49 protein-coding genes (2 of these 49 only partly in view) are annotated in these 57,671 nt (G+C 35.1%); 15 read left to right on the top strand and 34 right to left on the bottom strand.

Annotation, left to right across the window (positions count from 1 at the left end; genetic code table 11):
• From AAG068_RS03340 to AAG068_RS03270, 15 genes are all read right to left on the bottom strand, one after another.
• Positions 1-1,054, bottom strand: the 5' portion of a protein-coding gene (locus tag AAG068_RS03340; RefSeq protein WP_342717973.1) for a DUF4367 domain-containing protein. 380 nt of this gene lie to the left of the window's left edge; 1,054 of the gene's 1,434 nt are visible here — the first part of the coding sequence; it begins with the start codon at positions 1,052-1,054; its stop codon lies beyond the left edge, outside the window.
• A complete protein-coding gene (locus AAG068_RS03335) occupies positions 1,020-1,577 on the bottom strand; it encodes an RNA polymerase sigma factor (protein WP_342717972.1) in 558 nt (185 codons plus the stop codon). Before AAG068_RS03335 ends, AAG068_RS03340 begins: the two co-directional genes overlap by 35 nt.
• 179 nt (positions 1,578-1,756) lie before the next feature.
• Positions 1,757-2,242, bottom strand: coding sequence for an HIT family protein (locus tag AAG068_RS03330; protein ID WP_342717970.1), 486 nt, complete (start codon positions 2,240-2,242; stop codon positions 1,757-1,759).
• A gap of 11 nt (positions 2,243-2,253) precedes the next feature.
• The gene (locus AAG068_RS03325; protein WP_342717968.1) at positions 2,254-2,631 is read right to left on the bottom strand and encodes an OsmC family protein; all 378 of its coding nucleotides are present in this window, start codon (positions 2,629-2,631) and stop codon (positions 2,254-2,256) included.
• Positions 2,606-4,033, bottom strand: a complete 1,428-nt coding sequence (locus tag AAG068_RS03320) for an amino acid permease (protein ID WP_342717966.1) — start codon at positions 4,031-4,033, stop codon at positions 2,606-2,608. Before AAG068_RS03320 ends, AAG068_RS03325 begins: the two co-directional genes overlap by 26 nt.
• Positions 4,034-4,237: 204 nt before the next feature.
• Positions 4,238-4,882: an amino acid ABC transporter permease gene (locus tag AAG068_RS03315; protein WP_342717964.1), complete on the bottom strand. Its 645-nt coding sequence runs from the start codon at positions 4,880-4,882 to the stop codon at positions 4,238-4,240.
• Positions 4,883-5,539 (bottom strand): amino acid ABC transporter permease, encoded by a 657-nt coding sequence (locus tag AAG068_RS03310; RefSeq protein ID WP_001112661.1) that lies wholly within the window; start codon positions 5,537-5,539, stop codon positions 4,883-4,885.
• Between the two features lie 70 nt (positions 5,540-5,609).
• Positions 5,610-6,440 (bottom strand): glutamine ABC transporter substrate-binding protein GlnH, encoded by an 831-nt coding sequence (gene glnH / locus AAG068_RS03305; protein WP_342717961.1) that lies wholly within the window; start codon positions 6,438-6,440, stop codon positions 5,610-5,612.
• A gap of 12 nt (positions 6,441-6,452) precedes the next feature.
• On the bottom strand, positions 6,453-7,181 hold the full coding sequence (locus AAG068_RS03300) for an amino acid ABC transporter ATP-binding protein (protein WP_164970758.1): 729 nt from the start codon (positions 7,179-7,181) through the stop codon (positions 6,453-6,455).
• Positions 7,182-7,317: 136 nt separating this feature from the next.
• The gene (locus AAG068_RS03295) at positions 7,318-8,778 is read right to left on the bottom strand and encodes an alanine/glycine:cation symporter family protein (protein ID WP_342717957.1); all 1,461 of its coding nucleotides are present in this window, start codon (positions 8,776-8,778) and stop codon (positions 7,318-7,320) included.
• A gap of 159 nt (positions 8,779-8,937) precedes the next feature.
• Positions 8,938-9,909: a phosphotransferase enzyme family protein gene (locus AAG068_RS03290; protein ID WP_342717955.1), complete on the bottom strand. Its 972-nt coding sequence runs from the start codon at positions 9,907-9,909 to the stop codon at positions 8,938-8,940.
• A gap of 165 nt (positions 9,910-10,074) precedes the next feature.
• Positions 10,075-10,674, bottom strand: coding sequence for a TasA family protein (locus AAG068_RS03285; RefSeq protein WP_342717953.1), 600 nt, complete (start codon positions 10,672-10,674; stop codon positions 10,075-10,077).
• 258 nt (positions 10,675-10,932) lie between these two features.
• Positions 10,933-15,174: a S8 family serine peptidase gene (locus AAG068_RS03280; protein WP_342717951.1), complete on the bottom strand. Its 4,242-nt coding sequence runs from the start codon at positions 15,172-15,174 to the stop codon at positions 10,933-10,935.
• Positions 15,175-15,575: 401 nt separating this feature from the next.
• Positions 15,576-16,217, bottom strand: a complete 642-nt coding sequence (locus tag AAG068_RS03275; protein WP_000590680.1) for a response regulator — start codon at positions 16,215-16,217, stop codon at positions 15,576-15,578.
• 1 nt (position 16,218) lies between these two features.
• A complete protein-coding gene (locus AAG068_RS03270; protein ID WP_342717949.1) occupies positions 16,219-18,051 on the bottom strand; it encodes a GAF domain-containing sensor histidine kinase in 1,833 nt (610 codons plus the stop codon).
• 403 nt (positions 18,052-18,454) lie between these two features.
• Between AAG068_RS03270 and gerKA the strand changes: the two genes are divergently transcribed.
• Genes gerKA through gerKC form a run of 3 tightly spaced genes read left to right on the top strand, consistent with a single transcriptional unit; the run spans position 18,455 to position 22,149 of the window.
• Positions 18,455-19,957 (top strand): spore germination protein GerKA, encoded by a 1,503-nt coding sequence (gerKA, locus tag AAG068_RS03265; protein ID WP_342717947.1) that lies wholly within the window; start codon positions 18,455-18,457, stop codon positions 19,955-19,957.
• Complete coding sequence (locus AAG068_RS03260; protein WP_342717945.1) at positions 19,938-21,044, top strand: GerAB/ArcD/ProY family transporter; 1,107 nt, start codon at positions 19,938-19,940, stop codon at positions 21,042-21,044. The genes gerKA and AAG068_RS03260 overlap by 20 nt, the downstream gene beginning before the upstream one ends.
• Positions 21,025-22,149, top strand: a complete 1,125-nt coding sequence (gene gerKC, locus AAG068_RS03255) for a spore germination protein GerKC (protein ID WP_342717942.1) — start codon at positions 21,025-21,027, stop codon at positions 22,147-22,149. Before AAG068_RS03260 ends, gerKC begins: the two co-directional genes overlap by 20 nt.
• 32 nt (positions 22,150-22,181) lie before the next feature.
• On the opposite strand, the gene treC is transcribed toward gerKC, so the two are convergent.
• The 3 genes from treC to treR form a co-directional block, all read right to left on the bottom strand.
• Positions 22,182-23,843, bottom strand: a complete 1,662-nt coding sequence (treC, locus tag AAG068_RS03250) for an alpha,alpha-phosphotrehalase (protein ID WP_342717940.1) — start codon at positions 23,841-23,843, stop codon at positions 22,182-22,184.
• 13 nt (positions 23,844-23,856) lie between these two features.
• The gene (treP, locus tag AAG068_RS03245; protein ID WP_342717938.1) at positions 23,857-25,284 is read right to left on the bottom strand and encodes a PTS system trehalose-specific EIIBC component; all 1,428 of its coding nucleotides are present in this window, start codon (positions 25,282-25,284) and stop codon (positions 23,857-23,859) included.
• Positions 25,285-25,424: 140 nt separating this feature from the next.
• Entirely contained in the window at positions 25,425-26,135 is a 711-nt protein-coding gene (treR, locus tag AAG068_RS03240; RefSeq protein WP_025149797.1) for a trehalose operon repressor, read from the bottom strand.
• Between the two features lie 452 nt (positions 26,136-26,587).
• Here treR and AAG068_RS03235 point away from each other — a divergent pair, with 452 nt between their 5' ends.
• Entirely contained in the window at positions 26,588-27,979 is a 1,392-nt protein-coding gene (locus AAG068_RS03235) for an amino acid permease (protein ID WP_342717934.1), read from the top strand.
• 185 nt (positions 27,980-28,164) lie between these two features.
• Here the strand turns inward: AAG068_RS03235 and AAG068_RS03230 are convergent, their stop codons facing one another.
• Both AAG068_RS03230 and AAG068_RS03225 read right to left on the bottom strand, forming a co-directional pair.
• Positions 28,165-29,871, bottom strand: a complete 1,707-nt coding sequence (locus AAG068_RS03230; RefSeq protein ID WP_342717932.1) for a putative bifunctional diguanylate cyclase/phosphodiesterase — start codon at positions 29,869-29,871, stop codon at positions 28,165-28,167.
• Between the two features lie 491 nt (positions 29,872-30,362).
• On the bottom strand, positions 30,363-30,695 hold the full coding sequence (locus tag AAG068_RS03225) for a cobalt transporter (RefSeq protein ID WP_342717930.1): 333 nt from the start codon (positions 30,693-30,695) through the stop codon (positions 30,363-30,365).
• Positions 30,696-31,059: 364 nt separating this feature from the next.
• Here AAG068_RS03225 and AAG068_RS03220 point away from each other — a divergent pair, with 364 nt between their 5' ends.
• The 3 genes from AAG068_RS03220 to AAG068_RS03210 all read left to right on the top strand — a co-directional run bounded on the left by AAG068_RS03220 (position 31,060) and on the right by AAG068_RS03210 (position 35,497).
• Positions 31,060-32,589, top strand: a complete 1,530-nt coding sequence (locus AAG068_RS03220; protein ID WP_342717928.1) for a cardiolipin synthase — start codon at positions 31,060-31,062, stop codon at positions 32,587-32,589.
• A 127-nt stretch (positions 32,590-32,716) separates the two neighbouring features.
• Positions 32,717-33,610 (top strand): ATP-binding protein, encoded by an 894-nt coding sequence (locus AAG068_RS03215; protein ID WP_342717926.1) that lies wholly within the window; start codon positions 32,717-32,719, stop codon positions 33,608-33,610.
• 3 nt (positions 33,611-33,613) lie between these two features.
• Positions 33,614-35,497 carry a vWA domain-containing protein gene (locus AAG068_RS03210; RefSeq protein WP_342717924.1) on the top strand — a complete coding sequence of 628 codons (1,884 nt, stop codon included), beginning with the start codon at positions 33,614-33,616 and terminating at the stop codon, positions 35,495-35,497.
• A gap of 38 nt (positions 35,498-35,535) precedes the next feature.
• Here the strand turns inward: AAG068_RS03210 and AAG068_RS03205 are convergent, their stop codons facing one another.
• From AAG068_RS03205 to AAG068_RS03190, 4 genes are all read right to left on the bottom strand, one after another.
• Positions 35,536-35,958: an NUDIX hydrolase gene (locus AAG068_RS03205; protein ID WP_342717922.1), complete on the bottom strand. Its 423-nt coding sequence runs from the start codon at positions 35,956-35,958 to the stop codon at positions 35,536-35,538.
• Positions 35,945-36,487: an orotate phosphoribosyltransferase gene (gene pyrE, locus AAG068_RS03200; protein WP_342717920.1), complete on the bottom strand. Its 543-nt coding sequence runs from the start codon at positions 36,485-36,487 to the stop codon at positions 35,945-35,947. The genes AAG068_RS03205 and pyrE overlap by 14 nt, the downstream gene beginning before the upstream one ends.
• 111 nt (positions 36,488-36,598) lie before the next feature.
• Positions 36,599-37,564: an L-threonine 3-dehydrogenase gene (locus AAG068_RS03195; protein ID WP_342717918.1), complete on the bottom strand. Its 966-nt coding sequence runs from the start codon at positions 37,562-37,564 to the stop codon at positions 36,599-36,601.
• Positions 37,565-37,608: 44 nt separating this feature from the next.
• The gene (locus AAG068_RS03190) at positions 37,609-38,799 is read right to left on the bottom strand and encodes a glycine C-acetyltransferase (RefSeq protein WP_000095906.1); all 1,191 of its coding nucleotides are present in this window, start codon (positions 38,797-38,799) and stop codon (positions 37,609-37,611) included.
• A 212-nt stretch (positions 38,800-39,011) separates the two neighbouring features.
• Between AAG068_RS03190 and AAG068_RS03185 the strand changes: the two genes are divergently transcribed.
• Positions 39,012-39,743, top strand: coding sequence for a class I SAM-dependent DNA methyltransferase (locus AAG068_RS03185; RefSeq protein WP_342717903.1), 732 nt, complete (start codon positions 39,012-39,014; stop codon positions 39,741-39,743).
• Positions 39,744-39,775: 32 nt separating this feature from the next.
• Here the strand turns inward: AAG068_RS03185 and AAG068_RS03180 are convergent, their stop codons facing one another.
• Genes AAG068_RS03180 through AAG068_RS03170 form a run of 3 tightly spaced genes read right to left on the bottom strand, consistent with a single transcriptional unit; the run spans position 39,776 to position 42,669 of the window.
• Positions 39,776-40,597 (bottom strand): ABC transporter ATP-binding protein, encoded by an 822-nt coding sequence (locus AAG068_RS03180; protein WP_342717901.1) that lies wholly within the window; start codon positions 40,595-40,597, stop codon positions 39,776-39,778.
• Between the two features lie 12 nt (positions 40,598-40,609).
• The gene (locus AAG068_RS03175) at positions 40,610-41,668 is read right to left on the bottom strand and encodes a FecCD family ABC transporter permease (RefSeq protein ID WP_342717899.1); all 1,059 of its coding nucleotides are present in this window, start codon (positions 41,666-41,668) and stop codon (positions 40,610-40,612) included.
• A complete protein-coding gene (locus tag AAG068_RS03170; RefSeq protein WP_342717897.1) occupies positions 41,665-42,669 on the bottom strand; it encodes a FecCD family ABC transporter permease in 1,005 nt (334 codons plus the stop codon). Before AAG068_RS03170 ends, AAG068_RS03175 begins: the two co-directional genes overlap by 4 nt.
• Positions 42,670-42,840: 171 nt before the next feature.
• On the opposite strand from AAG068_RS03170, the gene AAG068_RS03165 reads away from it, so the two are divergent.
• Positions 42,841-43,806 (top strand): ABC transporter substrate-binding protein, encoded by a 966-nt coding sequence (locus tag AAG068_RS03165; RefSeq protein ID WP_342717895.1) that lies wholly within the window; start codon positions 42,841-42,843, stop codon positions 43,804-43,806.
• A 381-nt stretch (positions 43,807-44,187) separates the two neighbouring features.
• Positions 44,188-45,537: a peptide MFS transporter gene (locus AAG068_RS03160; protein WP_342717893.1), complete on the top strand. Its 1,350-nt coding sequence runs from the start codon at positions 44,188-44,190 to the stop codon at positions 45,535-45,537.
• A gap of 38 nt (positions 45,538-45,575) precedes the next feature.
• Here the strand turns inward: AAG068_RS03160 and AAG068_RS03155 are convergent, their stop codons facing one another.
• Both AAG068_RS03155 and AAG068_RS03150 read right to left on the bottom strand, forming a co-directional pair.
• A complete protein-coding gene (locus AAG068_RS03155) occupies positions 45,576-45,755 on the bottom strand; it encodes an acid-soluble spore protein H (RefSeq protein WP_342717891.1) in 180 nt (59 codons plus the stop codon).
• 191 nt (positions 45,756-45,946) lie between these two features.
• Positions 45,947-46,234 carry an ArsR/SmtB family transcription factor gene (locus tag AAG068_RS03150; RefSeq protein WP_000081429.1) on the bottom strand — a complete coding sequence of 96 codons (288 nt, stop codon included), beginning with the start codon at positions 46,232-46,234 and terminating at the stop codon, positions 45,947-45,949.
• Between the two features lie 792 nt (positions 46,235-47,026).
• Here AAG068_RS03150 and AAG068_RS03145 point away from each other — a divergent pair.
• Entirely contained in the window at positions 47,027-48,646 is a 1,620-nt protein-coding gene (locus AAG068_RS03145) for an L-lactate permease (RefSeq protein WP_000109131.1), read from the top strand.
• 40 nt (positions 48,647-48,686) lie between these two features.
• Here the strand turns inward: AAG068_RS03145 and aspA are convergent, their stop codons facing one another.
• From aspA to gloA2, 3 genes are all read right to left on the bottom strand, one after another.
• Positions 48,687-50,120: an aspartate ammonia-lyase gene (aspA, locus tag AAG068_RS03140; RefSeq protein ID WP_263703465.1), complete on the bottom strand. Its 1,434-nt coding sequence runs from the start codon at positions 50,118-50,120 to the stop codon at positions 48,687-48,689.
• Between the two features lie 324 nt (positions 50,121-50,444).
• Positions 50,445-51,743: a hemolysin family protein gene (locus tag AAG068_RS03135; protein WP_342717871.1), complete on the bottom strand. Its 1,299-nt coding sequence runs from the start codon at positions 51,741-51,743 to the stop codon at positions 50,445-50,447.
• A gap of 107 nt (positions 51,744-51,850) precedes the next feature.
• Positions 51,851-52,237: an SMU1112c/YaeR family gloxylase I-like metalloprotein gene (gloA2, locus tag AAG068_RS03130; RefSeq protein WP_342717869.1), complete on the bottom strand. Its 387-nt coding sequence runs from the start codon at positions 52,235-52,237 to the stop codon at positions 51,851-51,853.
• Positions 52,238-52,326: 89 nt separating this feature from the next.
• Between gloA2 and AAG068_RS03125 the strand changes: the two genes are divergently transcribed.
• From AAG068_RS03125 to AAG068_RS03115, 3 genes are all read left to right on the top strand, one after another.
• Positions 52,327-53,505, top strand: a complete 1,179-nt coding sequence (locus tag AAG068_RS03125; RefSeq protein WP_342717867.1) for a NupC/NupG family nucleoside CNT transporter — start codon at positions 52,327-52,329, stop codon at positions 53,503-53,505.
• Between the two features lie 187 nt (positions 53,506-53,692).
• Positions 53,693-54,709, top strand: a complete 1,017-nt coding sequence (locus tag AAG068_RS03120; protein WP_342717865.1) for an LCP family protein — start codon at positions 53,693-53,695, stop codon at positions 54,707-54,709.
• Between the two features lie 233 nt (positions 54,710-54,942).
• Complete coding sequence (locus tag AAG068_RS03115; protein ID WP_342717864.1) at positions 54,943-56,205, top strand: VanW family protein; 1,263 nt, start codon at positions 54,943-54,945, stop codon at positions 56,203-56,205.
• A 48-nt stretch (positions 56,206-56,253) separates the two neighbouring features.
• Here AAG068_RS03115 and AAG068_RS03110 read toward each other — a convergent pair whose 3' ends face one another.
• Positions 56,254-56,526 carry a hypothetical protein gene (locus tag AAG068_RS03110; protein WP_342717862.1) on the bottom strand — a complete coding sequence of 91 codons (273 nt, stop codon included), beginning with the start codon at positions 56,524-56,526 and terminating at the stop codon, positions 56,254-56,256.
• A 15-nt stretch (positions 56,527-56,541) separates the two neighbouring features.
• Positions 56,542-57,060 carry an RNase A-like domain-containing lipoprotein gene (locus AAG068_RS03105; RefSeq protein ID WP_136699792.1) on the bottom strand — a complete coding sequence of 173 codons (519 nt, stop codon included), beginning with the start codon at positions 57,058-57,060 and terminating at the stop codon, positions 56,542-56,544.
• Positions 57,061-57,458: 398 nt separating this feature from the next.
• Between AAG068_RS03105 and AAG068_RS03100 the strand changes: the two genes are divergently transcribed.
• Positions 57,459-57,671: the beginning of a TVP38/TMEM64 family protein gene (locus tag AAG068_RS03100; RefSeq protein WP_342717858.1), read on the top strand. The gene runs 336 nt beyond the window's last position; 213 of the gene's 549 nt are visible here — the first part of the coding sequence; it begins with the start codon at positions 57,459-57,461; its stop codon lies off the right edge, out of view.

The raw sequence follows: 57,671 nt of genomic DNA, 5'->3' as shown, positions 1-57,671 counted from the left end.
GATGAACTAATTTTGACTCTACTAATTGATCAATTGAATCTTTACCATTTCCAATTTTATATTTATCCCTTCTATATGATATCAATTGTCCAGCTTGATCCAAAGCTTGATTCCGGTTTAGTATTCCTAAGCCAAGTTCATAAAAGTTCTCTTGTTTAAAATCTTTGATTGAATCAAAAACTTCAACTTTTTCTATCACATATTCAATTTGGCTATTATCCATAGATATCGTTACTGGAACCTTTTGCCCTATATGAAATAGTCGTTTACTATCTTTTTTCAAAGGAATCACCTTAGTTTCTTTCGATTCAGCTGCTTTGCTAAAATGATTTTCATCATAATCTGCTATATATGATGCCTTTTCTTTTGACGTAGGCTCAAGTAAAATATTCCCTAACACATCTATCATTTGTTCTTCATTTACATCGGATCCGATATAGCTTTCTAACATAATCCCTTCTTTCTCAAAAAAGAGAAAGACCTTCCTATCAAACATTATATTGTTATTTCCAGTTTCTTTATGAACAATTACTGCTTTCTTGCCACCTATCTCTTTTTCTTCGTAGCTTTTTGAATATAAAGTTTGAAAGTCCGCATTTTCCCCTACTCTCCAAAGACTAAATGAAAAGCCTCCATTTGCGTCGTTATCTTTAAATGAATACTTCATAGCAGAGTCATCAATTGCTTCCATATTTTCTGGTAATTTATCGATTTTCAGCTTATACCACTTATCAGCCTTTTTCGATTCCTTATTTGTTACCGACACATTTACTTCATAATTTTGTTTTTGAACGATCATATTATAGACTTTCACTGCCCCAAAAACGGTTGTCGGCATGCCAATCAATAAGCAAGCAGCAGCGATTAACATACGATGTTTTTTACGCTTTTTCTGCGGTTGTCCATCTTTCAGCTTCATTTCCTCCATAAACAATTTCTTTTTGCGCGTATATGTATGTGAAAATTCATGTTGTTCTTCAAGTTTATCAAAATCATCTAATGCAATTTTTTCAGCAAGTTCATATATTTCTTTGGAGTTCTTTGAATTCGTCATGTTGTATACCTCCTATCATATTTTGGACCCGTTTTCGAGCGCGTTCAAACTGCTTGCGGACATTTGCCTCCGTTATCCCCATGACACTTGAAATTTCTTGATACGTTAAGTTATAGAAGACTTTGTACTTAAACACCTGTCTATTAGAGTCGTTTAACTCTTTTAGCAATGCATCAATTTGAACCTCAGACATTTTACGTTTTTCCCACCCTTCAATATTTTCATCTACTGCCTCTACTGATTCTCTTTCATATTCTTCTAAAAATGTTTCATGTCGTTTATTTTTCCGGTAACTATCAATCGCCTTGTTTTTCGCAATCCTCAAAATGTAGCGTTTAAGCTCTTCAGTGCTCAAACTATGGAGCTTTTCCAAATTCTTATAAAGAGTAATAAACGTCTCTTGAACTGCATCTTCTGCCTGCTGAATATTATTTAAAATAGAATAAGCTACGTAATAAATTTTTTGCTCGTACAATTCGTATAGCTCTTCCATCTTTTCATAATCGTTGTTTGTAACTTTCATATAATTCCTCCTCTCACTCTATATAACGAATGGGCGATATACTTTGTGACACTACAGTATCTTTTTATAGTTAAAATTTAATAACAGAATAAACAAAAGCCCAATTTCTCTATTTTAACTGAGAAATTGGGCTTTTGTTTATTAGAGTTTTCCTAACTGTTTCCCTAAGAATATCCCTCTTATGCCTTTTCAGTAAACAGTATTTTCTCTATCGCTTCTTTTAACAAATTCTGTGTCTCTTCCAAGTTATGACTCTCTTTCTCTCCCGGTTGTACCATATAAAACTCAGCAAACGAACGCTCTTTATACCTTGGTACGACATGCATATGGTAATGCGATAACTCGTTAAAGACTCCACCATTTTGACAAATTGTAATTCCATCTGGTCTATATAATAGCTTAATCGCTTTTGCAATCAGTTTAGAAGCATCCATAATTGCTTTTGCTACAACATCATCTAATTCGTCTACTTCTACAACATGCTGCTTTGGCACAATTAAAGTATGTCCTGGATAAAAAGGCTCATGATCTAAAAAGCATGTTACATACTCATCTTCATATACTTTATATATTTTTTCCTCTTCGCTTGCTAATTTACACCCTAAACATTCCATCATATTTCCCCCTTTATTAAAAACATAAAAACGTGAGATCTGTATTCTCACGTTTCTATGTTTCACTTTATTAGTTCAATTGTTTCCGTAACTTTTATACTATCTTTTACAGATTGAACAATCGTACAATTTTTCACTGCAAGTTGCAGCGCCTTGTCCAACTGCTCTTCTGTAATGTTTTGTGCTTTAATTTTATAATGCAAATGAACACTTTCAACTGGTTTCGATAGAGCATCACTTCTACCAATTTCCGTTTCAATTGTAAACGTATCGTATGTAATACGTTTCTTTTCTAAAATTGTTCGAAAGACAATTGCACTACATCCTGCGATAGACGAAACGAGTAATTGTAACGGTGAATACCCGTTTTCTTTTCCAATCGCTAATTGACCATACGATAAATCTGCCTCAATATCATCGTGTTTGATTGTTAGTTTCATTTGTTGTCTCCATCTCCACTTTCATCGGTTTCTGCCGTTTCTTATTTATATAATAATATATATAGCAGAAAATGATAAATGGAATACCACAATATAACGCCATTCGTTGTTCTGGAATAAACGCTAAACTAATAACAACGATACTATTTGTAATTAAAGCTAAAATTGGGACGATTGGGTATAGTGGTGTTCTATACTTTAAGTCCTCTAACTTTCCTCCACCTTTTATATACTGACTTCTAAAGCGAAGTTGCGATAGGGCAATAATGATCCAACTTGAAACAGCCGATAAACCAGCTATAGATAATAAATACATATATACTGTATCTTCTGCAAGGAAGCTTGTTAATAAAGATAACGCAGCTACAGCAATTGTTACAACTAACGCTGTAATTGGAATACCACGTTTATTTACTTTCTGGAAAGATGTTGGTGCCATTCCTTCATTTGCAAGTGACCATAGTATACGAGTTGCCGCATATAATCCTGAATTCGCTACAGATAGTAACGCAGTAATAATAACGAAGTTCATAATATCAGCTGCATACGGAATACCGATTTTATCAAATACGACTACAAATGGACTTTCAATTACCCCTGCTTCTTTCCAAGAAATTAATCCTACTAAAATCGTCATTGTTAAAATGAAGAATAACATAATGCGCCATACTGTATTACGAATTGCACGTGGAATTGTTTTTTCAGGCTCTTCGCTTTCTCCAGCTGCAATCCCGATTAACTCTGTTCCTTGGAACGAGAAGTTAACTGTAATCATCGTAAGTAATACGGCAGCTAGTCCATTCGGGAATAATCCGCCATCGCTTACAAAGTTAGAAAATAGAGGTGCTGCTTCTTTTCCGTCATATGATATAAACCCTAATAATGCACTACCACCAAGAACAACAAAGGCAAGAATGGTAACTACTTTAATACTAGAGAACCAAAATTCTAATTCAGCATAACTTTTCGCCGAAATTGCGTTTGACGCATATAAAATAACACCGAATACGAGACACCACACCCAAACATCAACATTCGGAAACCATCTTTTCATCATTAAACCGATTGACGTTAATTCTAGTCCTACTGTTACTGCCCAACCAAGCCAATATAGCCAGCCGATCATAAAGCCCGTTCCTGGTCCAATAAACTTCGTCGCATACTTTTGGAAAGAACCTGAAACTGGCATCGCTACCGTTAACTCTCCAAGACAAAGCATTGTTAAATACATAATAAATCCGCCCACTAAATAGGAAAGGATGGCTCCCCCTGGTCCAGCCTGATTAATGGTGTAACCTGAACCTAGGAAAAAACCAGTCCCGATTACACCACCTAGTGCGATCATAAATAAATGTCTACTCTTCATCGTACGATGTAATTTCTCATTCGTTGGTTGCTGCATCTAAATCCTCCCCCTACAAATACCCCTATATCTTGTTAAAATTTTCTGATAATAAAAATATACACGAAAGCGATTACATTTTCTATATAAAATTAAAACTTTTCTGATAAAATAATATAAAAAATCGAATTATCGCGAGATTAAGATTATAATTAAAGGAAAATAAGGAGAAACAAGGAAAAACCTTTACATATATTGTAAAGGTTAACGGAGTTCTAATCTTCTCGATAAAATTGATAAACTATAATTTACGATAAAGTACATACAAGCTACTACCATAAACGTTGGAATCATATAATTTACATTTTGTCCGCTAATAATTTGAGCATTATGCATAAGCTCTGGCAGTGATATAACAACTGCTAATGCTGTATCTTTCAGCAATGAAATAAACTGACTAACAAGCGGCGGAACCATTCTTCTTAACGCTTGTGGTAAAATGATATGCCAAAGCGCTTGAACATACGTTAATCCTGAAGATCTTGCAGCCTCAATCTGTCCTTTTTCAATCGATAATAGACCACTTCGAACAATTTCAGATATCATTGCTGCTTCAAATATTGTTAAAGCAACAATTACAGCTGTTATAATTTCTAATTTCAAGCCTGCTTCTGGAAGTGCAAAATACGTGAAAAATATAATTAAAAGTAGTGGTAAGTTTCGAATTACTTCAACGATAACTCCTAATATTTGTGAGACGATAGGGATTTTCATGTAGCGCAATATCCCTATTACACTACCAATAATAAAACTAAGTACAATTGCTATGAGTGCTACCTCTAGCGTTATAAGTAATCCTTTAAATAAAAACAGAATATGATCACCTGTTATTGCTCCCTTAAAATCCATTTACACCGCCTCCTTTGCTAAGCGTTTTTCTAAATAACGCACTAGCATACTGAGCGGAATTGTTAATATTAAATAAAACATCCCGACAAATATATACACATCGAACGTAACAAATGTCTTCGTTGAAATTAAGTCTCCTTGATACATTAAATCAGCTCCAGCGATAATTCCGAGTATGGAAGAGTTTTTTACTAAATTTAAAAATTGATTTCCTAGAGGAGGGATTACAATTTTCATCGCTTGAGGTAAAACGACATGGTACATTGCTTGCGTATACGTCAATCCTGAAGAACGTGCTGCTTCCATCTGACCTTTCGCGACTGATAAAATACCAGCGCGAATAACCTCTGCAATAAACGCTGCAGTATATACCGTAAGCGTAACTGTCCCTGCTACAAAACCATTTAAAGTAATTCCTATTACAGGTAAAGCGAAATAAAATATAAATGCAATTAATACGAGTGGAATATTTCTTACAAATTCTACAAAAGTTGCTCCCAACCAATTTAAAATGCGAATCGGTGCAATACGCATTACCGCTAATATTATCCCTAAAATAAAACTGCCTATTAATGCGATTACACTAGACATCACTGTATATTTAAATCCTTCTAAATACATATCAATGTTATTCGTTAATATAGAAAAATCAGGCACATATTCTCCCCTCTTTCTTTAGAAGAAGAGGATGAGTACTCTCATCCTCTCACTTTTACTATTTATCACTTTACTTCTCTGGTTTTTGCCCAATCCATTTCTCATATAATTTGTCATACTCTCCGCTTACTTTCATGTCTTTAATTAAGCTATTAATCTCTTTCGTTAAATCATCTGCACCTTTTTGCACTGCAATTCCGTACGGCTCATCCGTGAAAATTTTCCCTACAACTTCATAATTCGAATCTTGTTTTGCCATGCCGTAAAGAATTGCATTATCTGTCGTTAAAACATCACCTTTCCCTGCTTTTAACGCCGTAAATGCCTCACTGTAATTTTCAAATTCTAATACAGTCGCTTCTGGTGACTTTTGACGAATATTATTTGTAGATGTTGAACCTTTGACCGCTAACACTTTCACGCCCTTTTTCACATCATCAATACTTTTGATATCGCTCCCTTTTTTCACAAGTAACGATTGTCCTGCTTTAAAATATACATCTGAAAAATCCACTTCTTTTTTACGTTCTTCTGTAATTGTCATTGTTGCGATAATTGCATCAATATCACCGTTTTTCAATAGTGGAATACGTGTTTTAGACGTTACTTCTTTTAATTCTAGTTTCTTTTCATCTCCAAGAATTTTTTTCGCAAGCGCCTTTGCAACATCAACATCGAATCCTTCTACTTGCCCTGTTGAAGGGTTTTTCAAGCCGAATAAGTTCGTATCATTCTTCACTCCAACTACTAATTTCCCCCGCTTCTTAATTTGCTCAATGGCCCCGCCTTGCTTCGTATTCGTTTCTTTTGCCTCATCTTTTTTACTTCCGCACCCGGCAACGACAAGTACGAATAAACATGAAAATACGATTAACGTAAACAACCTTTTCATTTTAAGCATAAAACTCCTCCTTTAATGGTTTAACACTCGGCTTAAAAATAGACGCGCTCTTTCTTGTTCAGGACTTGCAAAAAATTGCGCCGGTGTTGTATCCTCAATGATTTTGCCATCATCCATAAATAAAATCCGATCGGCTACTTCCCGCGCGAATCCCATTTCATGCGTGACAACAACCATCGTCATTCCTTCTTTAGCTAGCGTTTTCATAACATCAAGTACTTCCCCGATCATCTCTGGATCAAGAGCAGACGTAGGCTCATCGAACAACATAATTTCCGGCTGCATTGCGAGTCCTCTAGCAATTGCTACCCTTTGCTGTTGCCCTCCGGATAGTTGATGCGGGTATACACTAGCCTTCTCTGGTATTCCTACTTTCTCTAAATAAAACATCGCCGTTTTCTCAGCTTCCTCTTTTGAAACTTTATTTACTTTAATAGGTGCTAGTGTAATATTTTGAAGAACCGTTTTATGTGGATATAAATAAAAATGTTGAAAGACCATCCCGATATTTCGGCGTAATTCATTCATATCTGTTTTGGCATTGTGTACCTCCGTATTTTGTACAATTAACTCTCCATCTGTAATTGTCTCTAGCTGATTTATACACCGAAGCAACGTGCTTTTTCCTGATCCTGAAGGCCCAACAACTACTACCACTTCACCTTTTTTCACTTGCACATTAATATCTTTTAAAACTTGAAAATTGCCATAATATTTATTTACATTACGAAACTCTATCAACATACTCCCCCCTTCCATTAACAAAGCATGTACATTCTTTTTATATTCAAAAATAGGCAAAAAAATAACTGCCTGGTTCATTTTGCTCATAAAAAAAGCAAAGGGATTTTCCCTTTGCTTTTTCATTTCTATTCTATTAAGATACTTCTTCTTTCTTATCTTTTCTGTATTCATGCTCCCAGAAATCAGCATTTTTAATGCCTAATGGCCCTGGATCAAATACTGGGTCTTTTCCTTCTTTTTTCTGCTTTTCATAATCCTTTAATGCGACTAATGCAGGTTTTTGTAATAGTAAAATCGCAATGATATTTACCCACGCCATAATTCCTACACCGATATCACCTAAAGCCCAAGCTGTTGCTGCTGTTTTTATACAGCCATAGAAGACAGCTCCTAAAAATACAAACTTTAGTATCATAGACATCCAAGGACGGTCTTTATCACGATTTAAGTACGCGATATTCGTTTCTGCAATGTAGTAATACGCCATAATTGTTGTAAAAGCAAAGAATAATAGCGAGATTGCAACGAAACCGTTTCCAAATCCAGGGAAAACAGATTCTACCGCTGCCTGTGTATATCCTGGTCCTGGCTGAGCACCATTTAATTTATTTACGATAAAGTTTTTTCCGCTTGCATCAAATACGTTATACATGCCTGTAATAATCATCATAAATGCTGTTGCTGAACAAACAAATAATGTATCAATGTAAACGGAAAATGCTTGCACTAAACCTTGCTTAGCTGGATGTGATACTTCTGCTGCCGCCGCTGCATGTGGTCCAGTTCCTTGTCCTGCTTCATTGGAATAAATACCACGTTTTACTCCCCAAGAAATTGCTAAACCAATAATACCACCAAATGCTGCTTCTAATGCAAATGCACTTCTTATAATTAACATGAATGCTTCTGGCAATTTTTCAATATTCATAGCAACAATAACACAAGCTACTAAAATATAACCAACTGCCATAAACGGTACGACAACTTGTGCCACGTTAACGATTCGCTTTACGCCACCGAAGATGATAAGAGCTAATACAACAACTAATAATGCTCCTGATAGAGTAGTGTTAATTCCAAAAGCCGTTTCTAAACTTACGGCAATACTATTTGCTTGCACACCTGGTAGTAAAAGTCCCGTTGCAAGAATCGTCGCTGCAACGAATACTAATGCATACCATTTCACACCTAAACCTTTTTCAATGTAATAAGCAGGTCCACCGCGAAACTGTCCTTGATGTTTCGTCTTATATATTTGTGCGAGTGTAGATTCTACATAAGCTGATCCTGCTCCTAAAAAGGCCACTGCCCACATCCAAAATACAGCTCCTGGTCCACCGAAGGCAACCGCTGTTGCTACCCCAGCTATATTCCCTGTCCCAACGCGCCCAGATAATGAAAGTGCTAACGCTTGGAATGAAGAAACACCAGCCTCTGATTTTTCTCCTTGAAATGTCAGCTTCACCATTTCTCCTACGTGCCTTACTTGTAAAAACTTCGTTCGAATAGAAAAATATAAACCTACTCCTAAACATAAATAAACAAGTGCTGGACTCCAAACAATATTATTTAACCAATTTACGAAAGCTTCCAACATTCCCCCTCCTTCTTTATAAGGAATATTCAGAATATATATAAAATTATAAGTGTATACCTAATCTAGGACAATATTATTTTAATAAAGTAAACATATTTTTGTATAAAAAAACAAAGTATATATTTATTTTATATACTTTGTTTTGAACAAAATGTATTATATATTCACAATTGCTTCTCTTTTTATAATTCTTTCGTATAGCTCTTCTGATAAATTCCGGAAGTTATCTGGCATATCTTTCCCTTTAAACTTCTTTTGAAGCGTGCCATATAAACCTATATCACGTAAACGTAAAAATAGCGGTAACGATTCATACCAACTATCCGCCAGTCTGTGCTCATACTCATATCCTTTTCGTAACACTTGCAATTGTTTACGAGCAAAATCTGTCTTCTCTTCCGCTGTCCACGGTGTAAATAGAACAGAGTAATAGAGAACCATCGCTAAATCATGTATAAAGTAATTATAAGCCGCATCATCAAAATCAAAAATAGTTAGCTCATTTCCATCATAATGAAAATTACCTGGATGAATATCACCGTGCATAAGACCGAACGTTTCTCTTTCAATTGGAAGAGCCTTTATTTCATTCATTAATACCGCAGCGATTTTTTTCACTTGATCATCTTCTAATTCATTAACAATCCCGCTCTCGTCTTCTTCCCACGTATCACGATAGTCTGTTTTAGGATAGTTTATTGTTAGACGATGCAGTTGGCCAATTGCTTTTCCCCATGCTTCAAAGTAAGCATCTCCCCAATAAGGCGATCCTTCTCCTTTTACTTGCTCACCTTTTGCATATGTAAATAAGGAAGCGAAAAAGAAAGTTTCATCCTCTGCTCCAATTTCTTCTACAAGATTTTGAGACGTTGAATAAAGAGGCCCAGCTACCTTTGCCCCATGCTCCGCAACATACCGTAAAAAATCTAGTTCAGCTTCGACTTCTTTTTTTGAACGATGAGAAGAGTGGGTTAAACGTAATACGTAATCTTCACCACGATCGCCCTTCGCCTTAAAAATATAATTTTCAAAATCTCCAAGTGGCTTCTCTTCCACTGTTACACGAAATGTCTTTGCTGCTCTTGCTAAAATTTCTTTTGTAAAAACTCGTTCTACTGCTATTTCCATATGTATCCCTCCTGTATATCTTCTTAATTCGACACAAATGTTAAAAGTACTGCTATGAATAATCTAAAAACAAAAAAAGGTTGATTCACTAAATCAACCTTTACACTATTAAAATTTTTATTTATTAATTCTTCATCAATTGATTCTCGTATATAACATTTATTTTTATTTCTCTTCACCTTTTGTCTGCATTGAATTGAAAGTCCAATTTAATTTTAATGAATCCCCTTGAAATACATTTTGCTCTTCACCATTATCTACAAATGTGAACATTACATAGAAAGTATCATCATCACCAGGAGCAAGTCCATTTCCCTCTCGGTCTACAACACCTTTTTGTACCAGGTCAGGAATACTTCCATTTTGCGTAGCCACCTTTAATTCAGACAATGTAGTAGACCAAATTGGAACCTCATTTTTATCCAAATTCCATAAGAAATCAACACGGATATGATCACCAAAATCAGCATTTCCATTATCTCCTTTAGCGTCAATTACACTGTAATCTGTCAAGAGTTTCACATCTCCTATTGCCAAAGTTCCTTTGTTAACTAATTGAAAACCACGCTCCATTTCATCACCTGGTTTAATATTATCGACATTAATAACCACTTCTGGATTAACACTCAAATCTAAAGTACCCGCTGCAAACGTGTTTTGTGATACTTCTTTATCACTAAAATACGCATATGTTCCCCCGCCAATTAAAGATAAACCAAGTGTTGCAGTTACAACACCCATACCAAGTTTTTTCTTAATACTCATTTCACAAGTCCCCCTATTTTTAAAGTTCAAACTACAACCCTTATTTCCATCCCACAAACAATAATAATTAAACAACTACCTTGTCCCATAACGAAAGCAAACTTAGTTTAAACTAATTACTTCATGTACCCAAACGACTATTACTTTTAAAATGACCGGTAATATTACCGTGAATCATTACCGGTCATTTGTTAGCCAATCTCATTTCATTTATTATTCATTGTCTGATTGCATTATTTACTCTAGAAGTTTGTCCACTTATTTTTTCGGTTCTAAGCCAATAGAGCGTAAGATTTTATCTAATGTCACTGGCCCTACATTTTCTTTCGGTTTCTGATTTCCTTTAGCATCTGGTCCCTTTTTCAAGAAGTTTTTCTCAATAAAACGAATATCTGTTTCATCTACAACACCATCTTGATTTATATCTCCATCTTTTACAGATACTTTTCCTTTTCCATACGATAAAGCTGCTATTCTAGCATCTTGAATATCTACCATTTTATCGCCGTTTACATCACCTGCAAGGTTATCATCCATGTCAGCTCTAAAGTTTTGTCCCACTAATTCACCGTCTTGCATCTTCCCTATTTTTGTTGTTAATTTACTATTTAAATGACCTGGCATTTCTACGAAAATATCATATTCTTTATCGCTTACTGGAACACTATGAATCTCAAATTGCCCATTTTCATTAATCGTTCCTGTATATTTCTTTCCATCCTTGCCAACTGCGTACACTTTTGCTCCTAGTTTTGTATAGTCTTTCTTACCTAAATACCCCTCTTCATTCAAGAAAGCTTCCGGACCAATATATCCTGTAACCGTTGAATGTTTCGAAACAATAGCAAAAGATTTATCTTTAAACACAGGAATCTCATTGCCTTCTGTTGCACCAACTTTTGTATAAGAGAACTTATCTACTCCAAATGCAGTTAAATCATTAAAGTATTCATCGCTCGTCATCTCGAATGTAACATCTAAAAATGGTGTATCTCCATCTAATCCTTTAAATTCTTTTCCTTCCAATGACGCGCCAACTTTCACCTTGTTTTCCCAAGCTCCTTCTTCACTTACCTTCGGATCTTCTAATTTAAGATTCAGTCCATGTTGTTTTACATATTCCGTAAGTTCTGGATTTGGTTTCACATCTGTAAATTTAAAGAGCTGCTTGTAATAAGGAATTTCAAATGTACCTGACATAAGCTGTTTTACATTATTGAGATTCAAAGTTAACGTAATTTTTTCACCTAATTTTATTTTATCTTTGTCATAACTTGGAACAGCGTATTCTGTCCCTTCTTTTACAAAGACATAATCTTTATATCCAGTTGCCATATTCCCTGCAGTGGCAAGGTCATATCCAAATAATTTTAAATTTAACGGCTCATTTATTTCCTCTGGAAGTACTCCAAATTTAAAATCACCATTTGCTTGAATTGTATTCAACCAACCTGATGGGAAGGCTGAGTTTTGATAATATACAATTTGATTCGCTTTTTGATCATACTGCAAGCCTTTTGCCTTTAATGCATCTACTGTAGAATCATAAATATTACCATGCACCCATAATGCACGTTGGCCGTCTTCTTCTTTAAACATGGAATCATTGACTTCGTGTATACCAGGTTGTACATCCTTAAATTTCATTTCAGGTATTACATTATCAATGATTATGCTATCGCCTTTTGTATACGATTTCCCTTCTTTATCATATCCAACGAAGTTCAATTCGTAATCTCCATCAGGCAACATAACAGGTTTATCCCCAATTGGATGAGCTGGATCTCCTGTAAATGGAAGTACATACCCTGCCATACCAGAAAACATCATATACTCAACATTTGGTGTTAGACTACTTGCATTAAGTGTACCAACGACTCCTAATGCCTTCCCTGTCTTTCGGTCCTTCACAACTGCATCAATAGTTTCAAGAGGACTATTTAATTTAAATGTCAAAGGCGAACTAGGTCTTTCCATAAATGGATGGAATTTAGATGCATCTGTTGCCATTGCATCTCTCAGTAAATCCACAGACGCAATCCCTTTTTCTGTGAATTTAACCGCAAATGGTACTTGATATACTTCTTTTTCATTTTTTTTATTTGAAATATGAATATAACCCTCATATCTACCAAATTCAGCGTTTTCCGGAATGATAATTTCAGGACTAAGTTCCCCTGATGTACCAGGAGCTACTTTAATAGAATCTGGTACGTTTAGCTTCACACCATTCTTCGCTGCATCTTGCACACCTACACTTGTAGGTGAAAACTCTACTTCTAATTTAAATTCTTTCCCATCTGTTTTACTGCTGTTCTTAATTAACACTTTTCGGCTATCTTTAATAGGCCCAGTTTCAATTTGATTTTTATACCCAAATGCAATAGAACCTGTTTTTTCTTCAATTTCTACTTCTTCATCATCTACAACGTTTGATGTTTTATCGATAACCTCAATAGATGTATCTGCATGAACTGCACGATATGCATCAATTCTTCCTGATCCCACCTCAAATACAGAACGCTCTTCTTTTAAATCAACTGCGGTATTCATAAGTGCCTCTTTTACTTCAAATGGACTATAGTTTGGATGTTCCTGTAAAATCAGTGCCGCAACCCCTGCAGTATGAGGAGTTGCCATAGATGTACCTGACATACGTCCATACGCTACCGGATAATTTTCTCCATCCTTTGGATCATTAATATATTCAGGAACAGTTGAGAAGATAGACACACCTGGTGCTACAATATCTGGCTTAATATCATCTGTTTTCGCTGCGGGACCACGGGAACTGAAATCAGCTAAGTGATCTCCCTCTGTTTTTATATTACTAAGTTCTCCAAACGCTAACGATACATCTCCTTGTACAGCTTTTGCTTGTAATTTCTCACCATCTGCTTTTGTTAAGCGGAACGATGGAATAGATGAAGTACTTTCCCCAAGATAACTTGTAATTTCCCCATCTACATTGTTATATACAATTACTGCCTTTGCGCCTGCATCCTTAGCATTTTTAATTTTTTCATCAAATGTAATCTCACCTCGTTGGATAAGAACTAACTTCCCTTTTACATCTTTCCCTGTAAAATCACCTAATTTCCCAAGCCCTGCATATACAACCGATAAGGATTGTCCTTTCAAATCTTCAATCTTATCAGTAAAGCTTTTTCCAAGTAGCATCATCTTATCTACATGTACATCACCTGCATCGACGGAAAACGTTGGAATAGTCATTGCAGCGTCACTGGCTCCCACTGTAATGGGAAGTGCTGCTGCACTAGGTGATCCAATGGTACCTTCTTCCGGACCACTATTACCAGCTGCTACTACTGTAACAACACCAGCTAACATCGCATTATTCACTGCGACAGAAGTAGGATATAAAGGATCATTAATAGACGCTCCTAGTGATAAATTGATAACATCCATATCGTCTTTCACTGCTTTATCAATTGCAGCAAGAATACCGCTTGTTTGTCCACTTCCATATGGACCTAATACACGATATGAATATAAATCTACATCCGGAGCGACTCCCGTAACTGCATAATCCACACTATTCTGTTTGTCTGCAGCAATTGTCCCAGCTACATGAGTACCGTGGGATGTATAGTATGCACTTCCATCATAAATTTCAGGATATCCTCCAGAATTTTGCCAATCCTTATACGTTGTCTCCATTGGATCAGCATCATTATTAACAAAATCCCATCCTTTTATTGAGTTCGGGTCTATTTTACTTGGATCTTCACCTTGCTTTGCACGATACCCTTTATATGCATCCTTCAAATCAGGGTGGTTATAATCAATACCAGTGTCCAGTACCCCCACCTTAATTCCTTTACCTGTTATTTTTTCAGCATGTAGCTTGTCCACACCAATTTGTGGTACGCTATCTGCCATTTTTGGTTCAACAGCCGCTTTAGCTGTTTCTTTCGGTAAATCAATTTTGACCTCACGATCTTCCCATACACGCTTAACAATACCAGTACGAACTAAGTCTTCAATCATATTCGCAGGTAATGAAATCGCTACACCATTAAAAGCATTCTTATATTCTCTTGTTATTTTGGCAGATTTAAAATCTGGCCCCTTATCTTTCTTTTTTTGAAGCTGTTCAAGCTCAGTTTTAAATCCTTTATGCGATGCTTCTACCTTTTGTTCTGCAGTTGAAAGAACTATTTTTTTCCCTTTAACCGCTTGTTTCAATACCTCAATTTTGCTAGGTGCTTGTTTAAATTCTATAATCACATTCACATTATTAGGACTTGCTGTATTGATGCCTGGTGAAATAACAAAACCCGGTTTTGTATCTAACGTTTTCAAAGCATTACGTTGTTCCTTTGTAAGACCTTTCAATACAGCATTTGCATCATCAATCCCAGTTAAAGTAGATGTATTTACCTCTTCCGCCAATACGTTATATGGAATTCCTTGAGACAATAACATTCCAACTGTTAGCGTTCCAATAAGAATTTTCCCAAATTTCCCTCGTTTCATATTGCATCTCCCCATTACTAAAATTATTTTTCTAAACAAATTGATTCTTAAATTCCCATTTAGTATTGAAAATTCTATTAATCTTAAACTTTTATTTTGTAACATTAAGAATTTCCAACACTACTACCATCCCCATATAGCTAATCATTCACTTTAACCTTTCTATAGAAGCCCCCCATAATTTATTTTCACTAAAAGATTTTCATAAAATGAATTATTAATAGGATTAAAATGTAATTCTATATTTATTATTACACGTTCTGATTTTTCTGAAAATTGAACAAAAGGCGTATCTTTTTTCTAATGATTCTATGTCTACATAGTACAAAAGAACTATCTTGCTCTTTATTCTTTGTAATATAGAATAAAGAAACACGATAGTTCTTTTAAACATCTCTTATTTAATCCAACGGAACCAATTGATTTCGAACAGCATAGATCACCGCTTGGGACCGACTTTTCACATTTAGTTTTTTAAAAATTTTATTGATGTGAATTTTAACTGTTTTATCACTAATATACAGAGCTTCAGCAATTTCTTTATTACTAAGTCCTTTTACTAATTCAAAGAGAATTTCCTTTTCACGTTCCGTCAGTTCATTTTCATTTGATTCTACTTTCATTTTTTGCTGATGATATGTAATTAATTTTTTAGTCATACGCGGATGAATAACGGAATCGCCTCGATATAACATCCGAATTGCTGCTACTACCTGCTCCGATGATGAATCTTTCAATAAATACCCATCAGCACCAGCCTGAAGTGCATCCATTAAATACTCATCATGCTCATACATTGTAAACACAAGTACTCGACAATTCGGATAGTTTTTTTTCACCAACTCTGTAGCTTCAATACCATTTTTCCCCGGAAGATTAATATCCATCAAAATACAATCTGGTCTGCATTCTTCTACTTTTTCCAATACTCCGTCCCCAGAGCTAGCTTCTCCAACCACGTTCATATCAGATTCATCCTCTAGTATGCTCCGAATTGCGTCTCGTAAAAAAGCATGATCATCCACTACTAATATTTTAATCATTTTACGCACCCCTTGTTTGTGAATCTGGAATTAATAGTGTAATTTCTGTCCCTTTCCCTACAGAACTATCAATCTGTAAAGTAGCCCCTAATTGTTCAGCTTGTTCATTCATATGTAATATACCATAATGTGGCTCATTCTTCGTTTTAACCATAGACTCAAATAGTGAAAAACCAACCCCATTATCCTTAACCCTTAAAAGCACGTGCTCACTTTGATAGCTAAGTAAAACATCAGTCTTGTCTGCTTGTGCATGTTTTACAATGTTTTGCAAACTTTCTTGTAATGTATCAAAAATAACTCTTTCTTTTGAAAAACTAAGCGCACGTGCATGACCTCTTTCATGATATGTAATATCTAGTTCATATTCTTGTTTTAAAGATTTTATTTTACTTGCTATCGCCTGCTTTAGCCCTAATTGTTGTGTCGGATATGGTTTTAAAGCATAAATAGAATAGCGAACTTCCCCTAAGCTTCCCCTTAAATCTTTTATGCTTTTCTCTACTATTTGCTGCATATCTATTGGTTTATCGCGATATTTTTTTTGCGCGGATTCTAATTGATATATCACCCCGGCCAATGTTTGCGCAATACCATCATGAATTTCGCGTGCGATTCTATTTCTTTCTTCTAAAATCATTCTTTTTTTTTGTTCAGAAATCAGTATCCTTGTTTTAACTACGTTAGCTAATTGGTTAGAAAATGTAGCTAACGACTGTACATCTTCCGGAAAAAAACCTGCAGTTCTACTTTTCCCTGCAACAAACATCCCAACTAGTTCACCATTTACAATAAGAGGAAAATACACAAGTGAGCGTATGACACTATCAAATATTTCATCTTCAGGAGCCGTACCAATTTTCCAATCATTAAATACTAGATTTTTAGAGAGTTCCTCAAACGTCTTGTTTTTTTCTGAATGATCAGAAATATCAGCACGGACTTTCCCATCTTTTAATAGAATATTCCAGTTCCCATCATCTTTTGTCCATATTACATATGCTTGTATTCCGAAAAAACCTTTAAGTGCTTGTTTAATATGCTTCAAGTTTCCTCCCGTTAGTCCTCGACTAATTTCGGTCGTAATAAGAAATAGCTCATATAATCGTTCCTTCTCCATCCTTATCCTTACAGAAAAAGAACTAATAACTGAAGTTGCTACAAGTGGAAAAAAGAAAAACAGTACTGTAATCTCGTTTACTTCCACACTATATGTACTAATTAATACATGCATCAAGACCGTATAAGAGAAACCAAAAGTTTCGCAAAGAAATACCGTTACAGTTTTTTTATACCACTGATAGATTGAATATGGTTGCGGAAGGAGTATCATTAACAAATCGTAAAAGCGGTTGTTAAAAAAACAAAAAAACACGCAAAATAATAATAAAGATATTAAATTTTCATACAGAACTGACATATCTATCTTGTTAATTAATAAGAGCATACATTTATTTGAAAACCATTCGGCCAAAATCAAACTAAGCGCATGCTGAGTACTATTAAATAACATTCTTTGTATTGGTGAACGACGATGCAGGTGAATAATTAACGTTACGAGTACAATAGCAATAATAGTTATATGGATTCCAAACTGCCAACTCATAGCGTAAATTATAGGAAAGGTAAGCGAGCTCGTTCCTCTCCAAAATCGTACAGGAAAATACTCTGCAATCCCCATAAATATTAATAACAATATTAGTATTGTTGAATGAGAAGGGATTTTAATTTCAAGTAAAGATATAGTTATAGTAATCAAACCAAGAAAAGAAATAAAATAAAGATAAGAACTAGCAATCTTTTCTCTCATAAAGATAGGATTTACATCCTTCAAAACAACCCCTTCTTTCTTTATAAAACTTCATTTTCTCTATTATCCACTAAAAAACCGGCACTGGCAAAATGGAAGAACCTCCACTAGCCAATCACCGGCTGTGTACTGCACCTAAAAGGCAAGACACAATACTATTATAAATCGCTTTTCTTAAATTTCCTATTCATCGAATGATGTAATTATATGTACCGCTAGGTTTACCCTCCTATAGTACAAAAGATATATATTAATATCGCCAATCTAATATATGCTTTCTTCCCATTCTCCTAATTTTCATTTTCTTTAAGTATAGAAGATAACGCAACAGGACTTTCAAGCTACTTTCCCAAATAATCAAAGCATAAATTTCTCATAAAAAGCAAAAATTAACAGAAGTAACTTTATTCTAAAAGAGGTGGAAATTATGACAGAGCAAAAAGAACAGCAAGAGAGTAAAAACCAAAAGCATATGTTTCCATCACTTCCGGAAAATATGAATTACATTGAAAATAAACTCTGTCACTCAGATGATATAAAAAAATTAGATATCCCTTTTCAAAACGGAAAAGGAACGATCATATATATTGAATCTTTAGCAGATCCAAATTTAATTCATCAATTAGCTCTTGAGCCATTATTAACGCGTTCGGATTTATCTTTAGATAAAGCTTTTTCTACGTTAAATATGAAAAAAGAAACGAATTTAAATTATGGGATACAACTTATATTACAAGGTAAATCCTTATATTTTCATGAACACGTCGACAGTTTTTGTATTTTCGAAACAGCTTTATCTTTAAAGAGAGATATAGCAGAGCCTGATAATGAAGGAATTGTGCGCGGTCCACATACTGGTTTTGTAGAGGATCTAGCAACGAATTTAACCTCTATTCGTAAACTCATTAAGAGTCCAAATTTAGTTGTTAAGTACTTTACAATCGGTGAAGAAATGCACACGAAAGTGGCAATTGCTTATGTGCAAAATATAGCGAATGACGATCTAGTTGCCGAAGTGAAAAGAAGGCTAGAGAAGATTAAGACAGATGCACTTATGCCTCCAGGGTACATACAAGAATTTATAGAGGATACGTCTTTCTCACCATTTCCGCAGCAATTAAATACAGAGCGTCCAGATAGAACTGCTGCTAATTTAATGGAAGGACGGGTTGCCATTTTATCTGACGGAGATCCAACAGCGCTCATCGTACCTGTTACGTTATTCGCTTTCTATCAATCACCAGATGATTATAATAATCGCTGGATTGTCGGTTCTTTCGTCCGAATGATTCGTTTAGTAAGTTTTTTAATTGCCTTTCTCTTGCCAGCTTTATATATTGCAACTGTCGCTTTTCATCCTGATGTGTTACCGCTCGAACTTGTGTATACAATTAAAGCTTCATTAGAGAAAGTACCGCTTCCTCCTATTTTTGAAGCTCTCTTAATGGAATTAATCTTTGAATTATTACGAGAAGCTGGTATTCGCTTGCCGAGCCGAGTGGGACAAACAATCGGTATTGTAGGTGGTTTAGTAATTGGTGATGCAATTGTAAAGGCTGGCCTTGTTTCTTACACAATGATTATCGTTGTAGCTTTAACTGCGATCTCATCTTTTCTCGTTCCATCAAACGATATGAGTTCAGCAGTTCGGATTCTTCGTTTTCCATTAATGATTCTTGCTGCCATATTCGGATATGTAGGAATATCATTCGGTCTCATTATAACTTTCGTTCATTTATGCCAGTTACATTCATTTCATACCCCATATCTTTCTCCTGTCGCTCCGATGCGGGTAAAAGATATGAAGGATTCTTTTGTACGACTACCAACTTGGTCATTTTGGGAACGGCCACATGATCCAAAACCCCAAAAAATGCAACGACAACATGTAACGAGAGAGGATGAGGACGGTGACAAACACGCAAAGTAAAATCTCGCTAGTTCAATTTACCTTTTTCATTATTCAATGCCAAATCGGAGTGGGCATACTTTCTCTACCGAACCGTCTTCACCTAATCGCGAAAGGTGGTGGATGGATTTCTGCTCTCATCGCTGGTCTTGCAATTCAACTTATTATTTTACTTATGTGGCTTTTCTTAAAACGATTTCCTGATGCAAATATGTATGAAAGTGTTTGTATGCTATTTGGTAATAAACTTGGAAAACTAATAGGTTTTTTTTATATTTTTTATTTTACTCTTATCGGTATGACCGTTATGTTAAATGCTTGTAATGTCATTAAAGTATGGGTCTTACAAGCCACTCCTTGGTCTGCCATTCTCATACTATTTACAATAACTTGTTGCTATATAGCCTATAACACCTTTAAAGTGATTGTACGATTTTATGTCATGGCTTCTATTCTTATCGTTCCAATGGCATTTTTAATTGCTCTTGGACTCACACGAGCTGACTTTTCTTATATTTTCCCTATTACAGAAGCCGGGTGGTGGAATATAATCCAAGCATCAAAGGAAACAATTACAGCCATGTATGGTTTTGAAATTATTCTTATCGCTTTCCCAAAAGTAAATGGGAATGCTGTGGCAAAACTAAAGGCAATTTCTATCGCTAATGGATTTGTGACTCTCTTTTATACTTTTACTGTTTGGATTTGCTTTATCGTATTTAGTCCAAAGCAAGTTGAACTTATTCCAGAACCAGTTGCTTACTTATTACGCTCCTTACATATCGGGATTATAGACCGAACTGATTTATTATTCATACCAATATGGATGATAACCGTTGTAGCTTCTATTGCGAGTTATTATTGTGCTGCTTCTATCGGAATTGGACATATATTCAACCTTGGTAATCATAAAAAAGCTGTTCCAATTGTTGGGCTCATTTCTTTTAGTACCGCCTTATTTATAGATACACCAGAGAAATTAAAAGTAATTGCAACTTTCACTGATAAGTTCACCTATATTTTCATCGTTGTCCTCCCTCTTTTATTTCTACTTTATTCAGTAATAAGAAATAAGAAAGGAGAACAGTATGTTCAAAAAAAGATTTAAATTACTTTTTATATTATGTACTAGCTCCCTCCTTTTTGGCTGTTGGGATCAAGAACCATTAAGGGAAGCAAGGTTAGCTTATAGTATTGGATCTGATATTACAGAAGAGAATAAACTCCAGCAAACAATCGAGCTCGTAAAAAGTTCGAGCGGAGAGCAATCTTCATTCGAGAATGAAATACATTCAGCAACCGGGCATAACATAAGGGATACAAGCGATGCCTTAAAAAAAAATGTGACTGGGAATATTCGCTATTTCAAATATGGTGTTCAATTACTAGGAACAAAAATTCTAAAAAAAGGGATACTACCCTATTTAGATGTCAGCTTTCGGGACCCAACAAACCCAACTGCTTTAGTAAAACTTATTGCAGTAGATGGTGAAACATCGGAGATACTCGAAAAAAAGAAAGTAGGAAATTTACTAATTGGAGATTTTCTAAAGAAAAAAGTGAAAAGCTTAGAAGATATGAGTGTATTTCCAAAAGAAACTTTAGAAACAGCTGCTACAAAAATGTTAGATCCCGGTAAAGACTTTACCCTTCCCTCTATAAAAATAAAAGGAAAAGAAGTAGTTACAAACGGGTTAGCTTTATTTAACAATGATAAATTAACTGGGCATTTACCTTTGAAACAATCTGTTTTATTCGTATTATTAACCGGAAAAATGGGGACAAGTGCCCGTATAACTCAAAAACTTACTAGCGATGACTCGGAGAATACATCTGATTATGTAACAATGGAAGTGAGCAATCGAAAATTAAAAAGAGACTTAAAAATAAAAACCGATAAAAAAGGAAATGTTTATGCTCACATTAAGCTCCAACTAAAAGTCATAGCACTTGAATCTCCAAGAGATAATCTGTATACAATGGATGATAGAGAAAAACTAAATAAAGAACTATCTAAACAACTTACGAAAGAAGCAAAAAAAATAACAAACAAACTACAAAAAGCAAATTGTGATGCTTTCGGTATCGGAAGACATCTTATCGCATACCATCCTGACTTATGGAAGAAAAAAAATTGGAATAAAGATTATGCAAAAGTAAAGTTTAAACCTGAAGTAGAAGTAAACATTTTGTATAGTGGTGTCTTAAAGTAAAAATGTTGTATGCCGCGCGGGCATACAACATTTTATTTCGTATATCGATAGACAATTGATTCATATGGTCTTAAGTTAAGTTTTGCAATATCCTTGCTGGAATCCTTATAATTCGAAAGTAGTACTTCTTGTTTCATTCCATTTAATTGAACGTGCGCTGGTACTGAATACGTTATTTCTTCTCCATAGAAGTTATTAATAACAAGCAGCACTTCACTCTCTGTAGTGCGAGTATATGCCCAAATGTTAGGATGATTTTCATCTAAAATAGCATATTCTCCTTCTGTAATTACATCATAAGTTTTTCTAAGTTCGATTAGTTTTTTATAATGATAAAATACAGACTCTTTATCTTCTAGTGCCTTCTCTACATTTATTTCTTTAAAGTTTTCAGCCACTGAAATCCAAGGTGTACTTGTTGTAAAACCACTGTTCATCTCATCATTCCACTGCATCGGAGTACGGGAGTTGTCACGAGATTTTTGTTTTAAAATCCCGATAATCTCTTCTTTTGATAATCCCTCTTCTCGCTTTATATCATATATATTTAACGATTCTACATCGCGATATTGCTCGATGGATTCGAATTTAGGATTCGTCATACCGATTTCTTCGCCTTGATAAATGTAAGGTGTACCTTGCAACATATGCATAGCTGTCGCTAACATTTTTGCAGATTCATTTCGGTACTTTCGATCATCACCGAAGCGTGATACAATACGAGGCTGGTCATGATTACACCAGAACAATGCATTCCATCCCCCGCCCTTTTGCATTTCAATTTGCCAATTAGACATAATCTCTTTTAATTTAATGAAATCAAAATTCGCTTTTGTCCACTTATCTCCATTCGGATAATCTACTTTTAAATGATGAAAACTAAACGTCATACTTAATTCATTGCGCTCAGGGTTTGAATACTTAATACAATTATCAATTGTCGTAGATGACATTTCCCCAACTGTAATTACATCTTTCCCTTCAAAAACATTTCGGTTCATCTCTTGTAAATATTCATGAACACGCGGACCATCTGTATAATATTTACGGCCATCGCTTGTCGCCGTACTTCCGTCATCATTTAAGAACTGTTGATCTTTTGAAATTAAATTAATAACATCTAATCGGAATCCAGTTACTCCTTTATCCAGCCAAAAGCGCATCATTTCATATACTTCTTCACGAAGTTTTTCATTTTCCCAATTTAAATCAGCTTGCGTCTCATCAAATAGATGTAAAAAATATTGCTCTGTCTTCTCATCATATTTCCAAGCAGACCCGCCAAACTTAGATTGCCAATTATTTTTTTCATCACGCCAAATGTAATAATTACGATATGGACTATTTTTATCTTCCTTCGCTTCCTTAAACCACTTATGCTCCGTCGAACTATGATTTACAACGATATCCAGCATAATTTCAATGTTACGTGCCTTTGCTTCTTCTAAAAGCTCTTCAAACTCTTCCATCGTCCCGTAAGATGGATCAATGCTGTAGTAATCACTTACATCGTATCCATTGTCATTTTGTGGTGATTGGTATATCGGTGTTAACCAAATATAATCTACTCCGAGTTCTTTTAAATAATCTAGTTTCTCTGTAACCCCTTTTATATCACCGGTTTCTTTATTGTAATAGCTATTAAAGCTCTTCGGATAAATTTGATAAACTACACTTTTATGCCAATCCTTCATGTTCAACTTCCTCCTACTTCTGTTTTACTCGTTTTGCAAATAACCACGTTAACGTAAATGGGATTACAACTGCGATAACCATTCCGACAATAAACATCGGAATCGATTTCGGAATAATAGAAATAAATGCTGGTAATCCGCCAATTCCGATAGCAGGTGCTAATACACCATTTAACGTAATAAATATAGCTGCAATAGCCGATCCTATAATCGCTGCATAGAACGGGAATTTATTTCGTAAGTTTACACCAAACATAGCTGGTTCTGTAATACCGAAATATGCTGAGATTGCTGATGTAGATGCCATGCTTTTATCATTTTGATTTTTAGAAATCCAAAACATCGCAAGTGCCGCACTCCCTTGCGCAATGTTAGAAAGGGCAATCATTGGCCAAATGAATGTACCACCGTGCTGTGCAATTAATTGTAAGTCGATAGCAATAAACATATGATGCATACCTGTAATTACGAGCGGTGCATATAATGCTCCAAACAATACTGCTCCAACTACTGGTACTGTTTCATATACACCTACTAATCCAGCTGTTAATAAATCTCCAATATGACGTGTAACTGGACCAATAATTCCTAGTGCTAATACACCTGTTACAACAATCGTTGTAATTGGTACAACTAATAGTTGAATTGCATTTGGTACATGATTCTTCAAGAAAATTTCCACTTTACTTAATACAAATGCAGCTACTAAAACAGGTAGAATTTGACCTTGATACCCTACCTTTTCGATTTGAAATAATCCTAAAATATCGAAGTACTCAATCTTTTGACCATCTAAACCAGTCGCTGCTTTTCCGTAATCCCACGCGTTTAATAAGGCTGGATGCACAAGCATTAATCCCATAACAATCCCTAATATCGGACTACCACCAAAACGTTTTGTTGCTGACCAACCGACAAGTGCTGGTAAGAATACGAATGCTGTATTCGCCATCATATTAATTAAATCCCAAAGCCCACTTAAGTTTGGATACACATCTAATAAATTTTTACCTTCAAAAAATAAGTCCTTCGCCCCTAATAGGTTGTTAATTCCCATTAGTAAACCAGCTGTTACGATTGCTGGTAATATCGGCATAAATACATCTGAAAATACTTTTACAAACTTTTGAGCTGGATTTAACTTTTGATTTCCAGAATCTTTTACGTCAGCTACTGTCGCTTCCTTCATACCTGCAAGCGTTATCAATTCAGCATATACTCGATCAACATCTCCTGGACCAATTACAATTTGAAATACCCCAGCGTTATGAAACGCTCCCTTCACTAATGAAACAGACTGTAATTTATCGTTATCTATTTTACTTTCATCTTTTAAAGCGATACGGAGTCTCGTTACACAGTGTGCAGCTTGTTCAATATTGTCTTTCCCACCAATATACTGCAACACTTCCTCTGCTGTTTTACGATAGTCTTTCCCCATATTCCCGTCCCTCTTTTCTTTTTTTGATACCGTTTACAATTACATATTAACTCGTATATATAAGTTAGTCAACACTCGTATATACGAGTTTGCGATTTTTTTATAAAAAAAGAGATGAAACAATAGATTGTTCCATCTCTTTACTTCCTCCGCGCCACATCCGAAAAATGAAAAATATCTAATCGATGGCGAGATTCTGTATATTCGAACTGACTTCCATCATAAAAATGCGTAAAGTTTTTCACAACGACAACATAGTCTGTTCCATTTAAATCTAAATACTTTCTATCGTCCTCTGTACATGGCTGGACTTCAATTACTCTCTGTGAGTAACTAATATGAAGACCTAGTTCTTTCTCAATATATTTATAAATGGACTCCGCTGCAATTTCACTCGTTAATCCAGGAATATATTCCGATACAAAATGATTGATATCCAAAATTACTTTTTCTCCATCAATATTCCGTACGCGTTTAATATGATCTATTTCTGTTTTCTCTTTCACATTTAATAGCTTTGCAACCTCTTTTGTCGCTTTTACTTTCTCCATTTCCACGACTTCTGTAATACAATGGCGTCCTAAACGTTCATTTTCTTCTTGGAAGCTTACAATACCACCAAAGTTAAATTCAATGTTTTTTCGCTTTAAAACAAAGACACCTTTTCCATGTATTTTTTGAACATATCCACGCTCTTGTAATAAATCTACAGCTTTTCTTACCGTACCGCGGCTCGCTTCATACTGCTTCATTAATTCAGTTTCTGATGGGATTTTGCATCCCTCTTTTAATTGTTTATTATCAATAGACTTGCTGATTGCTGTATAAATTTGTTCATACTTACTCATCATCTACAATAGCCCCTTGTCACCTTCTAATTCTATATGTATTATACCATGCTACACTCTTCTGCCAATCTCTCACTTATTTTCCAGTATAGGAAAAATACAGGTAAATATTTAATCTCTAAAACGTATTTTTATAAAAATTTTTATATTTTTCTTTTCATTCAAAAAAACATGTAGTATACTAACTTCAAAATCAGAGGAGAAAGGGAGCAAAGAACTATGCTTACTTATACAACAATTGTAGTTACATTTGCACAAAAACATCATCATCATCATACGTAACCCTTGAAACCTAGCGGAAAAATTACGCGTAGGTACAAGGGTTATTCCCGTTGTACCTACGTCAGGCGAAGAGCCATGTAGGTATTTTTTATCTACATGGCTCTTTTTTTATTGCCAAAAAGCTAGTAAAAAATGATGTTTAAGCAAAACTTACTACAAAGGAGTTAACAAAAATGGAAACGAAAAAATGGGGATTATGGATTTTAACAGCTTTTGTTATCGGAAACATGGTTGGCGGTGGCGTATTTATGCTCCCAGCAAATTTAGCACAAGTATCAGGTCCAATGGGTTCTACACTTGCATGGAGTATTACAGGACTTGGCGTATTTATGATTGCACTCGTGTTTGGAAATTTAGCAATTCGAAAACCAGAATTAAAAGCAGGACCACAAAGTTACGCTCAAGCAATGTTTCCTTCAAAAAAAGCGGGAAAAGTTGCAGGATACAGTATGGCATGGGGATATTGGGCTGCGAACTGGGCTGCAACAGCATCTGTTATTATTTCCTTTGCTGGATATTTATCAACATTCTTTCCAGTTTTACAAAGTAAGCAAATTCTCTTTTCAACGAACGGATTTTCACTAGAACTCGGAAAAGGATTAACTTTCCTCGTATGTAGCCTTATGTTATGGGGAATTCAATATATTCTTTCTCAAAATATTGACCGAGCTGGAAATATGAATCTGCTTGCTACCATTGCAAAGATTATCGGATTTACAATGTTTATTGTAATCACATTATTTATTTTCAATGCCTCTAATTTCGGAGACGGTCAAACATTTATGAATGAAGCAGGACAATCCATTTCTTTAGGTGGACAAATCAATTCAGCTGCTATTGCAACACTTTGGGCATTTATCGGTATTGAATCGGCTGTCATGCTTTCTAATCGTGCAAAATCTCAGCGCGATGTAAAAAAAGCTACCATTTTCGGATTAATTATCGCTCTTCTTATTTACATGTCAATTACTCTACTTACAATGGGCGCTCTCCCGCAAGATGCTTTAAAAGAGTCTCAAAAACCATTAGTAGACGCATTAAATTTAGCCATTGGCAATAAAGGTGCCTATATCATGGCTCTACTTGCACTTGTATCTTTATTTGGATCTACAGTTGGCTGGATTGTTGTTAGTTCAGAAGTACCTTACCAGGCTGCAAAGAACGGACTTTTCCCTAAGCTTTTCGCGAAAACGAATAAAAAAGGTAGTCCTTCAAAATCATTATTGATTACAAATGTAATGACGCAGATTTTCTTGTTCTCAACGATTTCTGGTACCGTGTCAGAAGCTTATAATTTCGCTATCGTTGTAGCAACATTAGCTTATTTAATTCCATACCTTGTTTCTACGCTGTACCAATTCAAACTGGTTATTACAGGAGAAACATATGATATAATGCCTGGCTCTCGAATAAAGGACGGCATCATTACTACATTAGCATTCATATATTCTATTTGGGTTATCAAAACCGGAACTGCTGATTTAAAAACGTTCTTCTTAGGAATCGGATTGTTCGCACTAGGTCTTATTCTTTATCCAGTACTAATGAAAAACTCAAAAAAATAAAGTGAAACTTTAATCAGTGGGGGTTTTCTTCATCCCCCACTGATTATTAGTTGAACCAATCGGACTTTTATGGGCAGCCCGACCCCCACCTAAATTCTTTGCTTTCGCTGAATTTTGAGGTGGGGGGGCTTACTGCCCATTAAAGCGGGATAAATTAAAAAAGAGAAGCTACTAGCTTCTCTTTTTTATTCAAAATCTGTCATTAACTTTTCTTTTAACTCTCCTACAGATAAAGGTTTCGCATAATAAAATCCTTGTACATAATCACAACCCATAGATTGTAATAAACTTTCTTGCTCTACTGTCTCTACCCCTTCAGCAACTACTGCTAAATGTAAGCTATGGGCAATTTCAATAACAGATTTCACAATCGTTCGCTCTGGTTGTGCATGATCATAATGAAATTCACGAATAAAATTACGATCAATTTTCACTATATCCAGTGGTAGTTGTTTTAAATAATATAAGGAAGAATAGCCCGTTCCGAAGTCATCTAAAGCAATTAATATACCCATATTTCTTAATTCTTGTAATGTAGCAATAATATAATCAAAATGTCGAACAGCAATGCTTTCCGTTATTTCTAAAATCAAACGATTCGGAGGAAAGCCAGTTCTCCTCAAAATGCTACGTACAGATAAAATAAAACGCTTTTGCATTAATTGTTGTATGGATAAATTCACAGATAACTTTAGTCCGTCTTGATACTCTGGCAATGTTTTAAACAAGCGACATGACTTTTCTAATACCCAGTCCCCTAATTTTATGATAAGTCCAGATTCTTCAGCTACTGGAATAAATTCGCCTGGTGAAATCGGCCCCTCTTCTGTCGAACAACGTGCTAAAGCCTCAATACCAGTATATTTCTTCGTTTTCAAATCAATGATAGGCTGCAGCGCCACATCTAACTCTTCATCACGAATTGCCTTTTGCAAAGCAAATTCAATTTTCATTCTACGATTTATTTTCGCACGTAACTCATCTGTAAAGAAACACGCGGCATTTCTGCCTTGTTCTTTCGCACTGTACATAGCTAAATCCGAATTTTTCAATAGCGTTTCCACATCTTGTCCGTCTTGCGGATACGAGCAAAGTCCCAGACTAGCTGAAATGTATACTTCATGCCCTTCAAGCATGAATGGTGCCTGAAAACACGACAACACAGATGTCGCTAGCTGCCTCATTTCATCTTGCGTATGATTTTTTGTTAACAGCACAAATTCGTCGCCACCCAGCCTAGCCAGAACATCTTTCTCTCCTAGCACATAATGCAACCGTGAAGCAACTTCGCTTAAAAGTAAGTCCCCTATCATATGACCTAACGTATCATTTACAAATTTAAAACGATCCAAATCAAAATAAATCATACCAAATTCTTTTTTGCCTGCAATCATCTCGTTGACAGTCGTTATTAACTGTAGCCGGTTCGGCAGACTCGTTAAAGCATCATGATACGCAAGCTCCCTATAACGGCTTTCGCTTAAACGTAACCTCTGTTCTGCTTCTTTCCTACTACTAATATCATTTCGGATCGCAATAAATTGATATGGCTCTCCTTTTTCATTTAAAAATGGAACAATTGTTGTTTTAACCCAATAATATGTCCCATCTTTTGCTCGATTTCGAATTTCACCTCTCCATACTTTTCCGCTCAAAATACGCTTCCAAAGAACTTGAAAAAATGTTTTCGGGTGATGTCCTGAATTTAAAATACGATGATCTTTCCCTATTAACTCTTCTCGTGGATATTTGGATATTTCACAAAACTTATCATTTACATATGTAATAAGACCATTTCGGTCTGTAATTGCAACAATTGAAGACTCATCTAATGCTAACTTTAAATCTCGCAATGAAGAGTCATATAATGCATGACCTCTTTGTTCTAGCATGCGCATCTCTCCTTGCTTCCTATCTGACTAAAACACAACTTGTTTCTTTTCATAGAAATAGAGACATTTCATTTCCTAATAATCGTCCTTTACATAAATCACATTTTGAAATATGCCGATTAAAATAACATAATATTATTTGTAATAAAAAGCAATATAATACCGTTTCAATTATAAATAGTTGTTTCTTATCGTTATAATTAGCTTACCTTATTATAGCTTCTTCATTCTCTTACATACCTTTATAACTAGCTCTATACAACCCTAGTTTCCTACTAATTCTACTTACATCTAACCTTTTTACTTTACTAGCGAAATAGACATTTGAGCACACTATACAACTATTCCTGAATAAGAATATAAAAATTAAAATTAGTATATATGTTTTAAAATTACAATAACAAAATATTAACATATTTTCACCATTTTTTTGGAAATATTTTATAAATACTTTATTAAACTAAAAAAAGAGGAAAGCCTCTTTTTTTAGTTTAGTATGGATATGTTATTTGCTGATAACCCGGGTATGGCGCTGGATAAGTTACTGGGTACGGTGCTGGATAGTAGCCTCCACCTGTTGCACCCGTTAACGCGCCAGCTGTAAGTCCCCCTAAAACACCTCCAGCAAAACTTCCAGGGAAAAACCCACCGCCCCATGAACCGCCACCCCAGCCCCATCCACCTCCGTGATGGTGGTGATAATCGTGGTGATTGTGTCCTCCATGATGGTGATGTCCGCCATTATGATGATGACCTCCATGATTATGACGATAATACAATCCATTATGGTCTATATAATTCATGTTTCTCTTCTCCTTTTCCATTTTCTCATCTTAATAGGTATTTTATGAATAGTACGAACCTAGCTGGTAACCTGTATTAAGAAGAATCCGTATAATACGGCTAACCATACCTTAGGCTTCATCATGCACCTGCTACATAGAATATAGTTATTTCTCTTCCTATAATATAAGAGGCAAGGGTTTTGTCCTTCTTACACTGCTTATTAACCAGCAATTAACGAGATAATAACGTAACAATATACTGTATGTAGGACAAATGCGGAAGGCATGGGGTAAATGTCTATATTTTGTAAAAAAAACAAAACACTTTATAATAAGAATGTCGAATTATACCTTTTTATATAAGAAGTTTATATTTAAGAAAGATTAGAGGAATTTTATAAAAATGAAGAAGCCTATCGTTCAATTATTATTAATATTTGTAATTATATCTATCGTTCTTTTCCTATTAAATACATCGTTTATTTCTTTATATACATTTGTCGGTGCCTTATGGTCTATTACAATCATAGGAATTTCATTCGTTATTTTTATCGAAAATAGGTCTCCTCAAAGTACTTTAGCATGGTTTTTAGTATTAGCACTGCTTCCCGTTATAGGGGTGCTTTTATATTCTATTTTCGGTCGTAGCCGTTGGAGAAGAAAAAAACATCTACATCGTTCAGAAGAGCAAAGAAAATTATTCCGTGAAATATTAGAAGGAAGACGAGTAGAATTATCACTCAAAGTCCCCTTACATGAACGTTCTACACATTTAACAGAAGTCGTACAAAAATTTGGAGGCGGACCTGCCGCAGATAAAACAACTACAAAACTTTTAACAAATGGCGATCAAACATTCTCAGAAATTTTGCGAGCTATCGAACAAGCAAAACATCACATACATATTCAATACTATATTTATAAATCTGATGAAATTGGTACAAAAGTTCGAGATGCTTTAATCAAAAAGGCAAAAGACGGTGTTATTGTACGCTTCCTTTATGATGGACTCGGAAGTAACACTTTAAGAAGAAGATTTTTACAACCTATGAAAAAAGCTGGCATTGAAATTGTAGAATTTGACCCTATTTTTTCAGCTTGGTTACTTGAAACTGTCAATTATCGTAACCATCGTAAAATTGTCATCGTAGATGGAGAAATCGGTTTTACTGGGGGGCTCAACGTCGGTGATGAATACCTTGGCCGTTCAAAAAAATTCCCCGTTTGGCGGGATAGTCATTTAAAAATAGAAGGAAAAGCGCTATATAAATTACAAGCAATCTTTCTAGAGGACTGGCTCTATGCATCTAGTGGATTGAATACTTATTCCTGGGATCAATTTATGAATAGACAATACTTCCCAGGTAAAGAAATTTCAAGTGCAGAAGGTGCTGTGCAAATTGTAGCGAGCGGACCAAGCTCAGATGATAAAAGCATTCGTAATACATTATTAGCTGTTATGGGATCTGCAAAAAAATCGATTTGGATCGCTACACCATACTTTATTCCAGATCAAGAAACTTTAACATTATTACGTTTAAGCGCAATATCTGGCATAGATGTACGTATTTTATACCCTGGTAAAAGTGATAGTATTATTAGTGATCAAGCATCTCAGTCCTACTTCACTCCACTTTTAAAAGCTGGTGCTTCCATTTATAGTTATAAAGATGGTTTTATGCATGCAAAAATTGTACTTGTTGATGATAAAATCGCGACAATTGGAACAGCAAATATGGACGTACGTAGCTTTGAATTAAATTACGAACTTATTAGCGTACTTTATGAATCAGAAACGGTTCATGATATAAAACGTGATTTTGAAGAAGACTTTAAGCATTCCACTGAAATTAAATGGAACGCTTTCCAAAAAAGAAGTATCAAAAAACGAATATTAGAGTCTTTTATGAGGCTCATTTCTCCTTTACTGTAAGCAGTCAATGTAATATTGACTGCTTTTTCTTTTGCATTTCTCTCTTTTCCTTTTCTTTGCATACCATATTAAAACAAGTTATCATAAGATGTATTACTTTATGAAAATAATGTTAGGTGGGAAATACATGTTAGAACAATTTCATATACATGCTGATTTAAAACAACAGCTCTCAAACATTCACGAAAAGAATAAACAAGAAGCTGGTGAAAATGCACATTTAATCGGTACAAAAATATATAAAGCATCTGATAACAGCATTATCGAAGATGCCATTACAGCACTTCTTCTTGGCAAAAACATTCTATTAAAAGGGCCGACTGGTAGTGGTAAAACAGTACTAGCTGAAACTCTTTCTTCTTTATTCCAAAAACCAATGCATAGCATTAACTGTTCTGTTGATCTAGATGTAGAAGGTATTTTAGGATACAACACACTACAAACAAAAGATGGCGCATCTGAAGTTACATTCGTTAACGGTCCTCTTATGAAGGCAATGAAGAGCGGTCATTTCTTATATATTGATGAAATCAATATGGCAAAACCTGAAACGTTACCACTTCTTCACGGTGCATTAGATTACCGTAAAATGATTACTAACCCATTTACACAAGAAGTTGTATACGGTGATGAAGAATATCGTGTAATCGCAGCAATTAATGAAGGTTACGTTGGTACAAGTGAACTAAACGAAGCGTTAAAAAACCGTTTCGTTATTATTGAAGTTCCTTATATTCAAGGTGATACATTAAAAGAACTATTATTAGCAGAATCAAAATTAAAAGATACTGCTACAATTGAAAAGTTTGTTGCATTTGCAAGCGACCTTATGCCTTTAGCTCGTGATGGTCGTGTAAGTGAGGAAGCAGCAAGTATTCGTGGCATTATCGACGCATGTGATTTAGGTGTATATATTCCTGTTATGCGTGCAATTGAACGTAGTATTATCGCAAAATTAAACGATGAAACAGAACAAATGACTGTCCGTGAATTAGCAGAAAGTTATTTCTTTGAGGGATAATTCATGAGACAAATTTTTAGTGACAAAAAAATTGATGCGTCGCTGTTTCTACAAATGGAAAACTTAATGTATGCTCTTCTAAAAGAAGACGATGCCTACCTTGAGTATGGCTATAAAGCATACTACGACGAAATTGAAAAAAAGGTTGTCATTAGTCACTTTTGGGATGATCGAAAAGAAGAGGATACAGTAATCGGATTAAAAAGCGAAGTGTTTTTAAAAGCACTTGGTAATAAACATTACTCGGACATGACTTTAATTCGTTCTTATGCGATTGAATTACAAGAATCACTCTTAAAAAAGTTTTTAACACAATTATTTGTTCTATTAGAAGATTTACGTGTTGAGGAAATCGTAAAAAACTTACGCCCTGGCACAAAGCATGTTTTTAAAAGAAGAAAAGAAATGTATCGCAATTACTTCGGCTCACAAAATGAAATCAATCGTGTTCGTAACTATCACGGCGACCGTCTATTTTGTCTCTGCTATCTTTCATTAACGAGCGATAAATATGAAATGTTTAATAATGAATACTTCGAGCAAATTGAAGCCATTTTGCATGAAACATTCCAAGCTCGTAATACGGAAGATATTATGTATATCGTTGAGAAAATTCGCTATCGTTTAGAAGGACTTCTTGAAAGTGATATGCTTAATAATTATTTCGGACATGCTCCGCTTTATTTATCTGTCATTGCAGACGAAAAGAACTGTCGCGTCGAAGATTTAGCAAATGATGATACGCAGCTCATAGATGACGATGAAAATAAAAACAAAATGGATGAAAGTTTCTCTACATGGCATCGTGAAAATAAAAATAACGAAAACGAGAACTTTTTACGCTTTGAATTAGAAAGCGGAACAAAAACAAATATGATGGGCGATACTGCTCGCGAATCAGAAGATGGCGACCAAGCACTTAGTTCTGTACAAGGTACTTCTCAAAAGAGTACACAATCCAACTTTGATGGCGCTGATACAGAAGAAGCAAGAGCTTCACACGCTTCTAGCCAAAACGACGGTGCATACGGTAAGTATAACGTTGGTGCCTCTCATATATTTAAAGAAGCTCGCAAAGCAAATAGCGATGAGAAAAAAGATTACCAAGCTATCAAATCAGTCGTTAATAAAGATGTAAAAGAATTAAAGAAAATTATCGAAAAAACGATTGAAAATAAAACGAATGCAAATAGTGATAAATATTACGGAAGACTTCGTAAGAAATTCCTTCGTATTTATACTGAAAAGCAGCCGCGCATGTTTTATAAAAAAGGACAAGAATCACAAGAACTCGATGTTGCATTCCAACTACTAGTGGACTGCTCTGGTTCTATGTATAACAAAATGGAAGAAACGAAAAAGAGTGTAGTCCTATTCCATGAAGCGTTGAAATCTTTAAAAATCCCGCACGCTATTAGCGGATTTTGGGAAGATGCCTCTAGTGCTAAACCTGAAGATAAGCCGAACGTTATCCATGAGGTTGTAACGTATAAAAACTCAACGTTACCAAACGTTGGGCCTGAAATTATGCAGCTTCGCGAAGAAGAAGATAACCGCGATGGATATATTATTCGTATCGTTTCTGAAAAGCTTGCGAAAAGACCAGAAAAGCATAAATTCTTACTTGTCTTTACAGATGGTGAGCCTTCTGCGTTAGACTATCAACAAGACGGTATTTTAGATACGCACGAAGCTGTCAAACTTGCTCGTAAAAGTGGTATGGAAGTAATCGGGATCTTCATCGAAGAAGGCGAAGCGAAAGAAGCAACTTATCAATTAATGAAGAACATTTATAACCATCACTTCTTAGTTGCAAATCATGCTGAAGATTTACGTCTGAAAATTAAACCGCTATTGAAAAAGTTATTACTGAAGACGATTGAATAGAAAAACAGGAGCGTTGTCGCTCCTGTTTTTCTATTCAATCACTTTGTTTCTGGTTGAAACTTGTATGGAATGGCTACTTCTAATAATACTTCGAATCCACCATCGTAGAATGGGAATCGTTCATTTGCAATTGCCCGGTCCACCCACTCTATTGCAGAAATTTCTCCTTCATCTTCTGCAATAAGTTCACCTGTTACTACATTTGCTCGGAATGTAAACAATAGTGCATGATTCCCTGATTCTTCAAAGAATTTTTCATTGATTGCAACAAGTCCACCTGCCGTAGCAGTTAAACCTGTCTCTTCTTTTACTTCCCTTACTAGAGCTTCCTCTAACGTTTCACCCTTTTCAACAGCCCCGCCTGGCAATGACCAAACGTTTTGTTCTACATTATGTACCATTAATATTTTATCTGTTTCCTCTTCATATATAAGCGCATATACGACGTCAACTCTTTGCATGTTCCTTTTCTCCTTCAATTAACTCATCCATTGTAAATAAGGAATGTAGCTGTAAGCCATCTTCTAATAAGTTTTCTTTTCCCTCTTTCGTTCGTTCAATCACGCCTAAAACATGATATACTTTCGCACCTAGTTCTCTTAAATCTTTCGTACTTAATAATATTTGACCGCCTGTCGTAATAACATCCTCAACAACACAAACATTTTTCCCAGCAATATTAACGCCTTCTGCTAACTTACATGTACCGTACTTCTTTGCTTCTTTTCTTACAAATACAACTGGTATACCTGTTTGTAAAGATAATGCTGTTGCTACTGGAATTCCTCCCATTCCTAAACCTGCGAGTACTTCTGTATCAGGAGGAATGAGCTCTTTCAACTGTTTAGCAATTTCTAATAACAGTACTGGATTAGATTCAAATAGGTACTTATCAAAGTATTGATTTGATACTTGTCCTGATCGAAGTTTAAATGTTCCCGTTAAACGTGACGTATTGTAAATTTCCTTTGCTAACTCCCATTTCTCCATTGTATCTCTCCCCTTTATGCACAAATTAACTTATTCTATCACACTTGTAATTATTTGTATATTCCTAAAATACAAATAAAAGGGTCGATTCCTAAGAATCGACCCTTCCAATTAATTCGTCACTAACTCAGCTGTGAGCTTTTTTTTTAACTTAGCCAACATATCCGTTGTCATTTTGTCTAAATCGTATTCTGCTTTAAAGCCCCACTCGTTCATCGCTGCTGTTGCATCAATAGAGTTTGGCCAGCTATCAGCGATTGTTTGACGAGCAGGATCTACATCGTAATCCATTGTAAACGTTGGAATGTGTTTACGAATCGATGCTGCGATTTGCTCTGGCTCAAAGCTCATTGCTGTAATATTGAACGCGTTTCTATGCACAAGTTTACTTGGATCAGCTTCCATTAATGAAATGATCGCTTGTAAAGCATCTGGCATATACATCATATCCATGTATGTTCCTTCTGCAATGTATGAGGTGTATGTGCCTTTTTTAATCGCCTCATAATAAATTTCAACTGCATAATCAGTTGTTCCGCCTCCTGGAGGAGCTACGTAAGAAATTAAACCAGGGAAACGTACACCGCGCGTATCAGCGCCAAATTTTTGATGATAATAATCACATAATAATTCTCCTGCTACTTTGTTTACCCCATACATCGTAGTAGGACGCTGAATTGTATCTTGTGGCGTATTATCTTTCGGCGTTGATGGACCGAATGCACCGATAGAACTTGGCGTGAAAAACTTACAGTTTAATTCGCGAGCTGCTTCTAATGCATTTACAAGTCCACCCATATTTAAATTCCATGCAAATAACGGATTTTTTTCTGCTGTTGCTGAAAGTAAAGCTGCTAAATGAATAATTGTATCTACTTCATTACGCTTTGCGATATCATGTAGTTTTTGTCCATCTGTTACATCTAACGTTTCAAACGGACCAGACGTTACTACTTCACTATCTGTTTCACGAATATCTGTTGCAATAACATTTGATGCACCGTATACATCACGAAGCTTCATTACTAATTCAGAACCAATTTGCCCTAAAGAACCGGTTACTAGAATTTTTTTCATTTTCCCCACTCCTCATTTGCAAGCTATTCAAAAGATGCCCTTACTTAAATGATGCCCATTTCTTTTCCTACTTTTTCATACTTACGAATTGCTTCATCTAACATTTCTTTCGTATGAGCTGCTGTAGGCATATTACGAACGCGTCCTGTTCCTTTAGCTACAGTTGGGAACACGATAGATTTTGCGTATACGCCTTCCTCATTTAGACGTTTACTAAATTCTTGTGTTAACACTTCGTCACCTATAATACAAGGTGTAATTGGCGTTTCACTTTCTCCAATGTTAAAACCAAGTTCTTTTAACCCTTGTTTTAAATAACGACCATTTTCCCATAAACGATCATGTAGCTCTGTGCTTTCCATTAAAATTTCAATTGATCTCATGCAAGCTGCTGCATCAGCTGGTGTTAATGCTGTAGAGAATAAGAATGGACGTGAACGAACTTTTAACCAGTCAATTAAGTTTTGTTTCCCTGCTACATATCCACCAATTACCCCAATTGCTTTTGATAATGTACCAATTTGGAAATCAACTTTATCAGATAGACCGAAGTGCTTTACAGTTCCTGCACCTTTTCCAAGTACACCTGAACCGTGTGCATCGTCTACATATGTCATTAAATCTAATTCTTCTGCAATCTCAACAATTTCTGGTAGTTTTGCAACATCTCCATCCATTGAGAAGACACCGTCTGTAATTACCATTAATTTATTGTAAAGACCTGATTCTTTCGCCGCGATTGCTTTTTGGCGTAAATCTTCCATATCCGAATGTTTATAAACAATAATTTTTGCTTTTGATAGACGACTACCATCAATAATAGAAGCATGGTTTAATTCGTCTGAAAGAATTGCATCATTTTTATCCATAACGGCTGAAATCGCTGCCATATTACAGTTAAACCCTGATTGGTAAGCAATTGCTGCTTCTGTATGTTTAAACTTTGCAATTGTCTCTTCTAATTTAATATGCAAATCTAAAGTACCGTTAATTGTGCGAACAGCTCCTGCCCCAACACCGTACTTATGAATTGCACCAATTGCTGCTTCTTGCAAACGGCTATCTGTTGCTAATCCAAGATAGTTATTTGAAGATAAGTTAATATATTCTTTTCCGCCAATTGTAATGATTGGTCCATTTGAACTCTCAAGCGGATCAATTACGTTATAAAGCCCCTTTGATTTTAAATCCTCTAAATTTTCTTCTAAAAATTTTGCAAGTGTTTTACTAGACATCGTGAAGCCTCCCATCGTTCATGTAAGCGGATTATTGTCTTAATAGTTCTAATAATCCCTCTACTAGCTTAACACGTTTTCAGAATTTATTATAGAAAAATAGTTTAAAGTAACCGCTTACAATTCTAGATTATATATGATTCATTACAAGAAATCTATCATTTACTTTTCATATTTGGTAGAATAAAAAAATATTTAAGGGGGCTTCAATCATGGCATTTACTGAATCTGATGTATATAATAACGAAGCATTTTTTAAACAATATATGAAACGAAGATACCGAGAAAATAGCCCAAATGAATCACTTGAAAAACCAGCCTTCTTTCAACTCATTGGCGATGTGAAAGGAAAGAAAATCCTCGATTTAGGCTGCGGTGACGCAAAATTTGGCAAGGAATTATTAGAAAAAGACTGCCACTCTTACACCGGTATTGAAGGCTCCGAACTTATGTATGAAAAAGCTAAAACACAACTAGAAAATAAAAATGGGATCGTCCATTTTTTAAACCTCAAAGACTACACATACCCTCCTGCTACTTTTGATTTAGTAACATCTAGACTCGCCTTACATTATATCGAATATCTTCCTATCATTTTTCAAAATGTGTACGAAACTTTAAAAACAAATGGAACCTTTACTTTTAGCGTTCAACACCCTGTTATTACCTCTTCATTTGAAAGCTTGCAAACGAGCGGAAAAAGAACAAGCTGGCTCGTCGATGATTATTTTAAAATGGGAAAACGCGTTGAACCTTGGATTGATCAAGAAGTTATTAAATATCATCGTACAACGGAAGAGTATTTTACATTGTTACAACAAGCTGGATTTACGATTACAAATATAAAAGAAGCTACACCAAGTCAAACTTATTTTCAAAGCGAAGAAGAATATGAACGACGTTTACGTATTCCCCTCTTCCTACTATTCTCTTGCGAAAAATAAAAAAGACGATGAACCCTCATCGTCTTTTTTCATTATCTCATTGCCTGAGCAACCTCTTTACGTACACGTCTTCCTTTTCCGTGCGGAATACAAAGTGGCGTCCCAAATAACGGATCCGTACTGATTTGACACTCCATTCGGAATACATCACGTACTAGCTTCTCATCCACTACTTCTTCTGGCTTACCTTGTGCATATATTTGTTTATCTTGAATGGCTACAATATTGTCTGCATAACGGCATGCTAAATTTAAATCGTGTAATACCATAACAATTGTTCTTTGTTCTGTTTCATTCAATTCGAATAATAAATCTAGCACTTCAATTTGGTGAGTCATATCTAAATATGTAGTAGGCTCATCCAGTAAAATAATATCTGTATCTTGTGCAAGCGTCATTGCAATCCAAGCACGTTGACGTTGTCCACCTGAAAGAGCATGCACATCACGCTCAGCAAATTCTGTCATACCTGTTGCCACAAGGGCTTTTTGTACCATTTCCTCATCTTTTTCTGACCATTGCTTCAGCCATGTTTGATATGGATAGCGTCCTTGCTTTACAAGTTGCAATACTGTAAGCCCTTCTGGTGCTTGGGGTCCTTGCGGTAAAATTGCCATTTGACGAGCGATTTGCTTCGTTTGCATACTTTGAATGGCTTGATTATCTAACAAAATGTCACCAGTTGTTGGTTTTAATAATCTAGCTAGTGAACGTAATAAAGTTGATTTTCCGCAACCGTTAGAACCGATAAAGATTGTAATTTCGCCTTTTGGAATTTCTAAATTCAACTCATCAATAATAATTGTTTCACCATAAGACAACGTCAAACGTTTCGTCTCCAATGCTTTTTGCATATTCATCTCCCTTTATGAATTCCGACTTTTATAAAGTAAATAAATAAAATAAGGTGCACCAATTGCTGATGTAAATACTCCTGCCGGAATTTCAAGTGGCGTGAAAACTGTACGCCCAATTAAATCTGCAGCAAGTACTAAAATTGCACCAACGATTGCCGCAACTGGGAGTAATGCACCGTATAAAGAACCAACCAGTCTTCTTGAAATATGAGGTGCCATTAAACCGACAAATCCAATTCCTCCAGCAAAGGCAACTGCTCCGCCAATTAAAGCTGTACTAAGTAATAACATGAATACGCGTGACTTCGTTAAAGGAACACCAAGTCCTACCGCAATATCATCCCCTAGCTCTTGCGCATTTAAATGTCTAGCTGCTATAAATGATATTACCGTTAAGATGAGAACCCACGGCGCAAGTACCATAACATTTTGCCATGAAGAACCGTACACAGTACCTGTAATCCATACATTCGCTTGACTCGCTTGATAAATTGGTGCTAACAACATAAACAAAGTCGTTGCCGCTTTCGTTAACGCCCAAAACCCAACACCAATTAAAACAAGACTAATTGGTGATAATCCATCATTTCTCCATGCAAATAAATATACAAGAAGCGCTACAATCGTTGCCCCAACAAAGGCTGCTAACGGCATATAATGAATGCTTACGGTTAACGCATTATTTTTATCGCTAAATATAGCTAAAAATAAGACAACTGCAACACTTGCACCACCTGTAATCCCGATAATATCAGGAGAAGCAAGTGGATTTCGAACGAGACCTTGTAAAATACATCCCGCTACAGCAAGTGCAATTCCTACAAGGATGGCAATTAAAATACGCGGCATACGAAACTTATTTACAACCATATTAGACATCGCATCGCCATTTCCAGTGATCGCTTGCCATACATCATAAGGAGCAATTTTCATGTCTCCCATACCTGCACTCGCAAAAAATAATCCTATTAAAACAACTAATAAACTGAATAAGACGAGACAAGCTCGTTTATACATTAAAAACGAGAGCCCGCCTTTTCCTATACGAAACGGAATATACTTCTTCATTTGCTAAGCCCTCTCTTACGTGCAATATAAATAAAGAATGGAGCTCCGATAAACGCTGTCATAACTCCTACCGGTACTTCTTGTGGCATAATGACATATCTTGCTGCTATATCCGCTAAGATTAATAGTATTGCACCTAACAAGCCGCTATACGGTACTCTCCACCTATGATCTACTCCAACAAGAAATCTGGCAAAATGCGGGGTAACAATACCAATAAATCCAATTGGACCTGCGACCGCAACTGAACCACCAGATAGTAAGACAATAATAAGTAGTACGAATGATTTCATTAAAATCGTTCGTTGTCCAAGCCCTTTTGCAACATCTTCCCCCATCATTAATGTATTTACTTTCCCTGCCATCATAAGAGATGTGATCCAGCCTACTAATAAATACGGGAATACAGATTGTAAAATTTCTAACTTTCTTCCTTGCACAGATCCGGCAAGCCAAAATAATACCTCTTCCATCGCTTTTTCATTTAATACAAGTAACCCTTGTGTTAATGATGAAAATAACGCACTGATTGCGACCCCTGCTAATGTTAACTTAAGAGGCGTTGTCCCTTCTTTCCCTAAAGAACTAGAAGCAAATACAAGTACAGCTGCAATTGCAGCTCCTAAAAAAGCAATCCACGTGAAAGCTGATAATGATGTCACGGAAAAAAGAACAATTGCTACAACTATGAAAAACGCAGCACCTGAATTTAATCCAATAAAATCTGGAGAAGCAAGTGGATTCTTCGTTAAAGTTTGCATAAGACAACCCGCAATGGCTAAACTAGCACCAACACTAGCTGCAATTAACGCCCTTGGTAGACGCACATTTTGAATAATAATATGTTCATTGGAACCATTAAAATGGAAAAAAGCATCTAACGCTAATTTCCAACTCGTATTTGTATATCCGAAAATAATACTTCCCCAAATACAAATAATGACTGCAATGATTCCAACAAATAATCCAATCCATTTTGCTTGATTTGTTTTTAATAACATGCAGCTTTTCCCCTTCAATGTATAATGATACGTTGTAAGTGTATTTCAACTTAATTCCCATTGTCAACGACAATGAGAATTATTTTCAATATATATATTGACATTCAAAAGATAAAGGCTTAATATCATGCTTGCTATTGAAAAAAATTATCAATATGTAGGGGGTACATAATGAATTTCATGCGAAAGAAATCGTTTACAGTATTTGTATTTTTATTAGCATTTTCACTACTTTTAAGTGCTTGTGGAAAATCAAATACGAAAGAAGAAACAAAAGAAGATACGAAAAAAGAAATGATTACGGTTGAACATGCAATGGGTAAAACAGAAGTTCCTGCGAATCCAAAACGTGTAGTTATTTTAACAAATGAAGGAACTGAAGCTTTACTTGAACTAGGTGTGAAACCAGTTGGGGCTGTAAAGTCTTGGACTGGTGATCCATGGTATCCACATATTAAAGATAAAATGAAAGATGTAAAAGTTGTTGGTGATGAAGGACAAGTGAACGTAGAAACAATCGCTTCTTTAAAACCAGACTTAATTATCGGTAACAAAATGCGTCACGAAAAAGTGTACGAGCAACTAAAAGCAATTGCACCTACTGTGTTCTCTGAAACACTACGCGGTGAATGGAAAGATAACTTCAAATTTTATGCAAAAGCATTAAATAAAGAAAAAGAAGGACAAAAGGTTTTAGCTGATTACGATAAAAGCATGAAAGATTTAAAAGCCAAACTAGGCGATAAAGTAAATCAAGAAATCTCTATGGTTCGCTTCATGCCTGGTGATGTTCGTATTTATCATGGTGATACATTCTCTGGTGTTATTTTAAAAGAGCTTGGATTTAAGCGCCCTGGTGATCAAAATAAAGACGACTTTGCAGAGCGTAACGTATCTAAAGAACGTATTTCTGCAATGGATGGCGATGTATTATTCTACTTCACATTCGATAAAGGAAACGAGAAAAAAGGCTCTGAATTAGAAAAAGAATATATCAATGATCCTCTATTTAAAAATTTAAATGCAGTGAAAAATGGTAAAGCATACAAAGTTGATGACGTTATTTGGAATACAGCTGGTGGTGTAATGGCTGCTAACCTACTATTAGATGACATTGAAAAACGCTTTGTTAAATAATATTTCCTTAACCAGCTCCTCTTCTATGGGGCTGGTTATTTTTCAATTCACTTAAATGTCACATTATTTCGTTTTGTATTTTTATTCCCAATATGTTATATTATAAAAGTAAATAGAATATATTTTCTTTATACCAGAATAAATTTTTTAATCTAAATTTTCTGATTAATCACTATTTTATTTTCTTTTAGAATTCAATTATTACATTTGAAAACGCTTATCATCTCGTTTTCAGGGCAAAATACAATAACGGTTGAAGTAAAATAGAACTTTTTTAGAAATTTTCTTTCTATTTCCATATAATTCTATTGACTTCTAAATATTTTGTAAATTAAAATGATTACATAAATATCCGTTATACAGGATTAGGGGGAAACAAACATGGATGCAGCTTTAAAATTAGACAAAGCTGGAGAGCAACAATCACCAAAAAAACATCCACCAGGGTTATACTTGTTGTTCTTTACAGAGGCATGGGAAAGATTTAGTTATTACGGAATGCGTGGCTTATTAGTTCTTTATTTAACAACGAGCTTAGTAAGCGGCGGTTTAGGATTCGATAAAGCAGTTGCCGTTCAAATTTACGGTATTTTCACAATGTTAGTATACTTCACACCGATTATCGGTGGTTGGTTAACTGACCATTTCATTACGAAACGCCATGCCATTACTATTGGTGGTATCATCATGGCAATTGGTAACTTTGTACTATTCTCAATGAACACAAAAACTGGACTATTTTTAGGATTAGGATTATTAGTTATTGGTAACGGATTCTTCAAACCAAATATTTCGACTTTATTAGGTCAATTATACAGCGAAAACGACTCTCGTCGTGATAGTGCCTTCACTATCTTCTACATGGGAATTAACTTAGGAGCGCTTATCGCTCCATTCATTTGCGGTTACTTCGCAGATTATAGATACGGTTTCTTAACAGCTTGTATCGGTATGATTATTGGACAGCTTGCCTTTAATTTCTTAGCACCTCGTTACTTAGGGTCTATCGGAACAACTGTTGTAGGGAAAAAATCTAAAGAAAAAAATGCAAAAGCAATCGAGAAAAAGCCTTTAACAACACAAGAGAAAAAACGTACTGCTGCAATTTTAATTTTAACTTGTTTCGTAGTATTCTTCTGGGCAGGATTTGAGCAAGCTGGTAGTTCTTTAACACTTTACACAGATAAGTTTGTGGATCGTACAATTGGTGGATTTACAATTCCGACACCTTGGTTCCAATCTGTAAACCCACTATTCATTATCTTACTAGCATTACCTGTTTCTGCATTATGGATTAAACTTTCAAAAACAAAAAATGGTGATTTAAAAATCCCAACAAAAATGGCATTTGGTATGATTTTACTAGGGATTGGATATTTAGTTCTAACTTTAGCTGTATTAAAAACTGGTAGCGACGAAGGTAACATTACAATGAAAGCAAACTTACTATTCATTGTACTCACTTACATGTTCCATACAATTGGTGAATTATTCTTATCACCAATCGGATTATCTATGGTAAGTGCAATCGCTCCTGTTAAATTAGCATCATTATTAATGGGTGTATGGTTAGCTGGTACTGGATTCGCAAACTTACTAGCAGGACAATTAGCTGCTTTCACTCAATCTTTAGGATATTTAGAAGTATTCGCAAGTATCGGTATTATTGTAATCGTACTCGGATTAGTACTTCTTATGTTCTCTAAGAAAATTGCACATATGATGGAATAAATAAAAAGACGCTTCTAAAATTAGAAGCGTCTTTTCTATTACTTCTCCTCTAAAGCCGTCACGTTCACGTGAACGCTTTCTGCAGGATTAGATACATCATACACTTGAGCAACTCCACTCTGCTCGTCACAGCTCTCAATCCATACTGGTACGCCCTCATATGTAACGTCAATTCTACTTGAAGAAGATAAAATTTGTTTCACACGTTTTACATCCATTCTACTATTCCTCCTTTTACTTACTACACTCCTTTCTATCTTTTCTTTTCCCTTTAGAATCTATTCCATATAGCAACATGTAAATTGATAGCCTTTTCTTCCTTACATGCTAACATTTACTCTCATATCACCTTTCTGACAAATAAAAAAAGACGTATATCCCACACGTCTTTTTCCATAATATTCAAATTTTAAGAAAATAATGTTTTTACTACTTCACTTACTTTATCATTATGAATTTGATAATACACTTCTAACCCTCGTCGTTCAAAGCGTACTACTTTATTTTGTTTTAATTTCGTTAAATGTTGCGAAACAGTTGATTGTGGAATTTCTAACACTTCCTGTAATTGTGTTACATTACAAGTTCCACGTTGCATTAGTTCCATTACTAGACGTAGACGCAACGGATGCGCTAACGCTCTTAACATTTGTACATCTTCTTCTGAAATACGACATTCGAATTGATTTTGGCTCATAAAGTTCCCCTCATTTTCGTTTTTATTTTCTTTTTATTTATTTATATATCTGTTCTTATATTTCCTGTTACGACATAACTTTATCAACTTATAAAGCCGAAAATTTTTTCCATCTTAACCAACAAAGAACTCAGGAAAAATTCCTTGCTGATTTTGAATATTATACTATATGATATAACGAAAAAGCAAAATAGCGGGCTGCAAATACTTTGCTTGCAAACGTTGTTTTATCAGGCTTTTTGTTATATTTTCACCTCATTGCAATGTGCAGTAATGATATCGTAAAATACCATCTATAATTGATAACCTTTCGTAAAGTAGTTGGCGTATATTTAACCTCTTTGTTACACTAAAAGGAATTTTCAGTAAAAAAGGATGCCGTAACATTAAAAATTAACTCATTGCTTTTTAATTCGTATTTAATAGCTTGAACTGTGACGGAATACTTCCTATTAGATGTATTCACTGTCCCCTTTCTAACTTGATCAAATAGGACAAGCTATACCATTTCATATAATGATGGTCTCTCATATAGAACTTTAGGATCAATAATGTATAAACAACTAAAAGAATATGCAAATAATTTCTCTAGCCCGCTCAAATCTATTTGAACAGGCTTTTTGTCTACTTTATGAACAAAGCATTTCTTTTAACACTATTATGGAATAATTATACTTTTTTACGTTGACAATAGTGTTGAAGGAGAATATACTAAGCATGTAAGTCGATTGTGAATAGTTTCACAAATAATGTGAATTTCTTCACATAAAATAGATAGGAGTTGTCATTATTATGAGTACTTGGACACAAATTTATGACCCATTAAACAATATTTGGTTATCTGCTCTAATCGCAGCACTTCCAATTTTTTGCTTCATTATTTGTTTAGTGGGATTCAAAATGAAAGGTTACATGGCTGGGCTTTACAGTGTAATTGTTGCTATTATTCTTGCTATATTTGTTTATAAAATGCCTACAACTGCAGCAGTAGCATCTGCCGGATTTGGTGTTTTATCTGGATTTTATCCAATTTGTACTATCGTTATCGCAGCTATCTTCCTTTACAAATTAACTGTTAAAACAGAACAATTCAATGTCATTCGTGATAGCATTTCAAGTATTACAAATGATCAACGTTTACAAGTATTATTAATCGCTTATTCTTTCGGCGCTTTCTTAGAAGGCGCAGCTGGTTTCGGTGTTCCGGTTGCTATTACAGCTGCATTACTTGTAGGTATGGGCTTTAATCCATTAAAAGCAGCGGGTATTTGCTTAGTAGCTAATATCGCTGGTGGCGCTATGGGGGCTATGGGTATTCCAGTTACAGTACCTGCACAATTAACTGGAATAGATGCATTAACTGTCGGTCGTCAAGCAGTTTACATTTTGCCATTCATTAGCATTGTTTTACCGTTCTTACTTGTTTCAATGGTAGATGGATTTAAAGGCATTAAAGAAACTTGGCAAGGTATTCTTGTAAGTGGTGTTTCTTTCGCAATTACTCAGTTCGTTGTAACTTACTTCTTAGGCGCTGAACTTACTAATATTTTCGCAGCAGTCGTAAGTATGGTCGCTCTTGCATTATTCTTACGTGTTTGGCAACCAAAATCTTCTGCTAAAGAAGAAAAGCAAGAAGAGAAAGAATCTCATACATTCAATCAAATTTTATATGCTTGGTCTCCATTCGTATTCTTAACTGCATTTGTAACAATCTTTAATTTAAAACCAATTAAAGCTTTATTTGCTCCGGATGGTCCATTAGCAAACTTAGTATTTAACATTCAATTCCCTGGTCTTCATAATCAAGTTATAAAAACTGCACCAATCACAAAAGCTGATACACCTTTCGCAGCGATTTTCAAACTAGATGTATTCTCTTCTACAACTACTGCGATTGTATTAGCAATTATCGTTTCACTTATCGTCTACCGTGTAAACGGCAAAATGATTAAAGAATTAATGATTGAAACAATAAAAGAATTAAAGGTTCCAGTATATACAATTTGTAGCGTTATCGCTTTAGCTTACGTAGAGAACTACTCTGGTATGTCATCTACACTTGGACTTGCATTCTCTTCTACTGGTAATGCATTCCCTATTCTTTCTCCAATCTTAGGATGGATTGGCGTATTCATTACAGGTTCAGTAGTATCAAGTGGTTCACTATTCGCACCACTTCAAGCAGTAACTGCCGATCAATTAAACATCGTCCCATCTACTCTCGTTTCATTAAACGTAGTTGGTGGCACAATAGCAAAAATGGTTTCACCACAATCTGTAGCAGTTGCTTGTGCGGCAGTTGGACTAGTTGGTAAAGAATCTGCTCTATTTAAAACAGTGATGAAATATAGTTTAATCTTCTTAGCTATTATTAGCTTACTTCAATTAAATGCTGTATTTAATATCTTTTAAAAATAAAACACCGATCCAAATGGATCGGTGTTTTTTCACATTACATCTTCTTATTCTTTAATAAAGAAGCACCAGCAATTTCAGGATGCGTCATTTCGAACGGATCTAAAATAATATCCAATTCTTCTTCTGTCAGTACACCATGTTCTAAACATAACTCCCTAACAGATTTTCCTGTTTCAATTGCTTCACGTGCAATACGCGATGCTGCTTCATAACCAATATGAGGGTTAACTGCTGTAATAATTCCAACACTTTTCTCAACATATTGCTTCAGCAATTCTTCATTTGCTGTAATTCCTTTAATACAATATTCACGGAATACACGGAATCCGTTATTCATAATACTAATAGATTGAATTAGATTAAACACGAGTACAGGCTCCATTACGTTTAACTCTAATTGTCCTGCTTCTGATGCTAAGCAAATTGTATGATCATTACCAATTACTTGGAAAGCAACTTGATTAATTACTTCTGCCATAACAGGATTTACTTTCCCTGGCATAATAGATGAACCTGGTTGACGGGCTGGCAATTGAATTTCCGCTAATCCAACACGTGGACCAGATGCCATAATACGAAGGTCATTCGCAATTTTAGACATGTTCATCATACATACTTTTAATGCCGCAGATACTTCTGTGTATGCATCTGTGTTTTGCGTTGCATCAACTAAATGCTCTGCACCAACAAGTGGGAATCCGCTAAATGTTCGCAAGTGTTTAACCACTTGTTCAATGTACGTAGGGTTTGCATTTAATCCTGTACCAACAGCTGTCGCCCCCATGTTTACTTCATATAAATGTTGACGAGACTGTTTAATTCTTTTTATATCACGCGCAAGCACTCGGCTATACGCTTCGAATTCTTGTCCAAGACGAATCGGAACAGCATCTTGTAAATGTGTACGTCCCATTTTAATAACGTGATCAAACTCTTTTGCTTTTGCACGGAACGCAGCATGAAGTTCTTCCATTGTAATAAGAAGTTCTTCTAACATCATAAGAGTTGCAATATGAATTCCCGTTGGAAACGCATCATTCGTTGATTGAGCCATATTCACATGCGTGTTTGGGCTAATCTTTGCATACTCGCCTTTTTCATATCCCATACGTTCTAACGCTCGATTAGCGATTACTTCATTTGTATTCATATTAATAGAAGTTCCAGCACCGCCTTGAATTGGATCTACGATAAATTGATCATGGAATTTTCCATCAACAATTTCTTGCGCTGCCTCTGCAATTTCATGTCCAATGTCTTTCGCTAAGTAGCCAGTATCCATATTTGCAAGTGCCGCCGCTTTTTTCACAATTGCCATTGCCGTAATGAGTGACGGATGAATGCGATATCCTGTAATTGGGAAGTTTTCTACAGCACGTAATGTTTGTACACCATAATAAGCTACATTTGGTACTTCCTTTTCACCTAAAAAGTCTTTTTCTATACGTATATCCTTTGTTGCTATCATTTTCATCACCTATACTTTTCATTCTAAATCCTTATCCAAAAAATTCGCCCTCTAAAAATACGAGTATCATGCAGAAGAATTTTTCAGTATCCACCTTCACTATATAGCACCTGTTTTGAAAGCGCAAACATTTATTTTTCTATATATACTTTTTATAAAGTGAAACTTTAATCAGTGGGGATTTTCTTCATCCCCCACTGATTATTAGTTGAACCAATCGGACTTTTATGGGCAGTTGATCCCCTACCTAAATTCTTTGCTTTCGCTGAATTTTGAGGTGGGGGTCTTACTGCCCATTAAAGTGGGATAAATATTCACAGAAAATCATTCTTCTACTTTCTTTACTTCCACTCGTTTAATTTGATGCATATCCTTTTCAAGAACTTTGAAAGAAAAGCCAGATTTCTTAATAATATCTCCTTCAGCAACGATTTGCTTTTGTACCATAATCCAGCCACCAATTGTATCTACATCATCAGCGATTAAGTGTATGCCAAATAAATCATTTATTTCACTAATAAGCACTTTTCCATCTACAATCTTACACCCTTCACTTATATGCTCTATAGGCGGGTGTTCATCTTCATCGTATTCATCTCGGATTTCTCCAACAATTTCTTCTAAAATATCTTCTAATGTAACGATCCCAGCGGTACCGCCATATTCATCATATAATACAGCTAATGGAATTCGTTTTCTTTGCATTTGTAATAGCAAATCATGAATAGGGATATTTTCTAACACTTCAATAACTGGCCTTGTATATGGCGTAATCGAGCACTCCTCGTCTCGATTACCATCCATATAACGAATAAATAAATCCTTTACATTCACCATCCCAATAATTTCATCTTTATCTTCACCAAATACGGGATATCTCGTATATTTTTCTTGTGCGATTATTTTAATATGTGTTTCAAATGGCTCGTCCTCATATAACCCTACAACTTCCGTACGAGGTACCATAATTTCCTTTGCAACTCTATTATCAAATTCAAAAATATTATTTACATATTTAAATTCTCTTTGATTAATCTCTCCGCTCTCATAACTCTCAGATAAAATTAATCGTAACTCTTCTTCTGAATGAGCAACTTCATGTTCAGAAGCCGGATGTAATCCAAATAACCCTGTCACAAGCCTTGCAGAACCATTTAAAGCCCAAATAAACGGATACATTACTCGGTAAAAGTAAATAATTGGCTTCGATAATAGTAAGCTAACTTGCTCCGCCCTTTGTATAGCAAGCGTCTTCGGAGCAAGTTCACCAATGACAACATGTAAAAACGTAATCACTGCAAAGGCAATAATAAAAGAAACGGTACTTGCAATTGCAGGAGAAAATTGTAGTTTTAAAAACAACGGCTCGAGTAAATGTTTTATAGTCGGTTCGCCTAACCACCCAAGCCCTAAAGCAGTAATTGTAATACCTAACTGACATGCTGATAAATACTCATCTAAATTTGAAGTTACTTTTTTGGCTGCCAATGCTCCTCGTCGCTTTTCACTAACGAGTTGATCAATACGACTGCTACGTACCTTAATAATTGCAAACTCAACAGCTACAAAAAAACCTGTTAATGCAATAAGGACAGCGACCATCAATAATTTTATAATATCCACATATGCCCTTTAGCTTTCTTAGCTAAAGTTACACCTCCTTTAAAAAAGAAGTTTCACTTTAGTTTCTTCATTTACACAAAAGCAACCCTATATAAAATTCACCAATTTTAAACCTCATACAATTCTAAAGGCAAGCCATCAGGATCTTGGAAAAAGACGAATTTTTTCTCCGTTATTTCATCCATACGTATCGCCTCAGTCTCAACACCACATTGATTTAAATGTTTCACAGCCTCTTCTATATTTGGAACAGCAAATGCTAAATGTCTAAGTCCAGCCGCTTCTGGAAAACTTGGGCGCTCAGGAGGATTTGGAAATGAAAACAATTCAATTTGATACTCTTCCCCTACACATAAATCTAACTTATAAGAATCTCGTTCCTTTCTATATACTTCATTTATCGCTTTAAAACCTAATATCCGGGTATAAAAATCCTTTGACAGCTCATAATTTGAACAAATAATTGCAACGTGATGCACTCCACATATATTCATGTTCTGTTTTCCTTTCTTTACCAAAGATGCATATTCTCCCTTGAAATGAAAAACATATATAGCAGAATATCTCTTTTAGGGGGTTTACTATGAAATTCATTACTTTTTTCGTGGGACTTATCGTTGTTTTCTTCCTTGCTTATATTGCTAGCAACAATAAGAAACACATTAAATTTAAACCAATTTTCATCATGCTTATTATACAGTTAATTTTAACCTATTTATTATTAAATACAGAAATCGGCCTCATACTTGTTCGGGTCATTTCCAGTCTGTTTACAAAGCTACTCGAGTATGCCGCTGATGGTATAAACTTCGTATTTGGGGGGCTTGCCAATAAAGGTGAAATGCCATTCTTCCTTACTGTACTATTACCAATCGTCTTCATTTCCGTCTTAATTGGTATACTACAACATTTCAAAATACTACCATTCTTTATTCGTTGGATCGGTTACTTCCTTAGCAAAATAAATGGTCTTGGGAAATTAGAATCTTACAACGCTATCGCATCTGCCATTGTCGGCCAATCAGAAGTTTTTATTACGGTAAAAAAACAATTAGCTCAAATTCCAAAACACCGTCTTTATACACTTTGCGCTTCTGCCATGTCAACCGTATCTATGTCTATCGTAGGTGCCTATATGACAATGATCGAACCTAAATATGTAGTAACCGCACTCGTTCTCAATTTATTTAGTGGATTCATTATCGTACTCATCATTAACCCTTACGATGTGAAAGATGAAGAAGATATTTTAGAAATTAAAGGCGAAAAACAAAGCTTTTTTGAAATGCTTGGAGAATACATTCTAGATGGCTTTCGCGTAGCCATCGTTGTCGGCGCTATGCTCATCGGATTTGTCGCATTAATGAGCTGCATTAATGACCTATTCCTCATTATATTCGGCATTACTTTCCAGCAATTAATTGGCTACGTATTTGCGCCTATTGCATTCCTTATTGGTGTACCAAGTTCTGAAATTGTCACAGCGGGTAGCATTATGGCAACGAAGCTTGTAACGAATGAATTTGTAGCCATGATGGACCTTAGTAAAATTTCGAACAGCCTTTCTCCTCGTACAGTTGGTATCATTTCTGTTTTCCTCGTTTCTTTTGCCAACTTTTCTTCTATCGGCATTATTTCAGGTGCGGTAAAAGGATTAAACGAAGAACAAGGAAACGTCGTTGCCAGATTTGGCCTTAAATTACTATATGGAGCTACTCTCGTTAGCATTTTATCTGCAATTATCGTAAGCATTATGTTGTAATTAGGTAAAATTTTATCATTTTCTTCTCCCTATCTTTTGTATACAATAACGAATAGATGTCTTTATAAATAATCAAGACATCTATTTTTTATACATGTACAATCGCTTTTATTTAGCGTACAATATTTTTTATGTGTTTGAATGCGCTTCTAGATGTATATACTTTGATAGTTTTAAAGGAGAAAAAATGATGAAATCCGATATGAACAAAGATACTCGAGCCAAAAAAGGACGCTCAAAGAAAAAACGCCTACTTTGGTTCCTGCTTATTCCATTACTGGTTGTAGCACTTGGAGCAGGGGGCTATTCCTTCCATATATACAGTAAAGCAAAGTCTGTGTTAAGTAATGCCTATTCTGAACTGGGCCGCGGGGATAAATCCAGCAAACGTGAAAAGGCCGTTAAACCTATGACTGATAACATTTCTGTACTCATTATGGGTGTTGATGAAAGTGAAATTAGGGACAAAAATTATGGAAAAGCGACTCGTACAGATGCGTTATTACTTGCAACAATTAATAAAAACGATAAATCTGTTAAGCTTGTCAGTATTCCACGTGACTCACGTGTCTACATTAAATCACGTGAAAAATACGATAAAATTACACATGCACACGTATTCGGTGGTGTGGACAGCACGATTGATACGGTAGAGAACTTTTTAGATGTTCCAGTTGATTACTATGTAAAATTCAACTTTAAATCATTTATTAAAATTGTTGATTCCCTTGGTGGTATTACTGTCGATGTTCCGGTTGAGTTTACAGAACAAAATAGTAAAGACGAAGCAGATGCAATTCACCTGAAAAAAGGACGTCAACATTTAAATGGAGAAGAAGCATTGGCACTAGCTAGAACTCGTCATATCGATAGTGATTATATGCGCGGTCAACGACAGCAGCTTGTTTTAGAAGCTATTGCTGAAAAAGCACTATCTCTTAATTCCATTAATAAGATCGGTGGTCTATTAGACGCAGTTGATAAAGACTTAAAAACGAATTTAACTTTTGATGATATGATGACAATTGCGAAAAATTCAATGGGTTCAAACTTAAAAATGGACAAATTGCAAGTAGAAGGTACTGATAAATATATAGGTGGTATTTATTATTACGTTCCAAACGAAAAAAGCGTCAATAACATTTCGACAAAACTACAAGAACATCTCGGTGTTACGAATAAAAATGAACATAAAAAATTATAATAAAAAGGCTGCTAGATCTTTCTAGACAGCCTTTTTATTATAATTTTCAACATATTTTTGTACACATTGTGACAAAAAGAGACAATTATTACAACAGTGTAACATTTTTTATAAAAACATTACACACATAGTGAAAATAATAGTATACTAGTACGTACATAATGTTATTTTCATCATTTTTATACAAAAAATGTAATACATATATTTATATAAAAATTTCTGGGGGGAAATAAATGAAGCTAAGTAAAATACTGATCGGTTCTGCAATTGCTGGGGGCATATTACTTTGTGCAGGCGGTGTTAGCGGATATCAATATGTATCTAAACTAAATAATCAATTAGATACTACTGCATTACCAAATACTACATTTGAAGGTATTTCTCTCGATGGAAAAAATAAAAAAGATATTCAGGCTATTATTAATCAAAAAATAACTGAGTTAGATCAAAAATCTCTTACTTACATATTCCAAAGTGATAAACAAACTTACACCTGGAAAGATTTAGGGGTAAATTATAAAGAAAAAGATATTATCGAAAAAATCTTTAAAGAACAAGAAGGCAACGCAATGAGTCGTTACAAAATGCGGAAGCAAGCTGAAAACGGTGAATTAAAACGTGACTACAAATTAACCCCTCAATTAAATACAACTGCTTATGAAAACTTTATGAAGGATAAATATAATGAAACATTAAAAAACCCCGTTAATGCAGAATTAAGTATTGAAGGTACTACAGTAAATATTAGTCAAAGTCAAAATGGAGAAAAAATCGATAAAGAAAAGTTAACTGATTTAACGCAGCAGGCCATTACTTCTGGCACACCTGACGTTACATTACCAGTTACACTATTAAAACCTGAACGTTCTACAGAGGATATACAGAAAATGGGGATTAAAGAAGTAATTGCTGAATACTCAACTCCGATGGCTGGTCGTAATGGGAATCAATCCTTTAACGTAAATAAGTCAGCTAATACTTTAAGTGGAGTTATTGTCGCACCTAATGAAACATTTAGTTTTAATGGCCGAGTTGGCGTAACTGATGCTGCACATGGTTACAAATCTGCAGCCGTATATTCACAAGGTAAAGTTATACAAAGTGCAGGCGGAGGCGTTTGCCAAGTTAGTAGTACTTTATATAGCGCAGCTTTAAGAGCAGATTTAGGAATTGTTTCTCGAAGCAATCATTCTATGCCCGTAAATTATTTACCACTTGGGCAAGATGCAGCAGTAGCAGATTATGGTCCAGATTTAAAATTTAAAAACAATACAGGCAATCATATTTATATTCAAGCGTTTTCAAATGGTGGTAGCATTACTACACGTATTTTCGGTACAAATACTGGTAAAAATGTTGAAGTTTCTTCTCAAGTAATTAGTAGGACTAATGATAAAATAACAGCCGTTACGTATAAAAAAGTTACACAAAACGGTGAAGTAATATCTAATGGGCAAATTTCAAAAAGCGTATATAAAAGCGCTCCAAAACAATAAGACGCTATCAAACGAACAAATTTCAAAAACAAAAAAGGCGTGATCTACTCACGCCTTTTTCTTTTGCAATAATAATAAAAAGGTTGCAAGATGGTCTTTCGTTTCTTCTAACGACCACATACGATTTCCTTGCTTCGCAGCTAATACGCACGCCTCTTCCCAGCCATCCTTTTTCTTCATATATAATAATTCATCGCGTAATTTCAAAACAATTTCTTCGTCTTCTTGCTCTATAAATTCTTCCATCACGCCTACTATTTCATCCTCATGGATACTTAGCGTACAATACGATTTGAAAAAATACTGTAATGTCTTATACATATTTACTCCCCCTTCTTATTTATCAGATGGATAAGAAGTAATGATTTTATATCCTAAATCTCCTGACTTATCTCTCGCTAAAACAGTAACAGTTTTGACTAACTTGTCTTTTACATTCATATTTTTCTTTATTACCGTTTTTCCAACCGGGAATGAATGTGTCGTATTTAATACGAGACGAGCCTCTTTAGAATTTTTTAACCAATCTTGAATTTCCTTATCATGCTGCTTCAAACTATCTTTTACAGCTTTCGTTGCCGTTTCCTTATCATAATATGTACTTGCTGCTGATACTTTATCTGTCTTCAAGCGGTTCTTCAAATCTTCTTCTGATTTGCCTACATGTCTTTCAATCGTATGACCATTTTTAGGTGGCCCTTCCATTTCATCTAAAATATTATCACTAATTTTTTCTACTGATGTCGATTGATTCCCTGTTTGTTTCTCTGTTTTTTGTTCTTTTCCTGCACATCCACTTAAGATCAGCATGAGTGCCAATAAACTACCCAAGAAAAGACTACTTATTCGTTTCATCGTATCACCTCTTTCATGATTATTATCGTAACTTTACTAAAAGTCAATTTCACATCGAAAAAACATACACATTTTTTAAATTCCTCACCTATTTTGCCATATTATCACCTAACTTTTATAAATTCGCTATTTTTGAGCCTCCTAAAAATATACCCCTATGTTTTTCTGATTATTTCCCGATTTAAAGAATCCCTAAAACCACCGAATAAACCCTTTAAATATAGAGTTTATTCGGTGTTTTTTCAAAAAAATAAATATACCCCCAATTTTATATACCTAATACCCATATAAGGTATATAAATGGTGTTTTATCGACGTTTTCTACATTATGTAAATTGGGACTTGCCTATATAATGAAAATATGGTGTAATGCAAAAAAAGATAAAGGATTTTAAACAATGGCTGAAACAATTCAAAACTTCTTAACAGACTATTATTCAATCGCAATTCCACTTAGTATTTTAATTAACATCGTTATTAGTCTTTTAGGTGTTATCCCTAGTATTTTTTTAACCGCTATTAACATACAGCTCTTTGGCGTAGTAAACGGAACGATTATTTCGATCGCAGGTGAGGCATTAGGGGCTATTATCTCGTTCTATATTTATCGT

This window comes from Bacillus paramycoides (genome assembly GCF_038971285.1).
GTDB lineage: Bacteria > Bacillota > Bacilli > Bacillales > Bacillaceae_G > Bacillus_A.
This window is presented reverse-complemented; position numbering and strand designations above follow the sequence as displayed.

Bases quoted from the DNA above. Each gene is read 5' to 3' on its own strand.
- AAG068_RS03285 (WP_342717953.1), bottom strand. From the start codon at position 10,674: ATGAGTATTAAGAAAAAACTTGGTATGGGTGTTGTAACTGCAACACTT.
- AAG068_RS03210 (WP_342717924.1), top strand. From the start codon at position 33,614: ATGAGACAAATTTTTAGTGACAAAAAAATTGATGCGTCGCTGTTTCTA.
- AAG068_RS03230 (WP_342717932.1), bottom strand. From the start codon at position 29,871: ATGCTAGAACAAAGAGGTCATGCATTATATGACTCTTCATTGCGAGAT.
- AAG068_RS03215 (WP_342717926.1), top strand. From the start codon at position 32,717: ATGTTAGAACAATTTCATATACATGCTGATTTAAAACAACAGCTCTCA.
- AAG068_RS03225 (WP_342717930.1), bottom strand. From the start codon at position 30,695: ATGGAAAAGGAGAAGAGAAACATGAATTATATAGACCATAATGGATTG.
- treR (WP_025149797.1), bottom strand. From the start codon at position 26,135: ATGATGAGTAAGTATGAACAAATTTATACAGCAATCAGCAAGTCTATT.
- gerKC (WP_342717942.1), top strand. From the start codon at position 21,025: ATGTTCAAAAAAAGATTTAAATTACTTTTTATATTATGTACTAGCTCC.
- AAG068_RS03150 (WP_000081429.1), bottom strand. From the start codon at position 46,234: ATGAGCCAAAATCAATTCGAATGTCGTATTTCAGAAGAAGATGTACAA.
- AAG068_RS03290 (WP_342717955.1), bottom strand. From the start codon at position 9,909: ATGGAAATAGCAGTAGAACGAGTTTTTACAAAAGAAATTTTAGCAAGA.
- AAG068_RS03120 (WP_342717865.1), top strand. From the start codon at position 53,693: ATGATGAAATCCGATATGAACAAAGATACTCGAGCCAAAAAAGGACGC.
- AAG068_RS03155 (WP_342717891.1), bottom strand. From the start codon at position 45,755: ATGGATGTAAAACGTGTGAAACAAATTTTATCTTCTTCAAGTAGAATT.
- AAG068_RS03335 (WP_342717972.1), bottom strand. From the start codon at position 1,577: ATGAAAGTTACAAACAACGATTATGAAAAGATGGAAGAGCTATACGAA.
- AAG068_RS03145 (WP_000109131.1), top strand. From the start codon at position 47,027: ATGAGTACTTGGACACAAATTTATGACCCATTAAACAATATTTGGTTA.
- AAG068_RS03110 (WP_342717862.1), bottom strand. From the start codon at position 56,526: ATGTATAAGACATTACAGTATTTTTTCAAATCGTATTGTACGCTAAGT.
- AAG068_RS03235 (WP_342717934.1), top strand. From the start codon at position 26,588: ATGGAAACGAAAAAATGGGGATTATGGATTTTAACAGCTTTTGTTATC.
- AAG068_RS03115 (WP_342717864.1), top strand. From the start codon at position 54,943: ATGAAGCTAAGTAAAATACTGATCGGTTCTGCAATTGCTGGGGGCATA.
- AAG068_RS03220 (WP_342717928.1), top strand. From the start codon at position 31,060: ATGAAGAAGCCTATCGTTCAATTATTATTAATATTTGTAATTATATCT.
- AAG068_RS03320 (WP_342717966.1), bottom strand. From the start codon at position 4,033: ATGCAGCAACCAACGAATGAGAAATTACATCGTACGATGAAGAGTAGA.
- AAG068_RS03325 (WP_342717968.1), bottom strand. From the start codon at position 2,631: ATGAAACTAACAATCAAACACGATGATATTGAGGCAGATTTATCGTAT.
- AAG068_RS03125 (WP_342717867.1), top strand. From the start codon at position 52,327: ATGAAATTCATTACTTTTTTCGTGGGACTTATCGTTGTTTTCTTCCTT.
- aspA (WP_263703465.1), bottom strand. From the start codon at position 50,120: ATGATAGCAACAAAGGATATACGTATAGAAAAAGACTTTTTAGGTGAA.
- gloA2 (WP_342717869.1), bottom strand. From the start codon at position 52,237: ATGAATATATGTGGAGTGCATCACGTTGCAATTATTTGTTCAAATTAT.
- treC (WP_342717940.1), bottom strand. From the start codon at position 23,843: ATGAAGGATTGGCATAAAAGTGTAGTTTATCAAATTTATCCGAAGAGC.
- AAG068_RS03195 (WP_342717918.1), bottom strand. From the start codon at position 37,564: ATGAAAAAAATTCTAGTAACCGGTTCTTTAGGGCAAATTGGTTCTGAA.
- AAG068_RS03205 (WP_342717922.1), bottom strand. From the start codon at position 35,958: ATGCAAAGAGTTGACGTCGTATATGCGCTTATATATGAAGAGGAAACA.
- gerKA (WP_342717947.1), top strand. From the start codon at position 18,455: ATGACAGAGCAAAAAGAACAGCAAGAGAGTAAAAACCAAAAGCATATG.
- AAG068_RS03170 (WP_342717897.1), bottom strand. From the start codon at position 42,669: ATGTTATTAAAAACAAATCAAGCAAAATGGATTGGATTATTTGTTGGA.
- treP (WP_342717938.1), bottom strand. From the start codon at position 25,284: ATGGGGAAAGACTATCGTAAAACAGCAGAGGAAGTGTTGCAGTATATT.
- AAG068_RS03185 (WP_342717903.1), top strand. From the start codon at position 39,012: ATGGCATTTACTGAATCTGATGTATATAATAACGAAGCATTTTTTAAA.
- AAG068_RS03175 (WP_342717899.1), bottom strand. From the start codon at position 41,668: ATGAAGAAGTATATTCCGTTTCGTATAGGAAAAGGCGGGCTCTCGTTT.
- AAG068_RS03180 (WP_342717901.1), bottom strand. From the start codon at position 40,597: ATGCAAAAAGCATTGGAGACGAAACGTTTGACGTTGTCTTATGGTGAA.
- pyrE (WP_342717920.1), bottom strand. From the start codon at position 36,487: ATGGAGAAATGGGAGTTAGCAAAGGAAATTTACAATACGTCACGTTTA.
- AAG068_RS03190 (WP_000095906.1), bottom strand. From the start codon at position 38,799: ATGTCTAGTAAAACACTTGCAAAATTTTTAGAAGAAAATTTAGAGGAT.
- glnH (WP_342717961.1), bottom strand. From the start codon at position 6,440: ATGCTTAAAATGAAAAGGTTGTTTACGTTAATCGTATTTTCATGTTTA.
- AAG068_RS03275 (WP_000590680.1), bottom strand. From the start codon at position 16,217: ATGATTAAAATATTAGTAGTGGATGATCATGCTTTTTTACGAGACGCA.
- AAG068_RS03280 (WP_342717951.1), bottom strand. From the start codon at position 15,174: ATGAAACGAGGGAAATTTGGGAAAATTCTTATTGGAACGCTAACAGTT.
- AAG068_RS03160 (WP_342717893.1), top strand. From the start codon at position 44,188: ATGGATGCAGCTTTAAAATTAGACAAAGCTGGAGAGCAACAATCACCA.
- AAG068_RS03315 (WP_342717964.1), bottom strand. From the start codon at position 4,882: ATGGATTTTAAGGGAGCAATAACAGGTGATCATATTCTGTTTTTATTT.
- AAG068_RS03165 (WP_342717895.1), top strand. From the start codon at position 42,841: ATGAATTTCATGCGAAAGAAATCGTTTACAGTATTTGTATTTTTATTA.
- AAG068_RS03105 (WP_136699792.1), bottom strand. From the start codon at position 57,060: ATGAAACGAATAAGTAGTCTTTTCTTGGGTAGTTTATTGGCACTCATG.